Here is a 41,371-nt window from a genome sequence, read left to right as displayed (position 1 = left end):
GGGAGGCGACGCGGAGCGTCGGCGAGTGACGACAACGCCGCAGATGTGCGTGCCAGGCCCCGCGGCACCGGGATGATCCGAACGACACCCCCTAGGGCCTGTCCGACCGGGCGCGGGCGGACGTGCCCGACCTCAGTCGGCCGTCCACTCCCGGTACGGTATGCGCGCCGCTTCCCGTACCTCTCCGACCGTGCTCCACTCGTTCCCGCCCAACCGGGCCAGGGGGCACAGCAGTCCGATGTCCGGCCGGCCGTCCACCAGGACGTCCTCGCTGACGGCCGCGTGCACGACCTGGCCGAACACCACCGTCGAGTTGCCGAGCCGCAGCGTCGAGTGCAGCGTGCACTCGAGCGCGACCGGAGAGGCGGCCACCCGTGGCGGCCTCACCCGCAGCGACGGCTCGGGCCGGATGCCCACCGCGTCGAACTCGCCCTCGTGCCGGGGAAAGTCGGTCGCGGTCGCGTTGATCTGCGCGAAGAGCGGCTCGGGAGCGAAGTTGACGACGAACTCCCCGGTCTCCTCGACGTTGCGCAGCGAGTCCTTCCGGCCGACGGAGGTGAACTGGACGATGGGCGGAGCCGTGCAGGCCACGGTGAAGAACGAGTGCGGGGCCAGGTTCGCCGTCCTGCCGTCCGCGGTCAGGGTCGAGACCCACGCGATCGGCCGGGGCACGACCACCGCGGTGAGCAGTTGGTAGAACGCTCTCGGGTCCAGGGACCGGGGTGAGTAGTCGACGCGCATGGCAGCACGCTATGTCCAACCGGGGACCGTCGGCAGCACCCGCTCGGCGACGCGGAGCAGTGCCGTGTCGTCCGGCGGTACGTCGTCCTGGCGCCAGATGGCGACCTCGAACGAGCCGCCCCCGTCCTTGGCGTCACGGGCCACCAGCAGATGACGGGCGATGCCACCCGGGCCGGTGCCGATCTTGCCGCCGGCGAGGTTGATCTTGAGGCCGATGGTCTGGCCCGAGTACAGGACGGCTGGGTGACCGAGGACCGTCTTCGACTCCGCGGACCTGCCGAGGAGTCCGGAGAACTCGCCGACCCGCATATCGTCGTCCGACGCCCACAGCTTCACGGAGTACGTCTTGAGCGAGACCTCCGCATTGGGTGAGGGGGTCTCCTTGCCGTCGGCGTCCTTGAACGAACTCTCAGACCCGTCGGCGGTCTCGGCCTGTTCCTGCGGTGTGCCGAGGAGCGTGGGCAGGTCCGATCGGTTCAGCGCCTTGCACAGCTGTTTCGCGGACACGCGCTTGGACACCGGTTCGTCGTCGTACGAGCACGTGGCCGGTCCCGGGTCCGAGGAGCCCTGCAGTGCCGTCTGCGCGAGCAGGACTCCCGGCACCCCCAAGACCAGCACCGCCACGAGCGCCTGGACCCAGGGTCTGCGGTCCTTCTCGGACGCGGGATCGTCGACGTCAACCATGTTCCCCCACCTCAGTCGTTCCCCCGACAAACGCTGGACGAGCCTATGCGGTGATCGTCAACGCGGGCATCCCCGATTTCGCGGGCCCCGTCAGTCGACCGGCCAGGTGTGGACCGGGGCGTTGAGGTGCATGAAGTCGATGTACAGCTCGGTCATCCGCCGCAGGGCCTCATGGCGGCCCGCGTGCGTGGTGGCGTCGATGCGGTGGAGCATCTCCTTCTGCCACACGGCCCCGTTGCGGGCCGTGACACAGCGCTGCTCGATGATGCCGAGCAGCGGCTCCCGCCAGGCCGCGTCCATGCCGGACAGCTCCAGCCCGCGGTGCGCCAGCGGCAGCAGCCGCCGCAGGACCAGTTCGGGCACCGGCAGTTCGCCCGTGCCGGGCCAGTACAGCAGCGCCTCGATGCCGTGCCGGGCCGCCGTGTGGAGGTTCTCCTCGGCCGCGGAGAAGGACATCCGCGACCACACCGGGCGGTCCTCCTCCACCAGGGCGCGGGTGAGCCCGTAGTAGAAGGCGCCGTTGGCGAGCGTGTCGGCGACGGTCGGTCCGGCGGGCAGCACCCGGTTCTCCACCCGGACGTGCGGCTTGTCGTGGGCGACGGCGTAGACGGGCCGGTTCCAGCGGTAGATCGTGCCGTTGTGCAGGGTGAGTTCGGAGAGTTCGGGTATGTCCCCGCGGTCCAGCGTCTCCCTGGGGTCCTGCTCGTCGCACAGGGGCAACAGGGCCGGGAAGTAGCGCAGGTTCTCCTCGAAGAGGTCGAAGACGCTGTTGATCCACCGCTCCCCGAACCACACCCGCGGCCGTACCCCCTGGATCTTGATCTCCTCCGGGCGGGTGTCGGTCGCCTGCTCGAACAGCGGGATACGGGTCTCGTGCCACAGCTCCCTGCCGAACAGGAACGGCGAGTTGGCCGACAGCGCGACCTGGACCCCGGCGATGGCCTGCGCCGCGTTCCAGTAGTCGGCGAACGTCTCCGGGGACACCTGCAGATGGAACTGGGTGCTGGTGCACGCGGCCTCCGGAGTGATGGTGTCCGCGTAGGTCCGCAGCCGGTCGACGCCGTCCACCTCGATGCGCAGGTCCTCGCCCCGGGCCGCGAAGATCTGATCGTTGATCAGCCGGTAGCGCGGGTTCTCCGACAGGGACTCCTCGCCGATGTCCTCCTGGCGCAGGGTGGGCAGGATGCCGACCATGACCAGCCGGGCGCCCACCGAGCCGGCCCGCTCGTCGGCGTGGTTCAGCGCGGCGCGGATCTCCGACTCCCAGGCGTCGGGTCCGCCCGTCGTCAGCCCGCGGGGCGGGACATTGATCTCGAGGTTGAACCGGCCCAGTTCCGTCGACCAGGCGGGGTCCGCTATCGCCTCCAGCACATCGGTGTTGCGCATCGCGGGCTCGGCCCGGTCGTCGACCAGGTTCAGCTCGATCTCCAGTCCGACCTGTGGTCGCTCGGACTCGAAGCGTGCGTCGCGGAGCATCTGCGCGAAGGCGTCGAGGCACTCCTGCATCTTGATCCGGTACCGGCGGCGGTCCTCGCGGGTGAAGACGAGCGCCGGGACGTCCCGTCCCATCGGCCCTCCTGGGTTCCGCTCCTCGGACACCTCTCCACCCAGAGTCCCACCGACGGCCGAACCCCACCAAGCGGATGGAGCGGCAGCGCCCTCTAGGCCCTGTCGTCAAATTCCCGACGTCCGCCGCGGGGCAGGCGGGAATTTGACGACAGGGCCTAGAGGGCGCGTGCGACGAGCAGGGCCACGTCGTCGTGGTCGTCGGGATGGCGCAGGCCGTACAGCAGGAGGTCGCAGGTCTCCTCGAGCGGCCGGCCGGGCTCGTCGAGGAAGCCGAGGAGGACGGAGAGGCGGTCGTCGATGGGGTGCTGCCGGGTCTCCACGAGGCCGTCGGTGTACAGCACCAGCAGGTCGCCGGGGACCAGTTCGGTCGTCGTGGTCTCGAACGGGATGCCGCCGACACCGAGCGGAGCCGCAGCGGGCAGGTCGAGGTACACGGGCGCCTGACCGGGCCGCGCCAGGGCGGGCGGCATGTGGCCCGCGTTGGCGATCGTGCACTGCCTGGTGCGGGGGTCGTAGACGATGTACAGGCAGGTGACGATGTAGTGCTCCAGATCGCACGTGATCTTGTCCAGGTGCTGGAGCACCGCGCCAGGAGCGAGGTCCAGGTCCGCGTACGCACAGGTGGCGGTGCGCAGCCGGCCCATGGTGGCGGCCGCGTCGATGCCGTTGCCCATGACGTCGCCCACCACCAGGGCGGTCTTGTCGTCGGACAGCGGGATGACGTCGTACCAGTCGCCGCCGACCTCGCTCGTGGCCTGCGCGGGCTGGTAGCGGGAGGCGAGTTCCAGGCCCGTGTGGTGCGGCGAGTGGTCGGGCAGCAGGCTGCGCTGGAGGGTGAGCGCGGTGTTGCGCACGCTCTGGAACCAGCGGGCGTTGTCGATGGCGACGGCGGCACGGCTGGCCAGCTCGCCGGCCAGGATGACGTCGTCCTCGTCGAAGGGCAGCGGGTTGCGGGTGCGCTTGAGGTCGAGGGCGCCGAGCACCTCGCCGTGCGCGATCAGCGGCACGGCGAGATACGAGTGCACGCCGGCCCGGGCCAGGAGCGCCCCGCCCTCGGGGTCCCGGGCGATCTGCCGCAGATCCCGCGCCCCGACGTGGCGCACCAGGACCGGCCGGCCGGTGTGGACGCACAGGGTGACCAGGCGGTCGCCGTCGTACGAGGCGACGTTGCCGGGCGCGTCGGCGGCGCGCAGCGCCACGGTGGGGTGGGCTGCCTTGAGGGCGAGGGCGCGGAACAGCTCCGGGCCGTTGTCCGGGCGGCGGGCGCGGCGGAGGGCCAGCGCGGAGTCGAGGACGTCCACGGCGACCACGTCCGCGAGCACGGGTGTGCAGATGTCGGCCAGCTCGAGGGCGGTCTGCTCCACCTCCAGCGTGGTGCCCACACGGGCGGAGGCGTCGGCGATCAGCGCCAGGCGGCGCCGGGCCCGGTCGGCCTCGGCGGCCGCGTGGTGCCGCTCGGTGACGTCGACGACCGACGCGGCCGCGCCCAGCACCCGCCCGCTCGGGTCCTCGAGGCGGTAGAAGGACATGGACCAGGCGTGCTCGTGCTCGGGATCGGCCGGGGGACGGCCCACGTGGTACTGGTCGAGGAGCGGCATGCCGGTGGTGAGCACCTGACGCAGCGCGGACTCGACGGTGTCGACGTCCGGGAAGGGCAGGGTCTCCCGGAGATGGCGGCCGATGTGGTCCTCGGCCGGGATCCCGTCGATCCGCTCCAGCGCCGGGTTGACCAGCAGGTACTTCAGGTCGGGGTCCATGAGGGCCAGCCCGATCGGGGACTGGTTGATCAGCCGCTCGCACAGCGCCAGGTCGGTCTCGACGCGCTGCAGCAGAGTGTGGTCGGCCGCGATGCCCAGGGCGTACACGTCGCCGAGGTCGTCCAGCAGCCGCATCGTGCGGAACTCCGTCAGACGGCTGCTGCCGTCCTTGTGCCGCACGGGGAAAGCGCCGGCCCACCCCCGGCCGGTCTCCAGCACCTCCGTGAACAGGCTCACCACGGCCTGCAGATGCTCGGGACGGATCAGCAGCCGCGCCGCGTACTTCCCGAGGACGTCCTCCGCCGTGTAGCCGAACAGGTCCTCGGCCTGCGGGGTCCAGAAGACGATGCGCCCTCGGGTGTCCAGCGCCACCGCGGCCACGCTCAGCATGTCCAGCAAGCCGGTCGGCCGGGGCGGCTCGGGGCTCTGCTCGTCGCCGCCGGCGCGCAAGGATTCCACTGCCATGCCAGAACCACCTCCAGCGGCCGGTCACCCGTCCGTGCCGATACGGCCGCACGCCCGAGCGCTGATGACCGTCACCTCCATGCTGCCTCCAGGGTTCCGCCCGCCCCAACCGCAGCGCCGGCCCGTGCGCATCGAGCGAACAAGAAGGACCATGGTGAGGAAAGAGGATGGAGCAGATGGAACCACCGCGAAATGGTTTCGACGCGTCCGCATCCGTGGATCCGCGTGATCTCCTGGACGCCTCCACCGACGCTGCGGCGGTGATCTCGGCGGACGGCGTCGTGGTCGGCTGGACCAGGGGCGCGGAAGCGCTGCTCGGCCACCGCGCGCCCAGCGTCGTCGGCCGCCCCGCCGCACGCCTGCTGGCGGTGCCCGAGGACCCGGCCCGTGCCGTCGGCATCGCGGAGCGGTGCCGCGCCGGAATGGGATGGAACGGCCTCGTCCCCGTACGGCACCGGGACGGCCACCGCGTCGAGCTCGATCTCCGGGTCTCGGCGGCCTTCCGCATGGGCGGGCAGGAGTGCTTTCTGCTCTCGGCACGGGAGCAGCGGCCGCAGTGGACGGTCGGCCAGTCCGTCCTGGACGGATTCCTGACCCGCTCCCCGGTCGGCATGGCCGTGATGGACCTGGAGCTGCGCTACGTCTGGCTGAACGACACGCTGGAACGGTTCGGCGGTGTGCCCCGGGAACAGCGGCTGGGGCGCCGGCTGAGCGAGTTGCTGCCCGGGCTGCAGGCGGACAGCCTGGAAGGCCTGATGCGCAAGGTGCTGGCGACGGGGGAGCCGGTGACCGACTACGAGTACTGCGGCTGGAGCTGGGCCGATCCGCACCGCGAGCACGCCTACTCCACCTCTTTCTTCCCCCTGGTGGACGCCCGGGCCACCGTCACCGGGGTCTGCTACATGGTCCTGGACGTCACCGAGCGCTGGCACGCACGCCGGCTCCTGTCCCTGGTCAACGAGGCCGGCACCAGCATCGGCACGACCCTCGACGTGCTGCGGACGGCCCAGGAACTGGCCGACTTCGCGGTGCCCCGGTTCGCCGACTTCGTCGCCGTCGACCTGCTGGAGCCCGTGCTCAGCACCGAGGGCCACGGAGCCTGGCTGACCGACGCCGGACCGGCGCCCGTACGGCCGGTGATGCGCCGCGCGGGACTGCAGTCGGTGCGGGAGGGCTGCCCCGAGGCCGTGGTGGGGATCGGTGAGGAGGTGGACTTCCTGCCTCCGCGCAACGACGTCAGCCTCCTGATCAGCGGTGAGCCGGTCCTCATCCCGGTCCTCGACCCGGCCGACGCCCTGTGGGTCGCCGAACAGCCCGAGCGAGTGGCCCGCATCCGGGAGCTCGGCCTGCACTCCCTCATCTCCGTTCCGATGCGGGCGCGGAACACGGCGCTGGGCCTGACCACGTTCGTCCGCTCGCTCAACACGGTCCCGTTCGGGCACGACGACGTGCTGCTGGCCCAGGAGCTGGTGGCACGGGCGGCGGTGTGCGTCGACAACGCCCGCCGCTACACCCGGGAGCACACCGCGGCGGTCACCCTGCAACGCAGCCTGCTGCCCCACGCCCTGACCGGCGGAACGGCGGTGGAGGTCGCCTCCTCCTACCTTCCGGCGGACCCCACGGGCGGCGTCGGCGGTGACTGGTTCGACGTGATCCCCCTGTCCGGCGCGCGCGTCGGCCTCGTCGTCGGTGACGTGGTGGGCCACGGCATCACCGCGGCGGCGAGCATGGGGCGGCTGCGTACGGCGGTGCAGACCCTCGCCGACATGGAGATGCGTCCCGACGAACTGCTCGCCCACCTCGACGATCTGGTGCTGCGGCTGAGCGACGAGGAGACCGATCGCGCACCGGCCGACCGGAGCACGGCGACGTTCATCGGCGCGACCTGCCTCTACGCCGTCTACGACCCGGTCTCCAGGCGGTGCTCGATGGCCCGGGCCGGGCACCCGCCGCCCGTCGTCGTCACTCCGGACGGACGCGCCTACTTCCCCGACATCCCGGCCGGGCCACCGCTCGGGCTGGGCGGCATGGCCTTCGAGGCCGCCGAGATCGAGCTGGCCGAGAACAGCCTCCTCGGTCTCTACACCGACGGTCTCATCGAGGGAAGTGACGGGGACGTGGAGTCGGGTATGGCCCGGCTCGGCGAGGTGCTGGGCCGGACCGGGACGGACCTCGGCACGCTGTGCACCTCCACGGTGCAGCAACTGGTGTCCGCACCGCAGCCCGACGACATCGCCCTCCTGCTCGCCCGCTCTCACACCCTCGCCGCGGACCAGGTGGCGTCGTGGGACGTGCCCCCCGACCCGGCCGCCGTCGGACACGTCCGGGCCGCGGCGACCCGCCAGGTGATGGACTGGGGCTTCGCGGAACAGGCCCTGACGACGGAACTCATCGTCAGCGAACTCGTCACGAACGCGATCCGCTACGCCGACTCGCCCATCCGCCTGCGGCTGCTCCGCGACGCCCGCCTGACCTGCGAGGTCGCCGACGGCAGCAGCACCGCCCCCCGGTTGCGGCACGCCCGCAGCACGGACGAGGGCGGCCGCGGACTGTTCCTGGTGGCCCAGCTCGCCCTGCGCTGGGGGGCCCGGTACACGGCCGAGGGGAAGATCATCTGGGCCGAGCAGGAGATCCCGTGAGCCCATCGCCGCGCCGGCCGGCCTCTTCTGAGTGAGTCTCAGCGGAACGCCGCGGCGTTGCGTGCCGCCCACGTCGCGAAGGGTGCCGCAGGGCGCCCCAGGATCCGCTCGACGTCCCCGCTGACCTTCTGCTCCTCAGGGGTCGGCTCGCCGAGGACGGACAGGGTTCCCTCCACCACGGCGCTCGGCATGAACTGCGCCATCTGCGCGCGGGCTTCCTCGCGGCTCTGCTCCACGAAGGTGACCGGCTCGGCGAGGGCCTGGGCGAGGGCGGCGGCCCGCTGGCGGGGTGTGGTGGCCGCGGGGCCGGTCAGGGTGTAGGTGACGCCGTCGTGCCCGTCCTCGCGCAGGACCGCGGCGGCGACTGCGGCGACGTCGTCCGGGTCGACGAACGGCAGTGCCACGTCGGCGAAGGGTGCCGCCGCTGTGCGGTGGTGCCGGACGGGCTCGGCCCAGGCGAACGCGTTGGAGGCCAGCCCGCCCGAGCGCAGCACGGTGAAGGCGAGTCCGGATCCGGCGAGGGCCGCCTCGAAGCCGGCGGCGTGCGCGTAGTTGTGCGGCCGGGTGCCCACGCCCTGCGAGGACAGCAGGACCACCTTGGTGACCCCGGCCGCGGCTGCCTGCTTCAGGATGCCTTCCGGATCGTCCCCGGCCACGAGCAGGAACAGTGCCGTGGCCCCCTCCAGCGCGGGGGAGAGAGCGGCCGGCTGCCCGAGATCGGCGGCCACGGCCCGGACCCCCGACGGGACGTCCTCGGGGGTGATGCGCCGGGCCACCGCGGTCACGGCCGCCCCTTCCTCGGCCAGCTTCGCGACCAGGGCCCGTCCGACGTTCCCCGTACCACCCGATACGACGATCATGACAGCTCCTCGATTGAGTTAGTTGACTAACTAACACGCCACGCTAGTCGGTCCGTCCGGCGTTGTCTATCGTTAGTCAGGTGACTGACTCAAAATCCGGTACGACGGCCGGAGCCGCCACCTCCCCCCGGGGCGGCAAGCGCGAACGCCTGGTCGAAGCGGCCGTCCGGGTCTTCCACCAGCAGGGCGTGGAGAAGACCACTCTCGCGGACATCTCACGCGCCGCGGACGTGCCCCTCGGCAACGTCTACTACTACTTCAAGACCAAGGACCAGCTGGTCGAGGCCGCGGTGGAGGCCCACTGCGAGCAGCTCACCCGGCTCACGGCCCGACTCGAGGAGCTTCCAGGTCCGGCCGCCCGTCTGAAGAACCTGATCGCCGGGTGGGTCGAGGAACGCGAGACCGCGGCCCGCTTCGGCTGCCCCTTCGGCACCCTGGCCACCGAACTCGACAAGCGCGACGACGGCCTGGACCTGGCAGCAGCCAAGGTCATGCGGGCCCTGCTCGACTGGGTCGAGGGCCAGTTCACCGAACTGGGCCGACCCGACGCCCGCGCTCTCGCCGTCGAGCTGGTCGCCGCCTACCAGGGCATGTCGGTCCTCACCAACACCCTGCGCGACCCCGGCCTGATGGCCGCCCAGGGCGAACGCCTCCAAGCCTGGATCGACGGCCTCGCGCAGTCCTGATCCAGGCTCGGACGCCCCGCGGATTCCGGGGCCCGCATCGCCCCGGTCGCTGCTGAGCGGTGTTGCCGCGTCGCGCGGGGCGCGCGGTCGACCGGTTACCCGGCCGCCGTCGTGTAGTCCGCGAGGGAGATGTGGCCCGAGTTGGCCAGCGGGATTCCCTCCAGGTACGCGGCGGGCAGGTCGAAGCCCTCGACCAGGTCCGTCATGTGCGGCGCGAGGTCGCGCAGCACGTCGTCCAGCAGCTGGGGCAGGGCGCGTACCTGCTCGGCGGACAGATGGCCGTCGGCCAGCAGATCCCCGGTGTGCTCGCCGAGCTGCTCCAGCAGGAACAACACGCAAAGTCGCTCCAGCAGTTCGCGGGCCTCGGGATCCGCCGCCCGGGCGACCGCGTCCAGGAAGGCGTCGGCCGCCTGCAGTCGGGCGTGCACCGAGACCATCTCCAGGGCGGCGGAGGAAGCGCCGTTCCAGCGCTCGACCGGATCCCCGGAGGGCCCCCGGCGCAGCGCGGCCCGGGCCCGGTCCTGCCAGCCGGCCTCGGCCCGGGCCAGCAGCCCGCGCAGATGCCGGGGATCCGTCAACCGCGCCACGCCACCGGGGTGTTCGGGGGCCTCCCGGGGCGGCTGGTGCTCGAAGAGCATCTCGGCGGCGGCCTTCACCCAGATCACCAGGTTGTCGCCCTCGGCGGTGATCGTGCCCTCGACGTACTGGGGGAACTCGGACAGGCCGTTGGCGGCGAACAGGCCCTGCGCACCGCAGCGTTCCCGGCACTCGATGGTGATGTCCCGTGCCTGCCAGGTGATCCAGCTCTTGGCGATGGCGATCAGCCGCTCCGTGTCCGCCGCTCGCGCGGCGTCGCGGCCGGCGTGCACGGCGGCCCAGCGGGCGAGCACCGAGCGGTGCAGGAAGGTCATGGCGTAGGCCGAGGCCAGGCCCTTCAACAGCCGCCCGTGGTGCGAGCGGTGGGCGTTGACCGGGATGCGCACGCCCGCGCGGGGCCCGCTGACCTGCCGGTGGTCGCCGTAGCGGACGGCTATGGCGAGTGCGGCCCGGGTGGCGCCGACGGCGGCGCCGCTCATGCACAGCTTGCCCATCGTGACCCGGCCGATGGACTGCAGGAACCGCTTGCGCCGGTTGCCGAGGCTGCTGTGGAAACGTCCGTCGCCGTCCAGGCGGCCGTGCTCGGACTCCAGCAGGGCGTCACGCGGCAGCAGCACCCGGTCGAACGCGGTCAGACAGTGGTCCACCGGGGCGCCGGTACGCAGGGGAAGCCGGCGGACCCGTACCCCAGGCAGCAGGCCCCGCTCGTCGCTCAGCGGGGTCAGGAACAGGAACACGCCCTCGTCCCGTCCCTCGACGATGAGGCGGGCGGCCACCACGGCACTCTTGGGGCCGCCGGTCGTGCTGGTGTTGGGCATGAACTTCTGGGCACCGGCGTTCGGCGTGTTCAGCACGAACCCCCCGGTGGCCGGGTCCAGTGCGGCGGTGGTCTCCAGCGCCGAGGCGTCGTTGCCGTGGTCCAGCTCGGTGCACAGGAACGTGCCGGTGCGCCGCAGGGTCGCGAAGTCGGACAGATCCCGGAGCTCGGCACCCTCATGATCGAGCAGGCTGCCGAGGAAGAGGTTGTAGTGGATGCTCGCCACCGTGCACAGGCCCCCGCCGCCGTCCACGATCGCCGCCCACTCGTGCAGGCCCGCCAGCAGCTGCGGGTCGTCCGCCAGCCGCTCGGCCCCTCCGGCCGTGTCGTTCACCAGCCGTAGCCACTCGTAGGAGAGGGCGGCGCGCTCGGCGGGGTCCAGCCCGGGACGGTGACGGAAGGTGTCCTTCGAGATGAGGTCGCGCCACATCCCGTGGATGTGCTCCCGGTCGTCGCCGAAGAGGAGCCGGGTCAACTCGCCGGGCACGGTGCCGCAGAGCGCTCCGCCGGGCCCGGCGGGCAGACCGTCGGCTCGGAACGTGTCCGGACCGAGCGCCTGATCCGTGTCGTAGTGCTCGATCTCCGGCAAGGAGGGGAGATGTACCTGGGGTGTCAGAAGGGTCATGGCCCTCTCCCATCGTCGCGGAACCGGAAGGGTGGGGATGCGCAGAGTCAGAAGATACGGACCTCCCGGTTTGCTTATCAAGCCAAATTTCTGCCAACGGTGGCCGAACTCAGGTGCCTTGGGGGCACTCTCCGGGCTCGGAAATAAGCGCGATGCTCAACTCCGGTCCGGTCCGGCGGACTTCCCTGTGCGGGCAGATGCTGCGGGAACGTTGAGATACCGGGCGACAGGTTTTATTGTGGCGGTCAGCGACGGCTCGAGAGGTTCCCGCGTACCTGGTGAGGAGGGGGCATCCGCATGGTTGAAAGGCCATCTTCCGGGGTGGCAGGATACGTACCTGTCGGTTTCTTTTTGTGGCCGACCGGTCCGTGAAGCCAGTGCGGAGGATGTGCCGTGGCCCTGCAGGAACGAGCGATCAGGACGAGGCGCAACATCCTGGTGGCAGCCGCCGACGTGTTCGCCGACGTCGGCTACGAGGCGGCGACCATCTCGGAGATCCTCCAGCGGGCGAACGTCACCAAGGGCGCCCTCTACTTCCACTTCTCCTCCAAGGAGCAGCTCGCCCAGGCGGTGCTGACCGACCAGCTGAAGTCGGTGCCGGACTCCCCGCCGCGGGAACTGGTGCTCCAGGAGGGACTGGACGCCGGCTTTCTCCTCGCTCATCTGCTCGGCTCGGGCGACCCCATGGTGCGCGGCAGCATCCGCCTCACCGTGGACCAGGGGTCACCGCACGACGGGCTGGACCGGCGGGTGCCGATGGCCTCCTGGGTCGACTACAACGCCGCGCTGCTCGAACGGGCGAAGGCGAACGGGGAGGTGCTGCCCCAGGTCGACGTGGACGCCGCGGCGAAGGCGTTCGTGGCCGCGTTCACCGGGGCGCAGGTGCTGTCCAAGATCATGAACGACCATGCCGACCTGATGGAACGCGTGGTCGACCTCTACCGGCACCTGATGACCAGCATCGCGGTCCCCGCGGTACTGGTGCGCCTGGACATGTCGCTCGACCGGGGCCGGCGCGTCTACGAAGAGGCCATGGAACTGCGCCGGGAACTGCAGGAGGCGCCGGCCGCCGGCTGAACGGGGTCTCTCCGCGGACCACCGAAACCGGCACCGCCGGGAGCCGGGGGAGCGGACATCGCTGCCATGGGCACGTCGCAACGCCACAACGTGATGCAGGACCGACCCAGGGAGCACACCGATGGAAGAGACCGCCTGCCCTTACGCCCTCGACCTCACCGGACAGGACCACCTGGGGGAGGCCGCGATGCTGCGCGCCCAAGGCCCCGCGGTCCGGGTGGAACTGCCCGGAGGCGTGCTCGCCTGGGCCGTCGTACAGCAGAGGTACGTGGAGCAGCTGCTGACCGACCCGCGCGTCTCGCGCAGCGCCCGCCTGCACTGGCCGCCGTTCGTCGAGGGGAAGATAACGCAGGAGTGGCCCCTCTACCCGTGGGTGGCGAACGAGAACATGTTGTTCGCCTACGGGGAGCACCACACCAGGCTGCGCCGGCTCGTCGCCGGCGCGTTCACCGCGCGACGCTCCGAGGCGCTGCGTCCCCGGGTGCAGGAGCTGTCGGCCGAACTGCTCGGCACACTGGCCGCCCTGCCGCCCGGCACCCCTGTCGACCTGCGCACCTCGTACGCCGAGGTGCTGCCGCTGCGGGTCATCTGCGAGCTGTTCGGCGTGCCGCAGGGCGCCGAGACGAACGCGCTGTCCGCGGCGCTGAGCACGGTGTTCAGCTCCACCGTCACCGGCGCGGAGATGGAGGCCGCCCGGCTGGAGGCCTTCGGGCGGCTCGCCGCACTGGTCAAGGCGAAGCGGGAGCGGCCGGGCGACGACCTCACCAGCTCGCTGATCGCGGCCCGGGACCAGGGCGACCGCCTCACCGAGGACGAACTGCTCGGCTCCCTCTTCATGTTCATCGCCGCGGGACAGGACACCACCGCCACCCTCATCACCAACGCGGCCGGTGCGCTGCTGACCCACCCCGAGCAGCTGGCGCATCTGCGCGCGGGCCGGGCGACCTGGGCGGACGTGGTCGCCGAGACCATGCGGGTGCACACGCCCGGGGCGTACGCGCCGATGCGGTTCGCGGTCGAGGACATCGACCTCGACGGGGTGCGGATCCGCAAGGGCGACTGCATCCTCGTCAACTTCGCGGCGGGCGGCCACGAGACCGACCGGCACGGCGCGGACGCGGACCGCTTCGACCTGCTGCGCGGCGGTGACCGGGACATCCTCGGCTTCGGCCACGGAACGCACCGCTGCCTCGGCGCACCACTCGGGGAGATCGAGGCCGCCTCCGCGCTCGCCAAGCTCTTCGACCTCTTCCCCGACGTCCAGCTGGCCTGCGCACCCGAGGAGTTGGCTCCGCTGCCGACCTTCATGCTCAACGGATACCGATCGCTGCCCGTGCTGCTGCGTCCGTCGGCGTCCTGAGCGCGCGGGCGGATGCGCCCGCCGGAAGTCCGCCGCCCGTCGCGGGCGGCGGACTTCCTTGTGCGCCACGGGAGCGAGGCCACGTCCGTCATCCGGCCTCCTCGTTGCCGTAAGCCAAACCGAGCACGCGGTTTACTTCATTGCTGATGAGGTGTCAGATCACTCTGACGAAGGAATTTGCATGGCCGTCGGTGTTTCGCCCTGGCATCCCGTCAGGTCTTGCCGCACCGCACCTACGTAAACATACTGAACATGCGGTTATAGAGGAGGGCGTCATGGTCAAGCAGGTACGGGCGGTTCGCACACGGCAGGCCCTCATCCGCGCGGCGGCGGAAGCCTTCGCCCATGACGGATACGCCCGCGCGTCCCTTCCTGCGATCAGCAAGCGGGCCGGGGTGAGCGCCGGCGCGCTGCACTTCCACTTCCCGAGCAAGGACGCGCTCGCGAGCGAGATCGAGTGCGCGGCGGCGCGCACGGTGGAGGAGATGACCGCGCACTGCCGGTCCATGGGCGGCAGCGCGCTCGCGGTGCTGGTGGCAGCGATCCGCCAACTGGTGGTCGCGTTAGCGGCCGACCCGGTCACGCGGGCCGGATTCGCGCTCAGCGGCGACCCCGCACGGGACGGCGGGACCGCGGTGGTGGACTCGTGGCACGGCTGGGTGCGCGACGTGGTCGACCAGGCGCAGGCGGCGGGAGAACTGACGGACGACCTCTCGCCCGAGTGCGTGGCCGGGGCCGTGGTGGCCGCGACGGTCGGCTTCGAGGTCCTCGGCAGCGCGGACCGGGACTGGCTGTCGAAGGACCGCATGGTGGAGTTCTGGACCTGTCTGCTGCCGCGACTGGCCACCGTGCCCGGACCGGACCTCGACCGGGCGCTGGAGAGCGAGGCGACCGGCGACCGGGACGCCGAGAGCAGCATGGCCGGTCTGTAGGACTGCGCAGCCCTGCCTGCCCGCAGAGCAGGCGGCCCGGCGGCGCGCGGTTGCCGCCCCGTGACGCGTGCCATACCGGGACTTTGGAACTCGGCCCCTCGACGGCCCGACTTCTGAAGCGCTACGGCTCCGACAGGTGATGCCGTACGACGTGATCTGGAGACGCGCTTGATGGACGAGTCCCGTCAGTCCCCCTCCGGCGCGGGCGCTGTGCCGCGCACAGCGGTGCCCCCGCCCGCCCTCTGCGGGTTCCTTCTGCTGCTCGCCCTGCTGTTCACGCTGTCGTACGCCGTCGGCGCCGCGGCCGGCCCCGTCGCCCCCGGCATGCACGGCACCGGCACCAGCCGTGGCGGCGATGACGGCGAAGGCGGGGGCATGGACGACGGCGGCGACATGGGGCAGATGCACGGGGGAGGCAACTGATGGCCACGGAACCCGCGGCCGCGGCCCTGGCGACCACCGACCGCACGACAACCGACCTGGCCGTGGGCGGGATGACCTGCGCGGCCTGTGTGAAGCGCGTCGAGAAGAAGCTCGGCCGACTCGACGGGGTCACGGCGGTCGTCAACCTGACCACCGGGCGGGCCCGCGTCAGCCACCCGGCGGGGATCAGCCCCGACGCACTCGTCGCGACCGTCGAGCAGGCCGGGTACACGGCCGAGATCCCGCAGCGAACCGAGAAGCGGCTGCGCGAGCGCGGGGGCAGGACGGGCCCCGGGGAGGAGACACGGCAGGAGCGTGACCGGCTCCTGGTCACCGCGCTGCTCGCGCTGCCCGTGCTCGTGCTGTCGATGGTGCCCGGCCTGCAGTTCCGCAACTGGCAGTGGCTGTGCTTCGTGCTGGCCGCCCCGGTGGCCGTGTGGGGGGCCTGGCCCTTCCACGAGCGGGCGGTGCGCGGGCTGCGGCACTCGGCGGCCAGCATGGACACCCTCGTCTCGCTGGGTGTGCTCGCCTCGTTCTCCTGGTCGTCGTACGCGCTGTTCCTCGGCGGCGCCGGGGATCCCGGCATGCGGATGCCCTTCAGCCTGCTGCCCTCCGCGTCGAGCGGTGCCGCGCATCTCTACCTCGAAGCGGCCGTCGGCGTACCGCTGTTCGTGCTGGCGGGCCGGTTCCTGGAGGCACGGGCCCGGCGTGGGACCGGTTCCGCACTGCGGTCGCTCGCCGAACTCGCCGCCAGGGAAGTGGCGGTGCGCGAGGACGGATCCGAACAGCTGCTTCCTGTTGAGGAATTGACCGTCGGGCAGGTCTTCGTCGTGCGGCCCGGGGAGCGGGTCGCCACCGACGGCGAGGTGGTGGAGGGCCGTTCCGCGATGGATCTGTCCCTGGTCACCGGGGAGAGTGAGCCGGTCGAGGCCGGGCCGGGCTCCGCCGTGACCGGCGGGGCCCTCAACGCCGGCGGATTGCTGCTCGTACGGGCCACGGCGGTCGCGGCCGACACCCAACTCGCCCGGATCACAGAGGTGGTGACGGAGGCGCAGGCCGGCAAGGCGCGGGCGCAGCGGCTCGCCGACTCGGTCGCCGGTGTCTTCGTACCGGTCGTGCTCGCGCTGGCCGTCACTGCGCTCGGGTTCTGGCTCGGCGCGGGTGCCGATCCGCAGGCCGCTGTCACGGCCGCGGTGGCCGTCCTGGTGGTGGCGTGCCCGTGTGCGCTGGGCCTGGCGACCCCGACCGCGCTGATGGCGGCCACCGGTCGCGGAGCCCAACTGGGTGTCCTCGTCGGCGCCCCGCAGGCCCTGGAGGGGCTGCGGCACCTCGACACGGTCGTCCTGGACAAGACCGGCACCCTCACCTCCGGCCGGATGAGCGTCGCCCGGGTCACCGCCGTACCCGGCGGGCTGGGGACGGACGCGGCGCTGCGGCTGGCCGCTGCGGTCGAACGGGGCTCGGAACATCCCCTCGGCCGGGCCGTCACCGATTACGCACGCGGGGCACTTCCGGACGTGACCGACTTCCGGGCGGAGGCCGGCCGGGGCGTGCGCGGCCGGGTCGAGGGCCGACTGGTCGAAGTCCTGGCCCCCGACGACGACTTGCCCACGGCGCTGGCCGAGGCGCTGCCGGTGGCGGAGGCCGCCGCACACACGCCGGTCCTGGTCCGCGTGGACGGGATCGCCGAGGCGCTGATCGAGGTCGGCGACGTCGTACGGCCCGGGGCCTACCGGGCCGTGGACCGGCTGCGGCGTCTCGGCGTACGGCCGGTGCTCGCCACCGGCGACCGCGAGGCACCCGCGCACGCGGTCGCCGCTGAAGTGGGCATCGAAGAGGTGCACGCCCGCTGCACACCCGAGGACAAGGCGTCCCTCGTACGAGACCTCCAGCAGCGGGGCCACCAGGTCGCGGTCATCGGGGACGGCGTGAACGACGCGGCCGCGCTGGCCGCCGCCGACCTGGGCATCGCCATGGGCGGCGGCACGGATGCCGCCATCGGCGCCGCCGACGTGACCCTGGTGCGCGGGGACATCGAGGCCCTCTCGCACGCGGTCCGCCTGGCCCGGCGCACCCTGGGCACGATCCGCGCCAATCTCGTCTGGGCTTTCGGATACAACCTCGTGACCGTGCCGCTCGCCCTGGTGGGCCTGCTCACCCCGATGGTCGCCGCGGCGGCGATGTCGGCCAGTTCGCTGGTGGTGGTCGGCAACAGCCTTCGGCTGCGCACCTGGCAGCCGAGCCCCGCCGGGAGGCGAACCCGATGACCGAGCAGAGCCCGTGGCGTCCCACCCGGCGCCGGCTCACCGACGCCCTCCTCGCGGCCCTCGCACCCGTCACGGCGTGCAGCCTGGCCCTCGGCGGCCTGACCACGTGGGCCGGCGCCGGGAAGGCGGGCAGCCCGGCCCGCGTCACCGTCTCGAAGGCGCGGGTCCTCCTGCCGTACGGCGACACGAAGGAGACGGCCGCCTTCTTCGACCTCTCCAACGCCGGCGGCGCGAACGACCGGCTGGTGAAGGTCACGTCCTCCCGCACCGGCGGTGGGATCACACTCAGCCGCCACCGCAGCACCGGCGCGGCAGCCGCCGCCAAGGCCGAAACGGACTCGGCGGTCGTCCCCGCGGGCCGCACCCTTGCCATGTCGCCGCACGGCCTGGACGTGAACCTGCGGGCCGGGGCCGGGTGGCGGACCGGCGACCTCGTGCCGTTCACGCTGCACTTCGAGCACAGCGGGGCGATCGAGACGCTCGCGGTGGTGATCCGCCCCGGCTGACGGCGGTACCGGCCTCACCGCAGACGTCGGATCGAACGCCTCGTCCGTTCCCGCCACTTGACGTGTTCTGGATCACATGGCGCCGGTTGAGTGACACAGCAGGGCAAATTCCGTACCGACGGATGATGACGGACGGCCGGATGCGAGGATGAGACGCCATGACTGCAGGGTGGTGTTCTCGCACGGTACGGGCCGCGGTGTTCGCGGCCGTCTGTGTGCTGCTCGCCGCCCTGGGCCACGTCATGATGTCGGGTCAGCACGTGCCCGGGTGGGCGCTGGCCGCAGGCCTGGCCGTGACCGGCGCCGCCGGCTGGTCGCTGGCGGGCCGTGAGCGTGGGCTCCCGCTGATCGTGACGGTCGTGGTCGCCGCGCAGACAGGGCTGCACGAGGCGTTCTCGTTCGCCCAGTCGGCCTCCGCCGACACGGCCTCCATGGACATGGGGTCGATGCCGATGGACTCCATGGACATGAGCCCCATGAGCCACATGGCCGTGAGCGGCATGGATCACATGGGGCACATGGGGCACTCCATGGACGGCGGCTCGTCGTCGTTCGGGATGCTCGCCGCCCACCTGTTCGCCGCCCTGCTGTGCGGTGTGTGGCTGGCGTACGGCGAGCGCGCCGCGTTCCGCATCCTGCGGGCCGTGGCCGCCCGGCTCGCGGCACCGCTGCGGCTGCTGCTCGCCCTGCCCGACACACCGGTCCGGCCGCGGCTGCGCGTCCGCCGGCGGCGCTCGCGGCGTGCGCCGCGGCTGCTTCTTCTCGTCCACTCGATCATCTCACGGGGTCCGCCCGCCGGGGTCGCTGTCGCCTGACGACAGCCGGTTTCCCGAGGCCGCCCCGCGCGCCTCGGGCCTCGGCCGTACGCCCGCGCACACGCCGTACCCCGCGTGAGCGCCGTAGGGCCGGTTCCCCTTTCACCGGACCGCCGGCGCCCGATCGTGCCCGCGGCCCGGATCCCGGATGACCCGAGAAGGACACCAGGTGATCACTCCTGCCCTGCCCACCTCGCGCGAAGACAGCGCCGCCGGCGACAAACCGGTCTCGACCGACGAGTCGATCACCGCGTGGGCGCTCGCGGCCCGGGGCGGCGACCCCCGTGCCGTGGAGCGTTTCGTGCGCGCGTTGCACCGCGACGTCCAGCGCTACGTCGCCCATCTGTGCGCCGACCCCCAGGCCGTGGACGACCTGGCGCAGGACACGTTCCTGCGGGCGCTCGGCAGCCTGCACCGCTTCGAGGGCCGTTCCTCGGCACGCGCCTGGCTGCTGTCCATCGCCCGCCGGGCCGTCATCGACAGCTACCGGTACGCGGCCGCCCGGCCCCGGCTGTCCGACGTCCCGGACTGGCAGCTGGCCGTGGAACTGGCCCAGCCGCGCGACCTGCCCGGCTTCGACGAGGGCATCGCACTGCTGGACCTGCTGTCCGCCCTGCCGGACGAGCGCCGCGAGGCGTTCGTCCTCACCCAGCTGGCCGGGCTGCCGTATGCGGAGGCGGCCGAGGCGAGCGGCTGTCCGGTCGGCACGGTTCGCTCTCGCGTGGCACGGGCCCGCGCCACGCTGATGGATCTGCTGGACGAGGCGGACGCGCCCGCGGTCGTAGCGGCCTGAGAGTGCCGTGAGGGTGCCGGCGCCTGCGGGCACCCTCTGCTCCGCTGGCGTCGACCGGGCGGGAACTCCAGGCACGTTCGCCCCGACTACTGGACCGGGCGGCGGACGTTCGCCCGAGTACCAAGTGGACCTGGAGACATTCGATGCGTGTGCGTGTGTGGGGCGGTACCGCGGCCCTCGTGCTCGGCGGCCTGCTGACAGCGGGCTGCGGCGGCGGGAAGGGCACGGCGGACGAGAGCGCGGGGAAGGCTGCCTTCGGCGGCTATCCGGTGTCGGTCACCGACTGCACGGGCGCCAGGACGACGTTCTCCGCCGCACCGAAGCGGATCGTCACCAGCAACGCCTCCGGTCTGGAGCTGCTGCTCCGCCTCGGTGCGGGGGACAGGGTGATCGGCACCGGCTTTCCGCCCGGCAAGGGCACCCTGCCCCGTGACCTCGACGCGAAGGCGCGGAAGGTCGAGGTGCTCAGCGAGAGTGTCATCCCCAGGGAGAAGCTCCTCGGCTCCGGCGCCGATCTGTACCTCGACACATTCGCCTCCATGGGGAGCGTGGGCGGCGGGGGCATGGGCGACGCCCCGACCGAGGAGGAGTTCGAGGCAGCCGGGATCAAGCACATCCACCTGAAGTCCACGGCCTGCGCGGCCCGGAGCAAGGACCCGGTCACCGACCTGTCGGCGGTCGAGGCCGACATCACCTCCCTCGGCGCGGTCACCGGCACGAGTGCCAGGGCCGAAGAACTCGTCGCCGGGATGCGGCAGAAGGTGGACGCCGTCCGCAAGGCGGTCCGCGGTACGGCGCAGAGCGCGCGGCCCACGTACTTCTTCTTCGACTACGACGCGGGCACCAAGCAGCCCACCGTCACCTGCAACCGCCAGATCGCCAACGCCGTGATCACCCTGGCCGGTGCCCGCAACGTCTTCGCCGACTGCGACGGAGACTTCAGGCAGGTCGGCTGGGAGGACGTGGTCTCCAGGAACCCGGACTGGATCCAGCTCGGGGTGCGCGACCGGGGCGGCGACGCGGCCGACGAGAAGGCGTTCGACGAGGCGCAGAGCTGGCTGAAGTCCAACCCGGCCACCAAGGGGCTGAAGGCGGTGAAGGAGGGTCGCTTCGTGCGCGTCGGCTCGGAGCAGACCACCATCGCCGGGGTCGAGAACGCCGACACGGTCGAGGCGATCGCCAGGGCCCTCCACCCCGGGAAGGTCCGCTGACGGTGCTGTCCACGCCGACCGCGTCCCGTCGTACGAGGACGGAGACGCGGATTCTTCCCGCGGTGCCGCTCGCACTGGTCCTGGGCGGGGCGCTGCTGGCCGCGCTGACCGCGGCCGTCGCCTGGGGCTCGACCTCCATCGCGCCGGGCGAGGTGTGGAGCGTGGTGTGGCGCCGGCTGTCCGGCGAGCCGCCGCGGCCGGGCACCGACGACCTCATCGTGTGGCAACTGCGCGTCCCCCGTGCCCTGTTGGCGGCACTCGTCGGCTCCGGTCTCGGGCTCGTCGGCACGGCGGTGCAGGCCCTGGTGCGCAACCCGCTGGCCGACCCCTACCTGCTGGGTGTCTCCAACGGCGCCTCGCTCGGCGCGGTCGCCGCGCTCGTGCTCGGACTCGGCGCGGGCGGGGTGCCGGGCCTCGGTCTGTCCGGCGCCGCCTTCGCCGGAGCCCTGGCCACGTTCGCCCTCGTCTGGGCGGTGGCCCGGCGCGGCGGCGGCTTCGCACCGCTCAGACTGGTGCTGGCCGGGGTGGGGATCGGTCAGTTCCTGTCCGGCTTCACCAGCTACCTGGTGCTGCGGGCCGGGGACGAGCAGCAGACGCACAGCGTGCTGTTCTGGCTCATGGGCAGTCTCAGCGGCGCGAGTTGGCAGCTGCTCGCCGTGCCCGCGGTGACCGTGCCGATCGCCCTGCTGTGGCTGCAGGCCCGCGCCCGGGGGCTGAACGCCCTGCTGATGGGCGACGAGACGGCCGCCGGACTCGGCGTCGACGTCGGTCGCCTGCGCCGCGAGCTGTTCACGGTGACCAGTGTGCTGACCGGTGTCCTGGTCGCGGCCTCCGGTGCGATCGCCTTCGTCGCGCTGATGGTGCCGCACGTGTGCCGCCTGCTCGTCGGCGGCGACCACCGGCGCCTGCTGCCCGTCTCCGCGCTGTGCGGCGCCCTGCTGCTGGTCGTGGTCGACGTCGTCTGCCGTACGGCCATGGACACACAGGAGCTCCCGGTCGGCGTGGTGACGTCGCTGCTCGGGGCTCCGGCCCTCTTGTATCTACTGGACCGGCGGCTGGGGAGCGGCAGTTGAGGATCGACATCGAGGACCTGCACGTCGCCTACGCCGGACGCACGGTCGTGGCGGGTGCCCGGCTCATCGCCGGCCAGGGCGAGATCACCGGCCTGGTCGGCCCGAACGGCAGCGGCAAGTCGACGCTCCTGCGCACCGTCTACCGGCACCTGAGACCCACCGCCGGGCGCGTGCTGCTGGCCGGCACCGACCTGCGCGACCTGACCCCCGTCCAGTCGGCCCGGCACATCGCGGCCCTCCCGCAGGAGCGCGGCAGCGACTTCGAGCTGAGCGTGCGCGAGGTCGTCACGATGGGCCGTACGCCCTACAAGCGTGCCTTCACCGGCGAGGACGCCGCCGACCGGGACATCGTTCTACGGGCGCTGGCCGATGTCGGCATGGCGGAGCACGCCGGCCGCCGGTTCACGGCCCTGTCCGGCGGCGAGCGCCAACGGGTGCTGCTGGCACGCGCGTTCGCGCAGGCCCCGGACGTGCTGGTCCTGGACGAGCCGACCAACCATCTCGACATCCGGCACCAGGTCGAACTGCTCGCCCTGCTGCGCGCCCGCTGCCGTACGACCCTGGTGTCGCTGCACGACCTCAACGCAGCCGCCTCCGTGTGCGACCGGCTGCACGTGCTGCACGCCGGAGCCGTGGTCGCCTCGGGGCCACCGCGCGACGTCCTCACCCCGGTGCTGATGGCCGAGGTGTTCGGCGTACGGGCAGCCGTCGTCGACCACCCCCTCACCGGCGACCCGCTGATCGCCTTCGACCACCGCGCCGGGAACTCGCGGGCCGTTTCCCCCGACTTGTGGGACGAGGCTGCCGACCGGCGGTCCGCGTGCGAAGGTGAGGGACGCGAGGGTGACACACCAGGGACCCGGCTCGGAACAACCCGGTGACATACCCGGCGGTGCGGACCGCCGGCCGCTGGTGGGACTGGCGGGCCTGCTGTCGTTCGTGGCGATGCTCGACATGAACATCGTCAACGTGGCCCTCGCGGACATCGCCGACGGTCTGCGGGTGTCTCAGGCGACCGCCCAGTGGGCCGTACTGGGTTACCAACTCCCCGTGGTGGCACTGCTGTTGCCCGTCGGACGATGGCTGGACGGGGCGGCCCTGCGCCCGGCCGTGCTGACCGCCACCGCGGGCTTCGGCCTGTGCAGCGCGCTCGCGGCCCTCGCGCCCTGGGCGGTCTGGCTGATCGCCGCCCGCCTCGCCCAGGGCGCCTTCGCCGCCGTCCTGTTCGTCCTGATGCCGGTCCTCGTGATCCGCTCCGTACGGCCCGAGGCCCGCGGGCGGGCGATGAGCGTACCCGCGACCCTGGGACCGCTGGGCGCGGTCACCGGACCGGCCGTGGGCGGTCTGCTGCTGGACCACTTCGGCTGGCACTCCGTGTTCCTGGTGAAGCTCCCGTTCTGTGCGCTCGCGCTGGTGGTGGCGTGGCGCGCGATACCGCGCGACGGGCGGCTGCGCCTGCCCGGCCGACGCGAGTCGGCGGACGCCCTCCTGGCCGTGGGCGGTGTGGCCGTGCTCCTGCTGGCGCTGACCCTGGCTGCGGACAATCCGGCGTGGCTGGTGCTCGCGCTCGCGGCCGTACCACTGGTGTGGTGGTGGCTGCGCGGGCCCGGCGGACGTCCGGTGGCCGGCCTGCTACGGGCCTCGGCGCTGCTGCGGCCGCATGGCGCGGTGCTGTCCCTCGCGACCGGCTTCGCCGCCCTGCACTATGTCGTCGCCCTGCACCTGCAGCGCGACGACGGCGTCAGCGCCACGACCACCGGCCTCACGGTCCTCGCCTTCCCGCTCGCCATGGGCCTGGCCGGACCGCTCGGCGGGCGCCTGACGGATCGGTACGGTGCCCGGCCGGTGGCCGTGACCGGAGCCGTTCTCACCGCGTCCGGCCTGCTGCTGTGCGTGCAGCTGGGCGACGGCTGGTCGCCGGGGGAGGTGGCCTGGCGGCTGGCGCTGGCCGGTCTCGGCATGGGCCTGAACGGCGGACCGGCCCAGGCCCTGGTCCTGGGCGCCGCCCCGCCGGACCGGACGGCCACCGTCGGGTCCACGGTGCAGCTCGCCCGGGGCCTCGGCTTCACCCTCGGCCCCGCGCTGGCCACCGCCGCATGGACCCTGGCCGGCGCCCGGGCCGGGCTGTGTCTGGCCGCCATCGCCGCCTGTGTCGCCGTACCGCTGCTCGCCGTGCCCGGCCGGCGGCCGGCCGTCCTCCCAGAGAGGTCCACTGACCCCGTCTCCCGTTGACCCAGGAGCCGTTCCCCTGCTCGCCCCGCCCGGCCGGCGCCCCGCCACCGTCCCCGTGAAGACCACCGACCCCGTCTCCCCCTGACCCAGGAGCCGTTCCCATGTGCGGAATCACCGGCTGGGTGTCCTTCCACAGCGACGCCCGCACACAGACCCCGGTCATCGAGGCCATGACCGCCACCCTCGCCCCGCGCGGCCCCGATGCCGGTGGCGTCTGGCTCGGTGAACGGGCCGCGATCGGCCACCGGCGGCTGGCCGTCATCGACCTCGAGGGCGGCGTACAGCCCATGACGGACCGGCCCGACGAGGCGGCGATCGTGCTCAGTTACAGCGGTGAGGTCTACAACCACCACGGCCTGCGCACCGAGTTGCGCCGCCGAGGACATGTCTTGCGCACCCGCAGCGACACCGAGGTGGTGCTGCGCGCCTACGCCGAATGGGGCGAGGCGGTGGCCGAGCACCTGGAGGGGATGTTCGCGTTCGCCGTGTGGGACGAGCGCGAGCAGCGGCTGCTGCTGGTGCGGGACCGGCTCGGCGTCAAGCCCCTGTACTGGGCCGCTGTCGACGGCGGCCTGGCCTTCGCCTCCGAGCCGAAAGCGCTCTTCGCCCACCCGGAGATACGGCCCAGGGTCGACGCGGACGGGCTGCGGGAGGCGTACAGCCTGCTGTTCAACACCGGGCCCACGGTGTGGTCCGGGGTACGGGAGGTCGAGCCCGGCGGGCTGCTCGTCCTGGACCGGGACGGCATCCGCGAGCGCCGATACTGGCAGCTGGAGGCCGCGCCCCACACCGACGACCGGGACACGACCGTCGAGCGGATCCGCGAGCTGGTCGGCGCCGCCGCGCGGGGCCAGTTGGAAGCCGACGTCCCGCTGTGCAGCCTGCTCTCCGGAGGGCTCGACTCCACCGTCCTGACCGCCCTGCTCACCGGTGAACTCCGGTCGAGGCAGGGGCCGCAAGCCCGGATCCGCTCCTACGCGGTCGACTACAGCGACCAGGCCGTCGAGTTCACCGGCGACGTCCTGCGCACCGGCCACGACGCTCCGTACGCCGTCGAAGCGGGTGCCTTCATCGGCACCGACCACAGCACGGTCGTTCTCGACCCGCGCGCGCTCCTCGACCCCGGGCACCGGACGGCGGTCGTCGTCGCCCGGGACTCGCCGATCGGCGTCGGCGACATGGACACCTCGCTCCACCTGCTGTTCGGCGAGATACGGCAGCACTCCACCGTAGCCCTGTCCGGCGAGGCCGCCGACGAGGTCTTCGGCGGCTATCCCTGGTTCCACAGCCCCAAGGCGCTGGCCGCCGGCACCTTCCCCTGGCTGCTGGTGACGGGCGACGAGGCCGCGATGCCGCTCAACCCCGAACTCGACCTGCGCATCACCGAGTTCCGCGACGACATCTACCGCACCGCCCTGGCCGACGTACCCCACCTGGACGGCGAGAGCCCCGTCGAGCACCGGCAACGCGAGCTGCAGCACCTGTCCCTGACCCGCTGGCTGCGCCAACTGTTGCACCGCAAGGACCGGTTGAGCATGGCCCAGGGCCTGGAGGTGCGGGTGCCGTACTGCGACCACCGGCTCGTCGAGTACGCCTTCACCACCCCCTGGGCCCTGAAGAGCCACGACGGCAGGGAGAAGAGCCTGCTGCGCGCCGCGGGAGCCGGCCTCGCCCCGGACTCGGTGCTCCACCGCCCCAAGAACCACTACCCGGCCACCCACCACCCCGACTACAACCGCGGCCTGCAGCGGATGGCCCGCGACGCCCTCGCCGCCGAGCAGGTCCGCGCCCTCACCGACGAGACCCGCGTCAAGCCCTGCCTGGACACACCGCCCGACCGGCTGGAGTGGGGCCACCGACTGCGCCTCGAACGCATCGTCGACCTCGCCCTCTGGCTGGACCACTACCGCCCCGAACTCGCCCTCTGAGGAGCCCCGATGACGACACTCCCCGACCCGGTCCCGCTGACGGGCTGCACCTACAAGAGCAACCCCTACCCCCTCTACGAGCGGATGCGCGAGGCCGGCCCGGTCCACCGCGTCCTCTTCCCCAGCGGCGTACAGGCCTGGCTGGTGACCGGCTACGACGCCGCCCACTCCGCGCTCGGTGACGACCGGCTCGGCAAGAACCACGACCGGGGCAACGACCGCTGGCGCGCCCGCGCCTCGATCATGCCCGAGCCGCAGCACTCTCAGCTTCAGGTCCATCTCCTTCACCAGGACCCGCCGGGACACACCCGAATGCGGCGCTTGCTCACCGACGCCTTCACCCCGCGCCGCATCGAGAGCCTGCGCCCCCGGTTCCAGGAACTGGCCGACGCACTCGTGGCCGCGCTGCCCGAGACCGGCCCCGCGGACCTCGTCAGCGCCTTCGCCGCGCCCTTCCCCTTCCAGGTCCTCGCCGAAGTCATCGGTCTCCCGGAAGAGTTGGCCGACCGCTTCGACCGCGACTGGGGCAAGGTCGTGCAGCCGGTCGGACCCACCGACCCCGGGCGGCCCGCGTACGAGGCCCGGCTGCACGGCCTGCAGAGCTACATCGCCGACGTCGTGGCCCACAAGCGCGACCACGAGGAAGACGATCTGCTCAGCCGGCTCGTCGTGGCCCGGGACCGGGGCGAACTGTCCCAGGAGGAGCTGGACTCCATGATCTTCCAGCTCCTGGTGGCCGGCCAGGAACCGGTCACCAACCAGATCACCACCGCCCTGATCGCCCTCTTCCGCCGCCCGGACGAGCTCGCCCGCCTGCGCGACACCCCGGATCTGCTGCCCCGCGCGGTCGAGGAACTCCTGCGCCACGACAGCGCCTTCGAGCTGACCACCTGGCGCTTCTTCGGTGAGGACAGCGATCTGCACGGCACCACGATCCCGGCCGGTGACTCCGTGATCGTCTCCCTGTGCGCCGCCAACCGCGACCCGCGCCGCTTCGCCGCCCCCGACACCCTCGACCTCGACCGCAGCCCCAACCCCCACCTCGCCTTCGGCCACGGCATCCACTTCTGCCCCGGCGCCGCACTCGCCCGCACCGAACTCCAGATCGCCCTCGGCACGCTGCTCGCCCGGCTGTCCGGCCTGCGCCTCGCCGTCGCCGACGCGGACCTCGCCTGGATCCCGGCCGTCCTCGGCCGCGGCACCCACCACCTGCCCGTCGGCTACGACCGGCGCCGCTGACCGAGACCTGCCCTCCCAAGGAGCGACATGCTGCTGACGACCGCCTCGCCCACGCGCATCAGCACCGACATCCTGAACCTGCTGCTGCCGTACCACCGCACGACCGACCGGGCCCCCGCCCCCGCCGAGGCGTTCCCGCACCAGCGGCGCCGGATCGCCGGCTTCGTGCGCGACGGCGCCCCCCTCGAGTTCACCCTGCCCGGCTTCCCCTGCAAGTCACCCAACCCGGCCAAGGTCCTCGGCCACCTGCCCGACCGGGCGGAGCGGCTGTCCCTGCGCTTCCTGAACACCCTGTGCACCGAGATCGAGCGGATCCACCCGCCCGGCGCCCGGGTGGTCATCTGCTCCGACGGCCACGTCTTCGGCGACCTCGTCCGGGTGCCCGACCGGCACATCGACGCGTACGCCGACGAACTGCGCACCCTCATGCGCGACCTGGCCCTCGACAGGCTGTCGGTCTTCGACCTCCGGGACGTCTACGGCGCTCTTCCGTACGACGCGAAGCGCGCTCACGTGCAGGACCGGTACGCCCCGACGGCCGAGGACCTGCGTGCCCTGGTCCGGTCCGACGACGCCACCCGTGCCCTCTACCGCGGCATCACCCGCTTCCTCGTCGAGGACACGGCCGACTTCCCCGGCACGCGCTCCGCCCTCCAACGCGAGTGCCGTCAACGGGCCTACGGCGTCATACGGCGCAGTCGCGCCTGGGGCGCCCTGATCGCAGAGCACCACCCCCGTGCCGTCCGTCTGTCCATCCACCCCCAGCCCGTCGGCGACCCCAAGTTCGGCATCCGCCTGCTCGACGCCCCGGACGCCTGGACCACCCCGTGGCACTCGGCCGCCCTCCGCCGCACCGACGGCACCTGGACCCTGATGCCCCGCGAGCGGGCCGCCCGACTGGGCCGTCTGGTCGACCACGACGACAGACCGAGCCATTTCGAGCAGCACTGATAGCACGTTCCGTAACGTGGGGATCATGACCGGCGAGAGAGATCTGCAGAAGCTGCTCAGCGGGATGCATCCGGAGCTGAATCCGGGCCGCTACGTGTTCACCACCGTCGAGGGGGGCGTGCCCTCCGGCATCACCCCTGTGGTCACGGTCGCCGAGCAGGAGGGCCTCACGCTGGTGGCGCGGCTGGACGAGGCGGACGGGGCGGGGCTGGCGTACGACTACGTGGCCGCCTGGATCACCCTGCGCGTCCACTCGGCACTGCAGGCGGTGGGCCTGACCGCCGCGGTCGCGCGGGAACTCGCCGACTCCGGCCTGAGCTGCAACGTCGTCGCCGGGTTCCACCACGACCACCTCTTCGTGCCGTACGAGCACGCTCATCAGGCGGTGGCCGTCCTGGAGAGCCTGGCCCGGCGCTCCGCCTGAGCCGGCTCCGGGACACGGGGGTTGTCCCGAGCAGCCGCACGTCAGCAGGTCCCGTGCTCCACGCCGGAGAACCCGGGGGAGATCCGTACCTGAGCGCACGCGGTGGCCGCCGCACGGTCACACGTTCCAGCCGTGGCGGACGCCGTTCCCGTCCGGCTGCGACCCCGGCTCGTGCTCATGTCTGTCACATGTTCGTCGGCTCCACTGCGGACGCCACCGGAGTGTGGGCTCCCTCCATGGCCGACCCGGCGCAGCAAGCCAACGATGTGCCTCATGCGCCCCAGTCGACGAACCACCCTCCTGTCCGCAGCCCTGCTTGCGGCATCGGCGGTCACGCCCGCGGCCGCCGCCCGAGCCGACGACGGTTCCACCCGCCGACGCCGGATCACGGTCCCCGGTGCCGAACGGCAGCTGGTCTCCCGCCTCGACGACCTGACGACCAGTGCCCTCACCGGCACGCCCTACACCGACCCGGCGGACTGGGCCGGACTCGCCGCTCAGGGCACCCAGAACCCCTCAGGCGTGCCCGGATGGCAGATCGACGGCTACTTCCCCGGCTCCTCGCACCTCAACCCGACGCACGGCTGGAACCATGACGCCCAGTTCGTCATCCGGCTGCCCGAGCACTGGAACGGCAAGCTGGTCGTCACGGGCGCCCCCGGCGTCCGCAGGCAGTACTCGATGGACACCCTCGTCTCCGACTGGGTGCTGGCCCAGGGCTACGCCTTCGCCGCCACCGACAAGGGCAATTGCGGCCCGGACTTCTACACCGACGGCGATCGGCCCGGTGACGCCGTCGCCGAGTGGAACCGGCGCACGACCCAGCTGACCCGGGCCGCCAGGGCCGTGGTGGCCCAGCACTACGGACACGCTCCGCGCCGCACGTACATGACCGGGATCTCCAACAGCGGCTATCTCACCCGCTGGCAGCTGGAGAACCATCCCGAGCTGTACGACGGCGGCGTCGACTGGGAGGGCCCGCTGTGGCGGCCCGAGGGCCCGAACCTGTTCACCTTCCTGCCCACCGCCGTCGCCCGCCAACTGGGCCGGGCCGACGACGAGGACATGTACGCGGCCGGTTTCGCGCGCGGGTCGGAGTTCCTGTGGCCGTACCACGAGAAGGTGTACTGGGGCCTGACCCAGAAGATCTACCGCGCCGAGTTCGACCCTGGATACGACCCCGCCTGCCCCGGAGCCTCGGCCGGTACGACCCCCGAGGAGATCCTCGCCCCCTGCCCGTCCGACGCCGCGTACGACTACGCCGCACGGCCACGGCCCGTCCATGACGCCGTCGCCCGGATCTCGCTCAGCGGCCGCATCGGCCGACCGATGATCACGCTGCACGGAACCCTGGACGCGCTGCTGCCCATCGCCGTCCAGTCCGACGTCTACACGCGGATGATCGCCGAGCAGGGCCGGTCCGGGCTGCACCGGTACTACCGGATCGAGGGCGGCACCCACGTCGACAGCCTCTACGACACCTTCCCGGAACGGCTGCGGCCGATCCTGCCCTGCTACCGCGCCGCGTTCACCGCGCTGACGGCCTGGGTGGAGCAGGGCGAGGAGCCGCCGCCGAGCGGCACCGTTCCCCGGCCGCGCTCCGGCGATCCGGTCAACACCGGTTCACTCGGCTGACCTTGGTCAGGCCGGGGTGCCGGCCTGGGCCAGGACCTCCCCGGCGATCGCGAGCGCCTCGGCGCGGTCTTCGGGGACGACGCCGATCCGGGTGCGCCGGTCCAGGAGGTCCGCCGCGTCGAGGGCGCCCTCGTGCCGGGCGGCCCACACGAGTTCGGCCCGGGTGACCGGATACCCCGGCAGCACCGGTTCGGCCAGGGCAGGATCCCGTTCCATGAGGGCGTGGACGGCCGGGGCCTCGGTGCCGTAGCGGCGGACCAGACGGCGGGGGGCGGGCACGGCGCGCAGCCGGTCCGGTGCGGTGGCGCCGACCAGCGGCAGGGCGGCGGTGGGGGAGGGGCGCGAGGGCAGGCCACGCGCCTCGGCCGCGGCGTCCACGGCGTCCTGCGCCATCCGGCGGTAGGTGGTGAGCTTGCCGCCCACGATGGTGGTCACCCCGTCGGGCGAGGTCAGCACCGCGTGCCGGCGGGAGATGTCGGAGGTACGGGCCGGTGCGTCACCCGGGTCGTCGTGCCCGCTGGTGTCCAGCAGGGGGCGCAGCCCGGCGAAGGCGCCGACGACCTCGTCCCGGCGTACCGGCGTCTCCAATACGGACCCGAGCACGTCCAGCAGGAACCCGATGTCGGTCTCGGGGACCTCCGGCACGTCGGGGATCGGGCCGTCGACCGGCTCGTCGGTGAGTCCGACGTAGACCCGGCCGTCCCCCTGGGGCAGCACCAGGACGAAGCGGTTGGTCTCGCCGGGGATCGGGAGGTGCAGGCCGGCCGGCAGCGCGCCGAGCCGCTCCGAGCGCAGCACCAGGTGAGTGCCGCGGGAGGGCCGGATCCGTATCCCCTCGACCAGGTCGCCCGCCCACACCCCGGTGGCGTTGATCACGGCGCGGGCGCGGATCTCGCCCTCCTCGCCGGTGAGTTCGTCGCGGACACGGGCGCCGGTCCCGGTCGACTCCAGCACCCTGACCCGGGTCAGCACCCGGGCGCCCCGCGCGGCGGCGGTGCGCGCCAGCGCGGTCACCAGCCGGGCGTCGTCGGTGACCTTCCCGTCCCAGGACAGCAGCCCGCCGCGCAGGTCGGCCGCGCGCACCGAGGGTGCCAGGTGCCGGGCCTCCGTCGCCGACAGCCGGCGCGGGGCGGGCAGCACCTGCCGCGGGGTCCGGGCGGCCAGCCGCAGCATGTCGCCCGCCCGGAACCCGGCCCACGCCAGTGAGGACTGCGCCCGCGACACCAGCGGGGTCAGCGGCAGCACGAACGGCTGGGCGGCCACCAGGTGCGGGGCGGTGCGGGTCATCAGGACCCCGCGTTCGACCGCGCTCTCGTGGGCGACGTCGAACTGCGCGGAGGCCAGATAGCGCAGCCCGCCGTGGATGAGCTTGGAACTCCAGCGGGAGGTGCCGAAGGCCAGGTCGTGCGCGTCGACGGCGACGACGTCGAGACCGCGGGCGGCCGCGTCCAGGGCGGCTCCGGCCCCCGTGGCGCCGAGCCCGACGACCAGGACGTCGGCGACCCTGCCGTCGGTGGCCTCGGCCAGTTCCCGGGTCCGCCGACCCGCGCTGAGGGACGAGCCTCGTACGGCCTCTAGGTGGCTCATGGCGTCAGGGTCCTCTCCAGAAGGGTGCGCAGCTCGCCCAGCAGGGCGGCGGAGTCGAGGTCGGGATCGTCCTCGTCGGTCATCGTGCGCAGGGACAGGGCGAAGGACTGCACGATCAGCAGCAGGCCCCGGGCCTGCCGCTCGATGTGAGCGGTGCGTACCGATCCGTCCGCGTGGCCCTCGCGCAGTGCGCCGGCCAGCAGTTCCAGCAGCGCCTCCTGGCTCGCCCCGCGCCGGTCGAGCACGTAGGGGAGCAGCAGTTCGGGATCGACGTCGACGATCTTGCGGAAGAGCGGGTGGGCGCGGAACGCCTCCACCCCCGCCACCAGACCCGCCACGATCCGGCCGCGCGTGTCGGTGCCGGGGGCGGGCTCCGGTATCGCGCGGGTGGCCACGTCGATCCACTCACGGGTCATCAGATCGCCCACCAGCGTGCGCAGGTCGGGCCAGCGCCGGTACAGCGTCATCCGCGAGACACCGGCGCGACGAGCCACGTCGGCGAGGGTGGTGCGGCGGACCCCGACGGCCAGCACACAGTCGCGCACCGCGTCGAGCACGTGATCGTTGCCAGAGCTGTCTGCACCGTTGTGACGAATAGGCGTCATGTGTCACAGTGTAACGCCCCGGGGGCCGGGCGGAGACGCCGCCGCGCGAACCGAGCACACCGATCTGTGAGGACGACCCTTCGATGGACATGCTGTGGAACGGCTGGGGCGACCCGGCCAAGGCGGCACCGCTGCCCGACTCGGTGACCGGACTGCTGCGCGACCTGCTCGGCGTCAAGCCGCGCACCACGCCGACGCTCGCCCTGGAGGACATCGACCTGCCCGCGCCCACGGCCGACCCGGCTGCGCTGAAGGCGCTCGCCCAGGCCGTCGGCGGCGAGGAGCATGTCCGCACGGACGCCGAGAGCCGCATCCGGCACACCCGCGGCAAGTCCACCCCCGACCTGCTGCGGCTGCGCGCCGGCGACGTCTCCGACGTCCCGCAGGCCGTGGTCCTGCCCGCGACCCACGACGAAGTCCTCGCCGTACTGGGGGCCTGCGCCGCGCACGGCCTGGCCGTCGTCCCCTTCGGCGGCGGCACCTCCGTCGTCGGCGGTCTCGCCCCCGAGCGGCGCGCCTTCGTCGCCCTGGACCTGCGTCGCATGAACCGCCTGCAACTCCTGGACCCGGTCTCCCGCACCGCAGTGCTCCAGCCAGGTCTGCGCGCCCCCGAGGCCGAGGCCCTGCTCAACGAACAGGGCTTCACCCTCGGCCACTTCCCGCAGTCCTTCGAGTGGGCCACCATCGGCGGCTTCGCCGCCGCCCGCTCCAGCGGACAGGCCTCCGCCGGATACGGCCGCTTCGACGAGATGGTGCTCGGCCTCACCCTCGCCACCCCCCAGGGAACCGTGGAGGCGGGCCGCGCCCCCCGCTCCGCCGCCGGACCCGACCTGCGCCAGCTGATCCTCGGCTCCGAGGGCGCCTTCGGCGTCATCACCTCCGTTCTCGTGCGGATCCGCCCGCTGCCCGAGGCGCGCGTCTACGAGGGCTGGCGGTTCGCCTCCTTCGAGGAGGGAGCCGCGGCACTGCGCCGGCTCGCCCAGGACGGACCCCGGCCGACCGTGCTGCGCCTGTCCGACGAGACCGAGACGCTCATCGGCCTCGCCCAGCCGGACGCCATCGGCGCCGGGCTGGAGAGCAACGCCGGATGCATGGCGATCACCGGCTACGAGGGCACGGCCGAGGACACGGCCCAGCGCCGTGAGCAGGCGGCGGCCGTCCTGCGGGACGCCGGCGGGACCCTGATCGGATCCGAACCGGGCGAACGCTGGGCCCACGGCCGCTACTCCGCGCCCTACCTGCGCGACTCCCTGCTCGACGCGGGAGCCTTCGCCGAGACGCTGGAGACAGCCGCCTTCTGGTCCCGGATCCCCGACCTGTACACCGCGGTCCGCACCGCCCTCACCGACACCCTCACCGAGGCCGGCACCCCGCCCCTGGTGATGTGCCACATCTCCCACGTGTACGAGAACGGCGCCTCGCTCTACTTCACGGTCGTCAGCGCCCAGGGCGAGGACCCCGTTGCACACTGGACGCGCGCCAAGCACGCCGCCAACGACGCCGTACTCGCCGCCGGGGGCACCATCAGCCACCACCACGGGGTGGGCACCGACCACCGCGACTGGTATGTCAGGGAGGCCGGACCCCTGGCCGTCGAGGCCCTGCGCGCCGTCAAGCGCAGCCTCGACCCCGAGGGACTCCTCAACCCGGGCGTCCTGCTGCCCACCGACTGATCCGCACCCGCCCAGCCCGTCACTCTCGTCATCGCCCGGAGGCCTACCGATGCGACAGTTCACCGCCGTCGTCAACCCGACCGCGGGCGACTCGACCGGGGCGGCATCGCTGCTCCATCTGGCCCGACTGCTCCGCGAGGCCGGGGCCGAGCTGGAGACGGAGTACAGCCACAGCCTCGCCCACGCCCAGGACATCGCCCGGCAGGCCGGGGAGCGCGGCCGGGTGGTCCTGGCGGTCGGCGGCGACGGCATGGCCGGCGGCATCGGCGGAGCGCTGAGCGGCACTGGTACGGTCCTGGGCCTCGTACCCGCCGGCCGGGGCAACGACTTCGCCCGGGCGCTGGGCCTGCCGTCCGACCCGGCCGCGCTCGCCGACATCCTCCTGCACGCCGAGCCCGGCCGTGTCGACACCATCGAGGTGGAGTCGGCCGTGCACCGGCGCACCGTGGTCCTCGGCAGCGTCTACGCAGGCGTCGACGCGCTGGCCAACCGGCACGCCAACGAGGCCCGGCTGCTGCGCGGAGCCGCCTCGTACTACGCGGGCGGCCTGCGCGCGGTGACCACCTGGCGGCCGGCGGACTACCGCGTCACCGTCGACGGCGAGGCACACGCCCACCGCGGCTACACCGTCGTGGCCGCCAACTCCCCCTACTACGGCTCCGGCCGGCTCATCGCCCCAGGCGCGCGGGTCGACGACGGACTGCTGGACATCGTCATGATCCGCGAGGCGCCGCGCCGGCTGTTCTTCGCCCTCATGAACGAGCTGAAGACGGGCGGCCACGTCCACCGCCCCGAGGTACGGGTCCTGCGCGGAAAGGAGATCCGCATCGAGGCCGCCCGCCCCGTCCCCTACGGAGCCGACGGCGAGGTGGAGGCCACGCTGCCGGTGACGGTGCGGGTACGGCCCGCGGACCTGTCGGTGCTCTGGCGGCCGGCCGCCGCGGACCGCCCCTGACCCGTCAGCGGTCGTGCGACAGGGCCAGCAGTTCGGCGAAGGTACCGCCCGCGTGGACCAGGTCGTCGTAGGAGCCCTGCTCGGTGATGCGGCCGTCGTCCAGCACCACGATGTGGTCGGCGACCTTGGTGTTCTCCAGCCGATGGGTGACCACCACCGTGATCCGGTCGGCGGCGATGGTTCTGATCCGCTCGAAGATGCCGTGTTCGCCCCGGGGATCCATCTGCGAGGTCGGTTCGTCGAGGATCAGCAGCTCCGGCCGGCGGTACAGGGCACGGCTGCAGGCCAGCCGCTGCCACTGGCCGCCGGAGAGTTCCGCCCCGCCGAAGATCTCCCGGGCGAGGAGGGTGTCCAGGCCGGCCGGGAGGCTCTCCACCGCCGCCCGCATGCCGACCGCGTCGACGGCGTCCCACACGGGTTGGTCGTCGTGGCTGCGGGGCTGGCCGAGCGTGATGTTCTCGCGGACCCGCAGCGGCCACTGGGCGAAGATCTGCGGCACCAGCCCGGTCCTCGCCCATACCGCCGCCGGGTCGGCGTGGGCGATGTCCGTGCCGTTCCAGGTGACCTTGCCCTTGTCCGGCAGGTAGATCCCGGTGAGCAGCCGGGTCAGGGTCGACTTCCCCGAGCCGTTGACGCCGACGATCGCGAGGATCGACCCCCTGCGCAGCGTGAGGGAGACGCCGTCCACGGCCGGTCTGTCCTTGCCGGGGTACTGGTACACCACCTCGTCGAGCCGGATCTCCTCGACCGGGCCGGCGACGGCGCGGTCACCCCGGCGCGGGGCGCGGGCGGCCGCGTCGTCCAGGAAGGCCTGCATGTCGCCGAGGTAGAGGCTGGTGTGGAAGACGGCGGCGCCGTTGACGACGACCTGCGACAGGGCGGCGAGGGTGGTCTGGACGGCGACGACGGCGGTGGCGGCGATCGCGAGCGCGATACGGCCGGTCACCGCGAGCCAGGCCAGCGACGCCCAGGTGGTGACCAGGAAGACCCCGCCGGCGAGTGAGGTGAGCAGCGCGATCCGCAGCGTGCGCGGGGCCGCCGCGAGGGTGCGCCGGTCGCACCGGTCGGACAGCGACCGGTACCAGAACACCAGGTAGTCCGTCATCGAGTTGGCCCGGACCTCGTCCCCGTACTTCGCGGTGGTCGCCCACCAGCGCATCATTCCGCGTGCGTTGCGGTCGGCCACGTTGGCATAGTGGATCTCGTAGTCCACCCGGGCCGTCAGGACGGCACCGATCCCCGCGGGCAGCACGGCGAGGAGGAGCAGCGGCAGCATCATCAGGTTCAGCACGGACAGGACACCGCTGGCGGTGATCATGCGGATGAGCGCGGACATGAACCGCTGGGCGTCGGCCACCATCACAATGGTGCGCATCACCCCCATCTCCGCCGCTTCCTGCCGGTCGGTGAATCCGTCGACCGCGTAGGCCGCTGCCTCCACCCGGCAGACCGCCTCCACCAGCGCACTGTCGGTCTCCGTCGTCAGCAGCGGCGTGATCCGGCGCTCGGCGTACGTCGCCACGGCGCCCGCACCCCGGGCGAGCGCGGCAGCAGCGGCCACGACCACCAGCGCCGGCACGGCCGCGCCCAGCCGTCCGCCGACCGGGCCCGGCCCGAGGACATACCCCATCGCCCTTGCCGTCGCGGCGAGTTGGACCGCCGCGGACACCCCCGTCACCACCTGGCAGCCGAGCAGCAGCCGCACCGCACGCCGGTCGGTGCGCCACGACAGCCGTCCGATCCGGGCCAGTACCGCGGGAATCTGCCCGCACATCCGCCGGAAGGACACCTCGGCCAACGGGTTGACCGAGTACTGCCCGCTGTATCTGATCTCCGCCGGCGGTGGCGGAGGAGGTGCCGCGTCCTGCTGATCGCGTGTGTCGGCCGAGGTCAACGTGATCCCCCTGACGGTCGCTCCGGCTGGTCATGTGGCTCAACGACCCGGCACCGATATCGAACACACGTGTTTCAGCCGTGCCCGGAACCCAGACACAGAGCCCACCGCGGAGCGTGCCCGATGCACCGACCCTTGCCGCACAACAGGAGGCAGCGGGACCGAGGTTGGCCGAAACGCCGATCAGCGGCCCGGTCGGCCGGTCGCCGGTTCAGCCGGGGCCGCCTCCAGCCGGACGACTCCCCGGTCGAAGCGGCGCAGGCGGGTGTGTCGCTCCGGCTCTTCCGCGTCGGTGGAGGTGGCATGGGGCAGGTCCTCGATGCTCCAGCCGTGCGGCAGGTCGAGCGCCCGCCAGGAGCTGTCGTCGTACGTCGGCGCCTCGGCACCGTCGGTGTCGCCGCGGAGGACGTGTCACGCCGGGACTGTCCCGCTTCGTCATCCTCGTCGGCTCTCCTGTGCACGAGGCCGGACAGGAGGTGGCCGGTGGAGTGGTCGCGCAGTTCTACGGTCGGTCCCGCCCAGCCGCCGCACGGCTGGGCGGTACTGGTCAGGCCCGACGTTCAGCCGGAAGGTGTGCAGTAACCCGTCGATGTCGACGATGCGCAGACAGGCGGTGTTGCGGCTCTGGTTCTCCTGGAACGGGCCGGTCGGCAGGGACACCGCGCCGAGGGGGAACGCCTGTACTCGGGCGGCCAGTTGGCGGGAGGCGTCGGGGGTGCGGGGCGCGGCCTGGGCCGTGGGGCCGTTCGGCACCCGGAGACCGGACTGCTCGCCAGTACAAGATCGACGTCGTCATCACCCGCACCTGGAACCGCACCGCCCTCGACACCTGGGACCTAAAGACGCACCGGCGCGTCAACGACCTGACCCGGACTCAACTCGGCACGCGCTTCAAGGGGCACGTCAACGTGGCGGCGGGCTCGGCCGGTTGTACGGGTTCGTCGCCGCGAACGGCCGCGGAGTTGCGGGCAATTGCGGCGTTACCAGACCAAGATCATCTCGCTGGGGCCGGTGAGGTGTGGCGTGGCTCACTTCAGCCCGTCCACCCGTGATGATCACCCACTGGAATGCGCTTTCGAGATGGGTTGCCTGTGTGGCAGGTGGGCCTGACGTGGCGTTCTTCTATGGCCGTTCCCGGCCCGATTGTGGGGGTGGACTCTCCGTGAGCCGTCGTACAGCGCATGCGTACAGACCGTTGGGCCTCAAACGGCGGGCATGGCTGACACTTGGTGCGGTGGTTCTGGGCGGCGGGGGAGTGGTCTCCTACGCGGTCGCCAGCCCCTCCCAGGACTCGGGTGGCGCCGACCGGGCCAAGCGGCCGGTGAAGGTCTACGACCTCGTACTGAAGGTCACCGCGAACGGCAAGCGTGAGCTGCCCCGCACCGACACCGCTCAGTTCTCGATGCTCGGTGTGTCCTGGACCGGCGCCGCCAAGCGGCTCGACGGCACGGCACAGGTGCGCACCCGCAGCAGGGAGACGGGGGACTGGGGCGCATGGCGTGACCTCGAGGTGAACGTCGACCCGCTGGAGCATCCCGACGCCGAGGTGCGCGGCGCCTCCGAGCCGCTGTGGGTCGGCTCCTCCGACGGCGTCCAGGCGCAGGTCGTCCGCCAGGACGGCTCCAACGCCCCGTTGCCGAAGGGCCTGCAGGTCAACCTGGTCGATCCGGGCGTGGTGACCGACGCCGAGACCAAGTCCGGTGCCGGTGACGCCCATCCGGCCGCGTTCGCCGCCGAGACGGCGTCGCCCTCGGCGAGCACGATCGAATCCCCCTCGGCGAGCACGACCGAGTCCCCCTCGGCGAGCACGTCGGCCACCACGCCGACGGCGCCGCCGTCCACCGTGCCCGAACCGCCGATCACCTCCCGCGCCGACTGGGGCGCCGACGAGTCGATCAGCCCCGACGCGCCGGAGTACAACGCGGACGTCAAGGCCGTCTTCGTCCATCACACGGACGGCAGCAACGACTACTCCTGCACCGACTCGGCGTCGATCGTGCGGAGCATCTACGCGTACCACGTGCAGGTCAGCGGCTGGAAGGACATCGGCTACAACTTCCTGGTCGACAAGTGCGGCACCGTCTTCGAGGGCCGCAAGGGCGGTGTCGGCCTGCCGGTGCTCGGTGCCCACACCTACGGCTGGAACCGGGAAGCCGCGGGTATCGCGGTGCTCGGCGACTTCACCACCACCGGCGCCACCGACGCCGCGCTGGCCTCGATCGCCCGTGTGGCCGCGTGGAAGCTCGGCCAGTACGGCCTCGCCCCCGACGGGACGGCCCAGCTGACGGCCGGTGCCACCCAGACCAACTACTTCGGCACGAACTTCACCGCCGGAAACACGTACACCTTCCAACGGATCTCCGGGCACCGCGACGGCTACAACACCCAGTGCCCCGGCAGCTCCCTCTACGCCCAGCTGCCCACCATCCGCGCCTGGGCGGCCGGCCCGGTGCAGGGCCTGAAGGTCACCTCGGTCGACAAGGCGGGCCTGGCCGGCTCGACGTACTACACCAAGGGCGCCGTCACGCTGCACTGGACGACCACCACGCCGGGCTCGCTCATCTCCGAATTCGAGCTGCTGGTAGACGGCGAGACCGCGGCCAGCGTGTCCGGTGACGCCACCTCGGCCGGCGCCACACTGGCCGCAGGCAGCCACACCGTCGCCGTCCGGGCCGTCCACCAGTCCGGGAAGGCCACGACGAGCGCCGCGCTGAACGTCGTGGCGGAGACGACCGCGCCAACCTTCACGACCACGCCGAATCTCACGCTGCGCACCGGCACGGTCGATACCACCGCCGTCCCGGTCACCCTCGGCTGGAAGTCCACCGACAACGCCGCGCTGCGCTATGTGAAGCTGCTGTCCCCCACGACCGCCACCTTCGGCCCGACCACCACCAGCTCCAAGCGCACAGCCAAGTCCGGCACCGCCACCACCTGGTCCATGCGCGCCTACGACTACGCGGGCAACTACCGCACGTCGTCCCCGTCCTACACGCCGGTGATCCTGCAGGAGACCTCCGCCACCAAGTCCGGCAGCTGGACCACCCGTTCCTCCACCAGCTACCTCGGCGGCACGTCGTACTCCAGCGGCTCCAAGGGTGCCGCCCTCACCTGGACCTTCACCGGCCGCTCCGCCGCCTGGGTGGTCTCCCGCGCCTCCACCTCCGGGCAGGCGTACGTCTACGCGGACGGTACGAAGACGGCCACGATCGACCTGAAGTCCACCACCACCCAGTACCGCCAGGCCATCTGGACCAAGAGCTGGTCCAGCAGCGCCAAGCACACCGTCAAGATCGTCGTGGTCGGCACCAGCGGCCGTCCCACCGTCACCACGGACGGCCTGGTCTACGTCAAGTAACCGCACACGCAGTCCTCGTCCGCCCAGGGGAACCCTGGGCGGACCCCTACACTGGGTGCCCGAACGTGCGTGAACGGTGAAGTGGGCGGGGGCAGGAGAGGACTGTGGCGGACAACGGTGGCTTCGAGGACCCGTCGGCCGAGGTGCTGGCGGCGGCGGCCGCCGCGTTCGGGCTGCTCGCCTCGTCGGCCCGACTGAACCTGATGTGGGCGCTGGCGCAGGGCGAAAGCGATGTCACGCACCTCGCCGACCGGGTGGGCGGTGCGCTGCCCGCGGTCAGCCAGCACCTGGCCAAGCTGAAGCTCGCCGGGCTCGTCAGCTCCCGCCGTGAGGGCCGCCGGCAGGTCTACTACATCGACGACCCCGACATCGTGACCGTCATGCGGGTGCTGGTCGGACAGCTCACCGCGCGCTCGCAGCACGCCGCCGCCCCCGTACGGCAGCTGCACGGGGCCGACGCCTGAGCCCACCGGGGCCCGCTCCCCGTTCCATGAGATCCCTCACCTGTGAATTCCCACAGGATCCGTGCTGTTCGGGGCACGGGTTTGTTAGATTGCGCAATCACGCAATTCAGGTGGAGCCACCGCTTCCCGCCTGCTCGAGTACCGCCGCGCTTGCCCGGCCGCACACCCGACGGCCCGGCCTGCCGAGCCCGACCGTTCATGGGAGTGGGTAGATGAGCGACCCCTGGGACGGCCCGGGTGGCCAGGCCACGCGCAACCGCAGCGCCCGGGTACCCGGACAGCGCACGGGCGAGCCCGACGGACCGCGCCCGGGCGGCCGGGCAGCCTCCCGCTCACATGCCGGCAGCCCTTCGCGGCGCCGGGCTCGTGCGGGGCGCGGCAAGCGGATCCTGAAGATCGCCGCGGTATGCCTGTCGCTCCTGGTGCTCGGCACGGCCGGTGTCGGCTGGTGGTTCTACCAGCACCTGAACGGCAACATCCAGAGTGTGTCGCTGGACGGCAAGGGCGGTACGGAGAAGGCCGACGCGTT

Annotated in this window: 33 protein-coding genes and 1 pseudogene; 24 read left to right on the top strand and 10 right to left on the bottom strand. The window is 72.4% G+C overall.

Annotation, left to right across the window (positions count from 1 at the left end; genetic code table 11):
• Nucleotides 1-132 precede the first annotated feature (132 nt).
• From ACWC5O_RS41505 to ACWC5O_RS41490, 4 genes are all read right to left on the bottom strand, one after another.
• On the bottom strand, nucleotides 133-741 hold the full coding sequence (locus tag ACWC5O_RS41505; protein WP_450591741.1) for a flavin reductase family protein: 609 nt from the start codon (nucleotides 739-741) through the stop codon (nucleotides 133-135).
• A 9-nt stretch (nucleotides 742-750) separates the two neighbouring features.
• Nucleotides 751-1,425 carry a DUF6215 domain-containing protein gene (locus ACWC5O_RS41500; protein ID WP_450591739.1) on the bottom strand — a complete coding sequence of 225 codons (675 nt, stop codon included), beginning with the start codon at nucleotides 1,423-1,425 and terminating at the stop codon, nucleotides 751-753.
• 90 nt (nucleotides 1,426-1,515) lie between these two features.
• Nucleotides 1,516-2,994 (bottom strand): glutamate-cysteine ligase family protein, encoded by a 1,479-nt coding sequence (locus ACWC5O_RS41495; protein ID WP_450591737.1) that lies wholly within the window; start codon nucleotides 2,992-2,994, stop codon nucleotides 1,516-1,518.
• A gap of 155 nt (nucleotides 2,995-3,149) precedes the next feature.
• Nucleotides 3,150-5,216, bottom strand: coding sequence for a SpoIIE family protein phosphatase (locus tag ACWC5O_RS41490; protein ID WP_450591736.1), 2,067 nt, complete (start codon nucleotides 5,214-5,216; stop codon nucleotides 3,150-3,152).
• 176 nt (nucleotides 5,217-5,392) lie between these two features.
• Between ACWC5O_RS41490 and ACWC5O_RS41485 the strand changes: the two genes are divergently transcribed.
• Nucleotides 5,393-7,855, top strand: a complete 2,463-nt coding sequence (locus tag ACWC5O_RS41485; RefSeq protein ID WP_450591734.1) for a SpoIIE family protein phosphatase — start codon at nucleotides 5,393-5,395, stop codon at nucleotides 7,853-7,855.
• 38 nt (nucleotides 7,856-7,893) lie between these two features.
• On the opposite strand, the gene ACWC5O_RS41480 is transcribed toward ACWC5O_RS41485, so the two are convergent.
• Nucleotides 7,894-8,715 (bottom strand): SDR family oxidoreductase, encoded by an 822-nt coding sequence (locus ACWC5O_RS41480; protein WP_450591732.1) that lies wholly within the window; start codon nucleotides 8,713-8,715, stop codon nucleotides 7,894-7,896.
• A gap of 80 nt (nucleotides 8,716-8,795) precedes the next feature.
• Between ACWC5O_RS41480 and ACWC5O_RS41475 the strand changes: the two genes are divergently transcribed.
• Nucleotides 8,796-9,401, top strand: a complete 606-nt coding sequence (locus ACWC5O_RS41475) for a TetR/AcrR family transcriptional regulator (RefSeq protein ID WP_450591730.1) — start codon at nucleotides 8,796-8,798, stop codon at nucleotides 9,399-9,401.
• Nucleotides 9,402-9,496: 95 nt separating this feature from the next.
• Here ACWC5O_RS41475 and ACWC5O_RS41470 read toward each other — a convergent pair whose 3' ends face one another.
• On the bottom strand, nucleotides 9,497-11,440 hold the full coding sequence (locus ACWC5O_RS41470) for an acyl-CoA dehydrogenase family protein (protein WP_450591729.1): 1,944 nt from the start codon (nucleotides 11,438-11,440) through the stop codon (nucleotides 9,497-9,499).
• Nucleotides 11,441-11,833: 393 nt separating this feature from the next.
• On the opposite strand from ACWC5O_RS41470, the gene ACWC5O_RS41465 reads away from it, so the two are divergent.
• The 17 genes from ACWC5O_RS41465 to ACWC5O_RS41385 all read left to right on the top strand — a co-directional run bounded on the left by ACWC5O_RS41465 (nucleotide 11,834) and on the right by ACWC5O_RS41385 (nucleotide 30,306).
• Nucleotides 11,834-12,517 (top strand): ScbR family autoregulator-binding transcription factor, encoded by a 684-nt coding sequence (locus tag ACWC5O_RS41465; RefSeq protein WP_450591728.1) that lies wholly within the window; start codon nucleotides 11,834-11,836, stop codon nucleotides 12,515-12,517.
• Between the two features lie 121 nt (nucleotides 12,518-12,638).
• Nucleotides 12,639-13,877, top strand: a complete 1,239-nt coding sequence (locus ACWC5O_RS41460) for a cytochrome P450 family protein (RefSeq protein ID WP_450591727.1) — start codon at nucleotides 12,639-12,641, stop codon at nucleotides 13,875-13,877.
• Nucleotides 13,878-14,152: 275 nt separating this feature from the next.
• On the top strand, nucleotides 14,153-14,809 hold the full coding sequence (locus ACWC5O_RS41455; RefSeq protein WP_450591726.1) for a ScbR family autoregulator-binding transcription factor: 657 nt from the start codon (nucleotides 14,153-14,155) through the stop codon (nucleotides 14,807-14,809).
• 171 nt (nucleotides 14,810-14,980) lie between these two features.
• Nucleotides 14,981-15,232, top strand: coding sequence for a hypothetical protein (locus tag ACWC5O_RS41450; RefSeq protein WP_450591725.1), 252 nt, complete (start codon nucleotides 14,981-14,983; stop codon nucleotides 15,230-15,232).
• Nucleotides 15,232-17,499, top strand: a complete 2,268-nt coding sequence (locus ACWC5O_RS41445; RefSeq protein ID WP_450591723.1) for a heavy metal translocating P-type ATPase — start codon at nucleotides 15,232-15,234, stop codon at nucleotides 17,497-17,499. The genes ACWC5O_RS41450 and ACWC5O_RS41445 overlap by 1 nt, the downstream gene beginning before the upstream one ends.
• Nucleotides 17,496-18,005, top strand: a complete 510-nt coding sequence (locus tag ACWC5O_RS41440) for a copper chaperone PCu(A)C (RefSeq protein WP_450591721.1) — start codon at nucleotides 17,496-17,498, stop codon at nucleotides 18,003-18,005. Before ACWC5O_RS41445 ends, ACWC5O_RS41440 begins: the two co-directional genes overlap by 4 nt.
• Before the next feature lie 158 nt (nucleotides 18,006-18,163).
• Nucleotides 18,164-18,820 carry a hypothetical protein gene (locus ACWC5O_RS41435; RefSeq protein ID WP_450591720.1) on the top strand — a complete coding sequence of 219 codons (657 nt, stop codon included), beginning with the start codon at nucleotides 18,164-18,166 and terminating at the stop codon, nucleotides 18,818-18,820.
• A 169-nt stretch (nucleotides 18,821-18,989) separates the two neighbouring features.
• The gene (locus ACWC5O_RS41430) at nucleotides 18,990-19,613 is read left to right on the top strand and encodes a sigma-70 family RNA polymerase sigma factor (RefSeq protein WP_450591719.1); all 624 of its coding nucleotides are present in this window, start codon (nucleotides 18,990-18,992) and stop codon (nucleotides 19,611-19,613) included.
• A 143-nt stretch (nucleotides 19,614-19,756) separates the two neighbouring features.
• Nucleotides 19,757-20,824 carry an ABC transporter substrate-binding protein gene (locus ACWC5O_RS41425; protein WP_450591718.1) on the top strand — a complete coding sequence of 356 codons (1,068 nt, stop codon included), beginning with the start codon at nucleotides 19,757-19,759 and terminating at the stop codon, nucleotides 20,822-20,824.
• A 2-nt stretch (nucleotides 20,825-20,826) separates the two neighbouring features.
• On the top strand, nucleotides 20,827-21,897 hold the full coding sequence (locus ACWC5O_RS41420; RefSeq protein ID WP_450591717.1) for a FecCD family ABC transporter permease: 1,071 nt from the start codon (nucleotides 20,827-20,829) through the stop codon (nucleotides 21,895-21,897).
• Nucleotides 21,894-22,778 (top strand): ABC transporter ATP-binding protein, encoded by an 885-nt coding sequence (locus tag ACWC5O_RS41415; RefSeq protein ID WP_450591715.1) that lies wholly within the window; start codon nucleotides 21,894-21,896, stop codon nucleotides 22,776-22,778. Before ACWC5O_RS41420 ends, ACWC5O_RS41415 begins: the two co-directional genes overlap by 4 nt.
• On the top strand, nucleotides 22,741-24,129 hold the full coding sequence (locus ACWC5O_RS41410) for an MFS transporter (protein WP_450591713.1): 1,389 nt from the start codon (nucleotides 22,741-22,743) through the stop codon (nucleotides 24,127-24,129). Before ACWC5O_RS41415 ends, ACWC5O_RS41410 begins: the two co-directional genes overlap by 38 nt.
• A 101-nt stretch (nucleotides 24,130-24,230) precedes the next feature.
• On the top strand, nucleotides 24,231-26,057 hold the full coding sequence (gene asnB / locus ACWC5O_RS41405) for an asparagine synthase (glutamine-hydrolyzing) (protein ID WP_450591711.1): 1,827 nt from the start codon (nucleotides 24,231-24,233) through the stop codon (nucleotides 26,055-26,057).
• 9 nt (nucleotides 26,058-26,066) lie between these two features.
• Entirely contained in the window at nucleotides 26,067-27,296 is a 1,230-nt protein-coding gene (locus tag ACWC5O_RS41400; RefSeq protein WP_450591710.1) for a cytochrome P450 family protein, read from the top strand.
• A 27-nt stretch (nucleotides 27,297-27,323) separates the two neighbouring features.
• Nucleotides 27,324-28,247 (top strand): L-tyrosine/L-tryptophan isonitrile synthase family protein, encoded by a 924-nt coding sequence (locus ACWC5O_RS41395; protein ID WP_450591708.1) that lies wholly within the window; start codon nucleotides 27,324-27,326, stop codon nucleotides 28,245-28,247.
• A 25-nt stretch (nucleotides 28,248-28,272) separates the two neighbouring features.
• Nucleotides 28,273-28,671, top strand: coding sequence for an ACT domain-containing protein (locus tag ACWC5O_RS41390; protein WP_450591707.1), 399 nt, complete (start codon nucleotides 28,273-28,275; stop codon nucleotides 28,669-28,671).
• Between the two features lie 273 nt (nucleotides 28,672-28,944).
• Complete coding sequence (locus ACWC5O_RS41385; RefSeq protein ID WP_450591706.1) at nucleotides 28,945-30,306, top strand: tannase/feruloyl esterase family alpha/beta hydrolase; 1,362 nt, start codon at nucleotides 28,945-28,947, stop codon at nucleotides 30,304-30,306.
• A 6-nt stretch (nucleotides 30,307-30,312) separates the two neighbouring features.
• On the opposite strand, the gene ACWC5O_RS41380 is transcribed toward ACWC5O_RS41385, so the two are convergent.
• Together ACWC5O_RS41380 and ACWC5O_RS41375 are read right to left on the bottom strand one after the other, a co-directional pair.
• Complete coding sequence (locus ACWC5O_RS41380; protein ID WP_450591704.1) at nucleotides 30,313-31,893, bottom strand: glycerol-3-phosphate dehydrogenase/oxidase; 1,581 nt, start codon at nucleotides 31,891-31,893, stop codon at nucleotides 30,313-30,315.
• Nucleotides 31,890-32,498: a TetR/AcrR family transcriptional regulator gene (locus ACWC5O_RS41375; RefSeq protein WP_450591703.1), complete on the bottom strand. Its 609-nt coding sequence runs from the start codon at nucleotides 32,496-32,498 to the stop codon at nucleotides 31,890-31,892. The genes ACWC5O_RS41380 and ACWC5O_RS41375 overlap by 4 nt, the downstream gene beginning before the upstream one ends.
• Nucleotides 32,499-32,581: 83 nt before the next feature.
• On the opposite strand from ACWC5O_RS41375, the gene ACWC5O_RS41370 reads away from it, so the two are divergent.
• Complete coding sequence (locus ACWC5O_RS41370; protein ID WP_450591701.1) at nucleotides 32,582-34,171, top strand: FAD-binding oxidoreductase; 1,590 nt, start codon at nucleotides 32,582-32,584, stop codon at nucleotides 34,169-34,171.
• A gap of 49 nt (nucleotides 34,172-34,220) precedes the next feature.
• On the top strand, nucleotides 34,221-35,126 hold the full coding sequence (locus ACWC5O_RS41365) for a YegS/Rv2252/BmrU family lipid kinase (RefSeq protein WP_450591700.1): 906 nt from the start codon (nucleotides 34,221-34,223) through the stop codon (nucleotides 35,124-35,126).
• 4 nt (nucleotides 35,127-35,130) lie between these two features.
• Here the strand turns inward: ACWC5O_RS41365 and ACWC5O_RS41360 are convergent, their stop codons facing one another.
• Together ACWC5O_RS41360 and ACWC5O_RS41355 are read right to left on the bottom strand one after the other, a co-directional pair.
• The gene (locus tag ACWC5O_RS41360) at nucleotides 35,131-37,020 is read right to left on the bottom strand and encodes an ATP-binding cassette domain-containing protein (RefSeq protein WP_450591699.1); all 1,890 of its coding nucleotides are present in this window, start codon (nucleotides 37,018-37,020) and stop codon (nucleotides 35,131-35,133) included.
• A gap of 435 nt (nucleotides 37,021-37,455) precedes the next feature.
• Nucleotides 37,456-37,773, bottom strand: coding sequence for a hypothetical protein (locus tag ACWC5O_RS41355; RefSeq protein ID WP_450781218.1), 318 nt, complete (start codon nucleotides 37,771-37,773; stop codon nucleotides 37,456-37,458).
• Between the two features lie 481 nt (nucleotides 37,774-38,254).
• On the opposite strand from ACWC5O_RS41355, the gene ACWC5O_RS41350 reads away from it, so the two are divergent.
• The 3 genes and pseudogenes from ACWC5O_RS41350 to ACWC5O_RS41340 all read left to right on the top strand — a co-directional run.
• Complete coding sequence (locus ACWC5O_RS41350) at nucleotides 38,255-40,378, top strand: N-acetylmuramoyl-L-alanine amidase (protein ID WP_450591697.1); 2,124 nt, start codon at nucleotides 38,255-38,257, stop codon at nucleotides 40,376-40,378.
• A 104-nt stretch (nucleotides 40,379-40,482) separates the two neighbouring features.
• Nucleotides 40,483-40,842, top strand: coding sequence for an ArsR/SmtB family transcription factor (locus ACWC5O_RS41345; protein WP_450781217.1), 360 nt, complete (start codon nucleotides 40,483-40,485; stop codon nucleotides 40,840-40,842).
• Nucleotides 40,843-41,054: 212 nt separating this feature from the next.
• Nucleotides 41,055-41,371 (top strand): annotated as a pseudogene (locus ACWC5O_RS41340) (LCP family protein); the annotation flags it as partial.

Source organism: Streptomyces sp. NPDC001450, assembly GCF_053597295.1.
This window is presented reverse-complemented; position numbering and strand designations above follow the sequence as displayed.

Bases quoted from the DNA above. Each gene is read 5' to 3' on its own strand.
- ACWC5O_RS41470 (WP_450591729.1), bottom strand. From the start codon at position 11,440: ATGACCCTTCTGACACCCCAGGTACATCTCCCCTCCTTGCCGGAGATC.
- ACWC5O_RS41400 (WP_450591710.1), top strand. From the start codon at position 26,067: ATGACGACACTCCCCGACCCGGTCCCGCTGACGGGCTGCACCTACAAG.
- ACWC5O_RS41425 (WP_450591718.1), top strand. From the start codon at position 19,757: ATGCGTGTGCGTGTGTGGGGCGGTACCGCGGCCCTCGTGCTCGGCGGC.
- ACWC5O_RS41370 (WP_450591701.1), top strand. From the start codon at position 32,582: ATGGACATGCTGTGGAACGGCTGGGGCGACCCGGCCAAGGCGGCACCG.
- ACWC5O_RS41450 (WP_450591725.1), top strand. From the start codon at position 14,981: ATGGACGAGTCCCGTCAGTCCCCCTCCGGCGCGGGCGCTGTGCCGCGC.
- ACWC5O_RS41390 (WP_450591707.1), top strand. From the start codon at position 28,273: ATGACCGGCGAGAGAGATCTGCAGAAGCTGCTCAGCGGGATGCATCCG.
- ACWC5O_RS41455 (WP_450591726.1), top strand. From the start codon at position 14,153: ATGGTCAAGCAGGTACGGGCGGTTCGCACACGGCAGGCCCTCATCCGC.
- ACWC5O_RS41385 (WP_450591706.1), top strand. From the start codon at position 28,945: ATGCGCCCCAGTCGACGAACCACCCTCCTGTCCGCAGCCCTGCTTGCG.
- ACWC5O_RS41495 (WP_450591737.1), bottom strand. From the start codon at position 2,994: ATGGGACGGGACGTCCCGGCGCTCGTCTTCACCCGCGAGGACCGCCGC.
- ACWC5O_RS41505 (WP_450591741.1), bottom strand. From the start codon at position 741: ATGCGCGTCGACTACTCACCCCGGTCCCTGGACCCGAGAGCGTTCTAC.
- ACWC5O_RS41435 (WP_450591720.1), top strand. From the start codon at position 18,164: ATGACTGCAGGGTGGTGTTCTCGCACGGTACGGGCCGCGGTGTTCGCG.
- ACWC5O_RS41440 (WP_450591721.1), top strand. From the start codon at position 17,496: ATGACCGAGCAGAGCCCGTGGCGTCCCACCCGGCGCCGGCTCACCGAC.
- ACWC5O_RS41445 (WP_450591723.1), top strand. From the start codon at position 15,232: ATGGCCACGGAACCCGCGGCCGCGGCCCTGGCGACCACCGACCGCACG.
- ACWC5O_RS41375 (WP_450591703.1), bottom strand. From the start codon at position 32,498: ATGACGCCTATTCGTCACAACGGTGCAGACAGCTCTGGCAACGATCAC.
- ACWC5O_RS41395 (WP_450591708.1), top strand. From the start codon at position 27,324: ATGCTGCTGACGACCGCCTCGCCCACGCGCATCAGCACCGACATCCTG.
- ACWC5O_RS41380 (WP_450591704.1), bottom strand. From the start codon at position 31,893: ATGAGCCACCTAGAGGCCGTACGAGGCTCGTCCCTCAGCGCGGGTCGG.
- ACWC5O_RS41365 (WP_450591700.1), top strand. From the start codon at position 34,221: ATGCGACAGTTCACCGCCGTCGTCAACCCGACCGCGGGCGACTCGACC.
- ACWC5O_RS41480 (WP_450591732.1), bottom strand. From the start codon at position 8,715: ATGATCGTCGTATCGGGTGGTACGGGGAACGTCGGACGGGCCCTGGTC.
- asnB (WP_450591711.1), top strand. From the start codon at position 24,231: ATGTGCGGAATCACCGGCTGGGTGTCCTTCCACAGCGACGCCCGCACA.
- ACWC5O_RS41485 (WP_450591734.1), top strand. From the start codon at position 5,393: ATGGAACCACCGCGAAATGGTTTCGACGCGTCCGCATCCGTGGATCCG.
- ACWC5O_RS41460 (WP_450591727.1), top strand. From the start codon at position 12,639: ATGGAAGAGACCGCCTGCCCTTACGCCCTCGACCTCACCGGACAGGAC.
- ACWC5O_RS41500 (WP_450591739.1), bottom strand. From the start codon at position 1,425: ATGGTTGACGTCGACGATCCCGCGTCCGAGAAGGACCGCAGACCCTGG.
- ACWC5O_RS41490 (WP_450591736.1), bottom strand. From the start codon at position 5,216: ATGGCAGTGGAATCCTTGCGCGCCGGCGGCGACGAGCAGAGCCCCGAG.